We start from the raw sequence: 41,322 nt of genomic DNA on the forward strand, positions 1-41,322 counted from the left end.
TTGTAAGTACTGCGCCCGCTCTCCGCGAGTCACTACTTTAAGTGTTACTTTGCGCTCACTAATTTGAGTTAGGGCTTCACCTAGCACTTCACTTTCTTCAATTTCGAACGGTAAAATAATTTCTTTTGCTATACGCCCTGTTGCTCCGGGTGCTAAGTAGTATTGCCCTAAAAACGAAGTGAGAATTTCTTCTTGGCCAGAGTCTTTTGGTACTTTAGGGAAATAGGTTTTACTGCCGAGCACTTTATGGTCGCGGATCATTAATAAATGAATCCCGTTTAAGCCATTTAAATGAGCAAAACCTACCACATCCATTTCAGCAAAATTGCCCGATATAGACTGCTGTTCCTGCATTTTACGCAATAACATAATTTGATCGCGAACCTTCGCCGCAAGTTCAAAGTTAAGTTTCGCGCTAGCGGTTTCCATTTTTTTTATTAAATCGGCAATAACTTCATGCGACTTACCCGTTAAAAACTTACGCACATAATCTACTTGCTCAGAATACTCATCCTCAGAGACTTTATTAACACATGGTGCAGAGCAGCGCTTTAACTGGTACTGCAAACACGGACGACTTCTTGCTCGATAATAAGCGTCTTCACATTGACGAACCGGAAATATTTTTTGCATTAAGCGCAAACTTTCAGATACTGCCCCGGCACTTGGGAAAGGCCCAAAGTATTCGCCTTTTACTTTACGACTTCCACGATGAAAAGCTAAACGTGGGTGTTTATGGCTCGTAAGTAAAATATAAGGGTATGACTTATCGTCACGCAATAAGATGTTATAGCGCGGCTGATATTTTTTAATGAGGTTGTTTTCAAGCAGAAGTGCTTCGGTTTCGGTATTTGTAAGCGTGACTTCAATATCACAGATATTGCTTACTAAAACCCGAGTTTTACTATCGGTTATGTTGCTACGAAAGTAACTCGTTACACGTTTTTTTAAATTTTTAGCTTTACCAACATAAATAACTTGCTGGTCGCTATCAAGCATACGGTAAACACCGGGCTCGCTCGATAGCGATTTTAAAAAATGTACATGATCAAATTCAGACATATATAACTAGTGAGATGCGTCTATATCAATCATTTTATGGCGAATCGCTAAATGCGTCAGCTCAACATCACCGCCTACATTTAGTTTTTCAAACATACGGTAACGATAGCTGTTAACCGTTTTAGAGCTTAAATTTAAACGCTCTGCTATATCTTGTGCTTTTTCACCTTTGGTGATCATTAGCATAATTTGCAGTTCACGTTCAGATAAACTCTGAAAAGGGTTTTCATCGGTGCGCCCTGTTACTTGAGCTAGCGCTATTTGCTGTGCAATTTCAGGGGCAATATAACGCTGGCCGGCATGAACTGATCGAATAGCACGTACCATTTCATCAGATCCTGCGCCTTTGGTTAAAAACCCATGTGCACCAATTTGCATAACTTTGCTCGGAAATGGGTCTTCACAATTAACCGTTAACACAATAATTTTTACATCTGGGCAGTAACGACAAATTTTCTTAGTCGCTTCAAGTCCACCCATACCAGGCATATTCATATCCATTAATACTATGTTTGGCGCGTGCTGACGACAAAACTGTACGGCGGCTTCGCCATCTTTAGCCTCGCCAACCACTTTAAAACCACGTACGTCATCTAATATACGTTTTATACCAGTGCGTACCAGCTCATGGTCATCAACTAAAAGTACATTAATCAATGGAACATCCTCACTTACCTAACAACATGCGATTTAATAAAATTAATTCGTTACAGTACCATATATAAAGCGAAACAATAACTAGTATTATTGCCCCGCCTTAATAATTTAAGATGATGCTTTTTCGCTAAAACGGTCAACCCATAGCGCAATAATGCCATCACCGGTAACATTACACGCAGTACCAAAGCTATCTTGTGCTAAATAAAGCGCAATCATTAATGCTACAGCCCCTTCATTAAAGCCTAGCATGCTTGTTAATAAACCGAGTGCCGACATTACGGCTCCACCTGGTGCACCTGGCGCTGCAATCATTACTACACCTAACATCATAATAAATGGCAGCATTCCCATCAACGAAGGTACTTCCATATTTGGCGATAAAAACATAACAGCCATTGCACACGTTACAATCGTAATAGTTGAGCCAGATAAGTGAATGGTTGCACACAGTGGTACAGTAAAGTTCGCTACATCTTCTTTTACATTGTTTGCTTTACTTGATTGTAATGACACAGGAATAGTCGCTGCACTTGACATTGTACCGAGCGCTGTAAAATAAGCGGGTAGCATATTTTTAACTAGCTCTAGCGGATTACGTTTAAGTAATAAGCCCGTAGAAACATATAATACTGTTAGCCATAGCCAATGCATCACTAGCGCTGCAATAAGCACAACACCAAATGTTTGTAGCGTGTCGACCACGGTGCCTGCCACTGTCATTTCTGCAAACACACCTGCAATGTAAAATGGTAAAGCCGGAATAATAACTTTTGATAATAGGCCATCAATTACATCACGCCCCTGATCAGAAACTTTTTTAAGCGTTTCTAATTGGAGTTGGCTCATACCTATACCAAATACGAACGCAGTGACTAATGCAGTCATTACGCCCATTAGAGGTGGAATTTCTAAATCAATAAAACTGCCTATTTCAGTGGCTACTTCAGCCTCAAATGTAATACCGCCACTTAAAAGTGGAATAACTGCGCTAACCAGTAAAAATGCAAGCGTGCCGGCAATAATGGTAGAGCTATAAGCAAAGCCCACTGTTTTACCTAATAAATGGCCTGAGCCTTTTGGTAAGCCCGCAATACCAGACGCAATAAAAAACAAAATAATTAAAGGAATAGTAAAAGATATAAGTTGGCCAATTAATTCTTTAACGGTAAATAAAAGCTCAACACCTGTTAAAGGTACATACAGTCCGATTAAAATACCGGCCACAATACCGGCAATTAATTTTAATATTAAGTTCATTATGATTGCTTAGTTGAATTTAGATACGGTGTTTTTAACATGTTTTAGACTCATTGTGTGATAAAACTATTCAAGTTATATTCATGTGCGCAAATAACAAACAAATCTATATTAATTACAGATTATTTTGCGTATTTTTTAACTAAAGAAAACTTCTGCCCTTTAAATTTTAAATTAAGCCCGCACCTTTAATAACTAAAGCAAAGCTAATGATTGATTTTTATTTCGGCTGGTTATAAGCCCAATAGATATATGTTATAGCCAAACTTTACTTTAGTTTTTTTAAACTCACAGTAAAGTGTATTTATATAGTTAGTAGCAAAGGCTATTAACACGTTGATCAGATTGTATCCAAAGGAACATTATGTCTACTATTTTTGAAGATAACTCACTAAGTATTGGTAATACGCCACTGGTAAAACTTAACCGTGTTACGGGTGGGAATGTATACGCTAAAGTTGAATCTCGTAACCCTAGCTTTAGTATTAAATGTCGTATTGGTGCATCAATGATTTGGGAAGCTGAAAAATCAGGTCAGCTTGTTGAAGGCAAAGAGCTTATTGAACCAACGTCGGGAAATACAGGCATTGCACTTGCATTTGTTGCTGCTGCACGTGGCTACAAACTGACGCTAACTATGCCAAACACGATGAGTTTAGAACGCCGTAAGCTATTAAAAGCATTAGGTGCAAACTTAGTACTTACCGATGGTGCTAAGGGGATGAACGGCGCAATTGAAAAAGCGAAAGAAATCCAAGCAACAGATCCTGAAAAGTTTATTTTATTACAACAGTTCGAAAATCCAGCTAACCCTAAAATTCACTTTGAAACTACAGGCCCAGAAATTTTTGATGCGCTTGATGGTAAAGTGGACTTTTTTGTAGCCGGTGTTGGTACTGGTGGCACAATTACAGGGGTTAGTCGCTACCTTAAAAACGAAAAAGGTCTAGACGTTAAATCAATAGCTGTTGAGCCAACCAGCTCGCCAGTAATTAGCCAGACACTGGCTGGTGAAGAAATTAAACCAGGCCCTCATAAAATTCAGGGCATTGGTGCTGGCTTCATCCCTGGCAACCTTGATTTAAGTGTTATCGATGGTGCAGAGCAAGTATCTAATGAAGATGCTATTGCAATGGCCCACGAGTTAATGAAAAAAGAAGGCATATTAGTAGGTATTTCATCAGGTGCGGCAGTAATTGCGGCTAAACGTATTGCTGAAAAACCAGAAAACGCTGACAAAAACATTGTGGTAATTCTACCAAGTGCTACTGAGCGTTACTTATCTAGCCCAATGTTTGCTGAAGAATTTAGCGAGCAAGAATTAGTACAGTAATTTCTCTCCTTGAGATACTAAAAAGGATGCTTATAGCATCCTTTTTTATTATTTATTATGTAATTTTCTATTAATTACCCGCCACCGCTTTACATCTCCATTAATTAGCCACACACTTTAAAAAAACTAATTAATAATAATTAACATGAAAAAGTTCTCGAGTTTACTAAGTTTAGTTGTGTGCCTATTTATTAGTGCATGTGGGGATGATGCAAAAACACTTGGCGATACCCCTGGCGATACAGCTACCGCTTACTTTGATGCCCTTTATAATCAACAAGACTTACAAAAAGCCAGTACTATGGCAACACCTAACCTTACCCGCATAATGAAGTCTTACGGAACAGCTAAGCAGTTTTCACGTAATTTAGTTAATATGCAATACGACGAAGTCGTTATTGAAGTTGATATGACCAACATGAGCGTACGCGAGCAATACGGCGATAACGCTAAAATAAACCTGATTTTTACGGGTTATTTTAATGGCGATAAAATTGACGATTTTAGAAGCGTTAAAATGCTCCGAAAAAAGGGTAAGTGGTATATAGATAAAATAGTGGCCGACCCTTACGCTCGATAAACGCAGCTGTTAATACTCAATTACAAAAAGGCCTCAGTTACGAGGCCTTTTGCATTTTAACTAAACGTGAACCTGACTAAAGTTCACCGGGTTGAAAGTTATCAACCGCAATCGCTTGTTTTCTTAGCTTATTTGTATGGTGCATTGCATCTGCATCAGCTTGCTCTATAAAGCCCTGCTCCAACGAATAACTAATTGCGCCTTCTATATCAAGCGTGGCAGGTACCTTACCTTTTCGTTGCCATTGTTTTAAGTCTTTAAACTGCGCTTGCATATCATGCATAGCTAAAAATGCATTCTCCATTACACCGGTACCGGCATTTTCATCCACATAACATAAATGTGTTAAGCGGTTTCTAAATACACCTGGCTGGGTCATGTGCTCGCAAATACTTTGTGCTGTTTCATCACTTGGTTTGTGATAGTGATTACCAGGCGGGAATACTATGCGTTTAAGTAAAAAGTTAACCACAGGATTTGAAAAGTTTTTGAAAAAACCATCAAACGCTTGGCCAATTTCATACAATGAGTTTTCAATTGCGTATTTAACAAACGGTAAGTCAGCTTGTTGACGCCCTTCATCTTCAAAGCGCTTTAACACTGTGGAAGCTAAATATAAATGACTTAGTACATCACCTAAGCGCGCCGAAATCATTTCTTTTCGTTTAAGCTCACCACCCAGTACTAACATGGCAACATCGGTGGTAAAGGCAAGACCACGGCTCATTCGGCTTAATTGCTTGTAGTAAACAGCGGTAGCACCGCATACAGGCGCTTTGGCAAAACAGCTACGTGTTAAACCATGTACAAATGCCATACCCGCGTTACTTGCAGCAAAAAGTATGTGGTTCATTAATAAACCATCAAATTGATCAAGTGCTGCGTCGTCATCTTCCATTGCCGCAGCTTCCATTTCTTTTAGCACAAACGGATGACAGCGCGTAGCGCCTTGGCCAAATATCATTAAATTACGCGTTAAAATATTAGCGCCTTCAACCGTAATTGATACCGGAATACCCATATAGCCATGGGCTAAATAGTTATTAGGTCCCACTTGAATACCTTTGCCTGAATGAATATCCATAGCATCGTTCATCACAGTTCGACCCATTTCGGTCATATGATATTTAGCAATAGCCGTAACAACCGACGGGCTTAGTTTTAAGTCTATCGCGCCTGCAGTCATCAACCTACACGACTCAAGTGCATACGTTAAACCACCAATACGTGCTAATGCCTCTTGCACACCTTCAAATTGACCAATAGATACACCAAACTGCTGGCGCACCATTGCATAGGCTGAGGTCATTTTAGACGCTAAATGTCCAGTGGCTGTACTCAGTGCTGGCAGCGAAATACCACGCCCGGCACTTAAACATTCAACCAGCATACGCCAGCCACGCCCTGCCCCTTGCTCACCACCAATAATCCAATCTAGTGGAATAAATACGTCTTTACCGTAAGTCGTCCCGTTCATAAACGCCATATTCAACGGGTAATGACGCTCGCCTGTTTCTACGCCTTGATGGTCGGTAGGAATAAGTGCACAGGTGATACCGAGTTCTTTCTCATCACCAAGTAGTCCATCAGGGTCGTACATCTTAAATGCAAGGCCAAGCACTGTTGCCACTGGCGCAAGCGTAATATAGCGCTTAGACCAATTTAAACGCAGGCCTATAACTTCTTCACCATTATGCAGCCCTTTACATACAACGCCAGAGTCAGGAATGCTGCCCGCATCAGAGCCCGCTTCTGGGCCGGTAAGGGCAAAACACGGTACGTCTTCACCACTTGCAAGCGTTGGTAGCCAACGATCTTGCTGCTCTTTTGTACCATAATGCAGTAATAATTCACCTGGGCCTAAGCTATTAGGCACCATAACCGTTACCGCCGCAGTTAAGCTTTTGGTCGCAATTTTTGACACTATGGTAGAATTTGCAATAGCTGAGAACTCTCGTCCGCCAAATTTTTCAGGAATGATCAGCGCAAAAAAGCCTTCTGTTTTTAAGTAATCCCATACTTCTTTTGGTAGGTCTTTGTCTTTTTGCACTATTTGGTAATCATCAAGCATCGCTAATAGCGTTTCTACTTGGCTATCCATAAAGGCATTTTCTTTATCACTCAGCTCAGGTTTAGGAAAACGATGTAGTTTTTGCCAGTCAGGGTTACCGCTAAAAAGCTCACCGTCCCACCAAACATCACCCGCTTCCATTGCTTCTCTCTCTGTTTGCGAAAGCGGTGGAAGTACCTTTTTAAACATTTTAAACGTAGGACGACTGATCAGGTTTAGGCGAATATCTTTAACTGCAAAAATAACCACCACAACAACCAGCAATATTATAAATACTGACATGCGCACATTCCTTACACATTGAATGAAAATAGTAACTTAATTATGACCCATCTTAATTTAAATACAATCATTGCACGACGAGCAGTTTAGCTTAACGTATTCATTTCATTGTTTTAAACATCGCTGCTATTATCAACGTCTTAATAACAATAAATTAAAGGAATACCATGAACACACCACGCTTTAAACTCAGCATGAGCGCGCTTGTGGTTGCCAGCACACTTGCTTTATCTGCTTGCGATGCACAGGTAACACTAGACACCAGCGATTCATCACAAGCTACCAAAACAGTAACCGCAAAAGATGCAAACGCATTTATAACAAAAACAGAGCAAGAGTTAAGTGCGCTTTATTTAGAATCGAGCCGTGCAGAGTGGATTTACGCAAACTTTATTACTCATGATACCTCAGCACTTTCTGCTGAAGTTAATCGTAAAATGACTGAAACCGTTGTGCGCTTAGCCAATCAAGCCGCGCAGTTTGATGAGCTCGAACTTGATTATGACGCACGCCGCAAACTTAATAAGCTTAAACTAGCGCTTACCCTACCAGCCCCGCAAGACGCCGAAAAAACAGCTCAGCTTTCAACTATTGTGGCAGAGCTTGGGGGGTTATACGGTAAAGGCAAATATTGTAAAGACGATGGCAGCTGCTTAAGCCTTGGCGACATGACGGCAAAAATGGCCACCAGCCGAGATTACAACGAGCTACTTGATTTATGGCAAGGTTGGCGACAAATATCAAAACCAATGCGCCCGCTTTACGAGCAACAAGTTGCACTTACCAACGAGGGTGCCAAAGAGCTTGGTTATGCTGATACAGGCGCAATGTGGCGAAGTAAGTACGATATGCCAGCCGATGACTTTACCAAAGAGCTTGACCGTATATGGGGGCAAGTAAAACCACTATACAACTCTCTTCACTGCCATGTTCGTGCTAAATTAGGTGAAAAATACGGCACCGATAAAGTAGTCCAAGATGAGCCTATTCCTGCGCACTTGCTAGGAAATATGTGGGCGCAAGCGTGGGGTAACATTTACGATGTAGTCGCACCAGAAAATGCTGATCCAGGTTACGATGTTACTGAGCTATTAGCTAAAAATAATTACGACGAACTTAAAATGGTAAAAGGGGCTGAAACCTTTTTTACCTCAATGGGATTTGAGCCACTACCAGAGACCTTTTACAAGCGTTCGTTGTTTATAAAACCAAAAGACAGAGATGTGCAGTGTCATGCATCTGCTTGGAATATAAATAGCAAAGACGACTTACGTATTAAAATGTGTATTCAACGCACGGGCGAAGAGTTCTCTGTTATTCACCATGAGCTAGGCCACAATTTTTATCAGCGCGCTTACAACAAACAGCCTTTATTTTATCAAGAAAGTGCAAACGATGGTTTTCATGAAGCCATTGGCGACACTATTGCCCTTTCGGTTACACCAGGCTACTTAAAAGAAATTGGCTTATTAGAGCAAGTACCTGATGAATCTAAAGACATTGGCCTATTAATGAAAATGGCGCTTGATAAAGTGGCTTTTGTGCCATTTAGCTTAATGGTTGATCAATGGCGTTGGCAGGTATTTTCAGGGCAAGTAAAGCCGCAAGATTACAATAAAGCATGGTGGGAACTTCGCGAAAAATACCAAGGTGTGCAAGCGCCTATTGCTCGTAGCGAAGACGACTTTGACCCTGGTGCTAAGTACCACGTCCCGGGTAATACACCTTATACACGTTACTTTTTAGCGCATATTTTACAATTTGAATTTCATCGTAGCTTATGTGAAATTGCCGGTAACGATAAAGCGATTCATCGCTGCTCTATTTATAACTCAGAAGAAGCAGGGGATAAGCTAAACACAATGCTTGAAATGGGTTCGTCTCGCCCATGGCAAGAAGCACTTGAAGCTGTAACAGGCAAACCGCAAATGGACGCTACAGCCATGCTCGATTACTTTGCACCACTGCAACGCTATTTAGATGAGCAAAATAAAGGCCGCAACTGCGGCTGGTAATAATTTACAGTTAAAAACTCAAACGTTTAGATACAACAAAGCCCGCTCAAATGAGCGGGCTTTTTATTCAAATTCTAATTTTTAGTTAAATTAGAACTGTAAGCTTAGATTTGCGAAGTAAGCATCGTAATCAGAATCATCCCAGTTATTGCCGTAACCTGCTTCTAAACCAACATTATTATTGAAGAAGTGTTGAGCACCAAGAGTGTAGTCATCATTTTTATTAACTGAAACAAACACCGATGTTTCTTTGCTGAAATAGTAGTTAGATGCTAATTCCCAGTTACTTGAACCGCCATCAACATCTTCAAAATTACCTTCAACAGTTAAGTAGTTACCTTGCTGTAAATCAACAAAGTACTTAGCTGCTACTGCACGGTAATCAAACTCATCATCTGCTGTTACTGTAAAGCCGATATAATCAGTGCTGTTTAATTCGTGGTTATATGCTAGGTCAAACACAAACTGATTGTCAGCATCTTCAACATCTACAAACGTTGCTTTTAATACAAGGTTTGGATTAAAGAAGTAACCAGCTGAAAGTTCAATTACATCCGTGCTTGAGCCAAAATCACTATCGAAGTTATTGTACTGTGCACCTAGTACAAAATCTTCTACAAAATACTCACCGCCAATGCTAGTAACGTCTAAAAAATCATTATCACTGTATGCACCATAAACATTTGTTTGCTTATTGATGTACTCAAATTGATCATAAGGACCTAACGTCGCTTTTGGAGAAAAATAATAAGTTGAGTCAACACTTATAGTGTCATCACCATCTACATCCACGTATCCTACATGGCTGATTGATTGGTAAGTATCTGCGGCAATTGCAGTGGTTGCAGCGCTTGATAATAAAATGCTCGAAATGATAACGGCTAATTTTTTCATTTTAAATTCCCTATAAATATTACTTTTTATGCCTCAGCTGTCTAGCCAAAGTCGGGGCGCATCCTAACAGTAAAAAATGAACAAAAGCTGAACCGAAGACCAAATTAAAAGCAAAAACAATCACTTAAATTGTTAATTATTACGCCCAAATGTAAACACTAAGAAAACTTTAAATCTACAGAATAATAATATGCCATTATATAAACTTAAATAGTAACAAATAAGGTACAAACTGTCGTTAAATTGATACAACTAAACTATTCGATAAACCTCACCAATGTGGTTTCCTACAATTATATTTTTCTCATTTTTCAAAAATTTTTTACTTTTTAATTTTAAGAAAGCTACTTAGATGAGCAGAACAAAGACCGTAACTGCGGCTGCTAAAACATTTATCACGGTTAATCTGAGTTGAAAACAACAAAGCCCGCTAATTAAGCGGGCTTTTTAATACTTTTGTTTTAACTAAATCAGGGATTTAATTAAAACTGGAAACGCATGTTAGCAAAGTATGCATCGTTATCAGAGTCATCTGCATTGTTCTCGTAACCTACTTTAAGACCAATGTTTTTATTAATGAAGTGCTGAGCACCAAAGCTGTATGTATCTTGCTTGTTGTAATTAGCAAATACAGACGTTGCTTTTGAGAAGTAGTAGTTAGTTTCTGCTACCCATTGGTTTTCCGCATCTTCAATGCTTTCGTATTTACCTTCAAACGTTAAGTAATTACCTTGTTGTAAATCAATGAAATATTTAGCTGCAACAGCGCGGTAATCAAAATCGTCATCTGATGTAAGTGTTACACCTACGTAATCGGTACCATTTAACATGTAGTTGTATGCTAAATCAAATAATGCAAAGTCATCGCCGTCTTTGTTTTCAACAAGTGTTACTTTTGCAAGTAAGTCAGGGTTGAAAAAGTAACCACCGGTTAGCTTGTAAAGTTCACCGTTAGAGCCTGAATCTGGGTCAACGTTTTCATATGAAGCACCCACTAAAAATTCATTAATAAAGTATTCGCCGCCGACGTTAGTTACATCTACAAAGTCGTCATCAGCGTAGCTGCCGTATACGTTAGTTTGCTTATTGATGTACTCAAACTGATCGTACGGGCCTAATGTTTTTTTAGGAGATAAGTAATAAATAGAGTCTACAGCAACGGTATCGTTGTTATCGCTATCTTTGTAGCTTAAGTTACTGATTGAGTTATAGCTGTCTGCAGCAGCCGCAGTGCTAGATAATAAAATGCTTGAAATAATAACTGCTAATTTTTTCATTGTAAGACTTCCCTTTGTACATTGCTTTTTATGCTTTAGCTCATTGACTAAAGTGTGCACATGCTAACGCCGGGAAACTGAATGAAAACTTAATTAACTAGTTGTATTTATTAAGTTAATTGTAAGGAGGTGTAAGAAACTGTAATATTAAAGTAGTTGCAACATCTAATCAACAACTACTTAAACAATGTACGAAACGTTAAAGTGCGTGTTGACTAATTACTCGGTACACTTCGTTAATATTATCGCCCGACTTAAACTCTTTACTGATGGGTGTAGGGTCTGAACCAATCCAAATTTTAAGCTCAGCGTCTAAATCAAAGTGCCCTGCACTTTCTTTACTAAACTTGGTAATTTTAGAGTAAGCAATACTCACCATTTCCATTTTTGAGCCCGTCATACCTTGCTTATCAACCAAAATTAAACGCTTGTTTGTAAAAATAAACAAGTCACGAATCACTTTATACGCTTTTTCTACTTGCTCGCCATCTATAAGCGTATTGGCAAGCACTTTTTCAAGATCTGAGTCATCTATTTCGCTTGCATTACCCATTAAACCGCTTAGTAATCCCATTATGTTTTCTCCTGTTTAAATATTTGATTTTCTAATGTATGACCGTTTACTAATTGCCTATATTGCCAGTTTTGTTGATGGCAAAAGTTTAACAAAGCAATATCCAGCGGCTCATTTGCTGGCTGATATTCAACGACATATTCTTTGTGTTGGCTCATATAAACACGGCTCACACCTGCTAACGATTGTAGTTGTTGCTCTACATTTTGATAAGTCTCGTTAAGCATTAATGTATAAAAGTGTTTATCGGTATTATTCTCTTTAGTTTGATGCTCGCTCAGTATACCTTTATCTAAATGCAGCACTTGCGAGCATAAACGCTCAAGTTCGGTTAAATCGTGCGAGCTTAAAATAAATGTAGCCTCGCTACTTAAGCTAGATACCAGCTCTCGCACTTCTCTGGCATGAATAGGATCAAGCCCCGCAGTGGCTTCATCTAGCATTACAATTTGCGGAGAGCCAATAAGCGCTTGCGCTATAGTTACGCGCTTTCGCATACCATGAGATAAATCGCCCGCACGCTGTTTTGCTACTTCTTTTAAGCCCACTAAATCAAGTACACGCAGTGCCTCGGTATGGCTTTGCTTGGTGCCCATACCTTGCAACTTACCGTAAAAAGCCAGTTGCTTATCTATATTAAAACGCGGGTCTAACTGCGCATCTTGCGGTAATGCACTGACTTTATTAAAAAGTGCAGCGCTACCAGGGTTATACCCTAAAATAGAAAGCTCACCTTGGCTTGGATTTATATACCCGCATAGCAAACTAAATAGTGTGGTTTTACCGGCACCATTGGGGCCCACTAACGCAACTGGCGCACCTTTATTAATTTCAAAGTTCACATTATTAAGTGCTTGCTTTGCACCATACGATTTACTTAAGCCGCTGGCTTTTATTAATACGCTCATAGCGAACTCCTTGTAAATATTCTATGTGCAATAGCAATAAACACCGCACTTTGTATAAGAGGTACACCTAATGCGCTTAATAAAGGTAAGTTTTGTCCTGCTAATAGCTCAGAGTTAACACCAGGGAATATATAATCAAGTGCATTTAAAGCCGGTACCTGCCATGCCAGTATTCCTACAATAATGCCGCCACCAGCAAAATATAAAATAACCAATACAATGGCTAAACGTGATGAGCGAGCAAAGGTATTTATTAAGCACATTAGTGCCACAAATGGGCTAAGCACTACTACCATTACAATAAAAATAGAAAGTGCGCGTGTAAAGCCGCCCATTAACAAGCTGGGATCTCTGAAGCCAAGTACACCCAATGTGGCAACAAGAGTTATGGCTAATAAACACGCCAGTACAGCAAGTTGTCCTAAAAAGCGGCCAAACAAAATTTCAAAGCGCGTAGCGCGCAGCGATATAAACCTCAGCGTTCCTCGCTCTCTGTCGCCAACAGTTTGATCACTGGAAATAAAAATAGCAAATAGCGGAAAACTATACAGCGCCACGAGCCAGTACATGGCAAATTCAGATTCAGGCCAATCAAGTAGCTTACTTAAGCCAATTGTACCTGAAATATCACGCACCATTTGTTCAAAATTAGGCGCACTAATAATGCTAACTGCTTGTCCTATTGGGTAGCGCAATATTAATAACCAAACCAGCGCAAAAGCGGCCATAGCAATTAAGCCGCGCTTAGTTAAAAACATACGAACAAGCTCAAAGCCCGCAATTTGCGTTAATCGTCCTATGTTTATTATTGATGATGTTGCCATTGGCTATCCTTAATGACGTTTTATTTTAAAAGTATTGCTCAACACTAAGTGTAAACACCTTGAATTACCAGCAAAAAAAAGCCCACCTAAGGCGAGCTTTGTAACAAACCGTTTAAATGTAACAGGCCAAACTTTGTTTATTTAGCCTATTTTTATAAATGCTGTTGGTATACCTCAAGCGCTTGGCTTAAGTCGCTAATTAAATCATCAATGTCTTCAAGGCCAATATGCAAGCGAATAACAGGGCCTAAATCCCAGCCGGTGTTCGAACGTAAACCTTTCATGGTTAAATTAGCCGTTACTAAACTTTCAAAACCGCCCCACGAAAAGCCCATTTTAATGTGCTCAAGGCTATCTAAAAATGCATCAATTGCTTTTTGATTGCCGGTTTTCATTACAAATGAAAACAAGCCGTTGCTGCCATCAAAGTCGCGTTTAAAAAACTCATGCCCTGGGCAGGTTTCAAATGCAGGGTGGCGAATGTGATCAACAAGCTCATGTTGCTCAAGCCATTTGGCAACCTCCATGGCTGCTTTTTCATGTTGATTTAAACGCACGCCCATTGTACGCAAGCCTCTAAGGGCTAAATATGCATCATCGGCGCTGGTACACTGGCCTAGTAAATAAGAGTGTTCTCGAAGGGTCGGCCAGTATTTTTTATTGGCAACCGCCACACCCATCATTACATCTGAGTGGCCTACAATATATTTTGTTGCCGCTTGTATACTAATATCTACACCGTGTTCTAATGGGCGGTAGTGCAATCCATTACCGTAAGTGTTATCAAGCATGGTCATAATATTATGCTCGTTTGCTACCTTTACCATAGCGGGCACATCTTGTATTTCCATGGTTATAGAGCCCGGAGATTCTAAAAACAATACCTTAGTATTTGACTGTATATACTCTTTAATACCCGCACCAATAGTTGGTGGGTAGTAAGTGGTTGTTACCCCAAGGCCTGCTAAAATTTTATCGCAAAAATCGCGCGTTGGCTCATACACGTTATCAACCATTAAGATATGATCACCCGCTTTAACAAACGACAGCAACGCTTGGCTAATCGCCGCTGCACCGCATGGGTATAACGCGCAGCCTTCGCCGCCCTCAAGCTCAGTAATGGCTTCTTGCAGGGCAAAATGCGTACTTGTGCCACGGCGACCATAAAATAAAGTTTTATCACCACGCGTTTTAGCGGCTTCTTTTAAATCGGCCACGCTATCAAATACAATGGTAGAAGCACGTTGCACTACCGGGTTTACTACGCCATGGGTATAGGCTTTTTTGCGCCCTGATGACACTAATTGAGTGTTTTTATTTTTGCTCGACATTATCAATCCTTAAACCTTATTTGAAAGCCATTGCTCAATTAAAAAGCGTGAAATAGAGTCAACTCGTGGAAGCTTATAATGCTCGCCCTCATCGCCCATATTGCCAAACTCGGCGACCTCTTCGCGGGTAAACCATTTAGCATCGTCTAATTCGTTTTTATCTACGTTAATTTGCTCTGTTTTAGCCTGTGCAATAAAGCCAAGCATAATAGATGAAGGAAACGGCCAAGGCTGAGAGGCAATATAACGTACATTTTCAACATCAACGCCCGCCTCTTCTTTTACTTCACGGGCAACCGCTTGTTCAAGTGTTTCACCTGGGTCAACAAACCCAGCAAGCGATGAATACATACCTAGCTGCCATATTGCTTGGCGGCCAAGTAAACAGCGCTCTACGCCATCGGCAAATACTTTTGTAACCACCATAATTACCGCCGGATCAGTGCGTGGAAATGTAGGGTGTTTACAGTGCTCGTTTTCACATAAACGTGAGTGCCCTGCTTCAACTAACTTATTTTTACTGCCACAACGACCGCAAAAGCTATGTGTTGCGTGCCAGTAACATAAACCCCGCGCTAGTGCCGCAATTGAGCCATCTTGCATAGCCACTTGTGGACCATATTGGCGAATATCAAAAAATTGCGCATCGCCAATAATTGGGGCTAGCTCGTCATCTTGTATGGCCGAAACATCAAGTGCAAATACACCGTGTTGCTCGTCATTTGAACCTAAAAACAGCGCATCTGATAAATCTAAATGGGCAATTTGTTGGTGTGTTAAATAGCACACCTGTGGGGAATTTTTATAAAACAATGTATGGTTATTATTAACCAAAAGCCACTTACTTTGCGCCGACATTTTTGCGCTTAACCACGCAGCGTCTTTACGAAAATTAGAACCTCTATCTAGTGGCATGTTGCTGTAATGAAGCATGTAAGTCCTTGGTAACTCGTTATGCTTTAAAATTACCATAATCATTTAGCAAACCCAATTGATTACAGCAATAAAAAAAGCCTATATAAGGCTTTATTAATCTATAACGGCTTTGTATTAAAATCTCTCATGTTGCAGGCACTTAGCTTGCTCTTTTTTAACTATTTTTTACTGTTAAAGGAGTAAGGAATTGTCAATTAAATGAAACTGCTCAGCACTTTGTTTAAGCACTTCGGCGGTTAACTTATCGGCGCCGTACACATCGCACGGTACATTATATTGGTGTTTTAAATGCCCCAATAATAAAGCAAAGTCACCATCGCCAGAGAGTAAAATAACTTTATCGAGGTTTTTACCTTGCTCTAGCATGTCTATCGTTATGCCTACGTCCCAATCGCCCTTCGCGCTGCCATCACGACGCTGAATAAAAGGCTTAAGTTTTACCTCAAAGCCAATGGCCCGCAAAATGTTTTGAAACTGATTTTGTTTTTCATCACCACGATGAATTGCATACGCAAAAGCACAATCAATTGTGTATTGCTGTTTCATTTGCGCCCAAAAGGCATTGTAATCAAAATTTTTGCGGTAGCTCTCACGGCACGTGTAATAAATATTTTGTACATCAACAAAAATACCAACACGGGGTTTATTGTTTTGCGGCTCGTTATGTGAAGTCATTTATTTTCCTAAGTGGATAAAGGCAAATGGCCCAATTAACGTTGGCGCCATAAATGAGTGTTCCTTGCAATTATGCTTTAAGTAACCTAAATTGGTTACTTAATTAAATGTAACCAAATTTGGTTACTTAGGCCTATGTAACCTAAATTGATTACTTATTGGATTTTTATGATTGGTGTGATCAGCGGCGATATCATTAAATCGCAAAAAATACCTAAGCAGCAGTACGATGCCATGCTTTATCAACTAGAGCAAAGTTTGCGTGCAGTTTGTAATAAAACAACGCTTTGGAACATTTACCGGGGTGATGCATTTCAACTGCAAATAAACCAAAGTGAAGAAATAATTAAAACCGCGATTTTAATTTACCTGCATTTAAAGTTGGCCGGATATGAGCTTAGGCAAAGCATGGCACTTGGCAGCATTGATAACCTACGCAGTGACATTAAAACCGCAACGGGGTCTGCGTTTGTACTTTCAGGGCAAGGCCTAGATAAAATAACTAACCAGCGCTTTGTTTTTACTATTGCACAGCAAACAGTAGGTGAAAGCTTTGACCTTAATCTCGCCTTTGCTGATACCTTGCTGAGCAAAATAACGCAAAAGCAGGCCAACGCTTTATACGTGTATTTAACGCACACAGATAACAGCCATGCAGCACTTGCTAAAGAGCTAAATACTAGCCGCGAAAACGTTACTAAGCTGCTTAATTTAGCCAATTACCAGCTTATAGAGCGCTTTATAGTTCACAGTGAGCAAGTTATAAAAACGATAGTAAAAGGAGTTATATAATGGCATTTTCGTTATTGCTCGTGGCGCTTATTATTGTCCACCTTCTCGCTGACTTTTACTGGCAACCTATGAGCTGGGTAAACGATAGAAATACCCGCCACTTTAAGGCTAAAAAGCTCTACTTTCATGTGCTAGTTCATGGCATTACGAGCGCTATAATTCTTACTCTTTGGGAATATACATTTGGCTGGCAGCAACTAAGTACTGTGTTACTTGCCACAGCTGTAATTATGCTTAGCCATTACTTTATTGATATTGCTAAGTCGTATTCAAATAAAGGGGTTGTGCCGTTTTTACTCGACCAAATAGCGCATATAGCCGTAATAATAGCGCTGTGTATTTATATAACCGATAACCAAAGTTTAATCGCTTACGTAAGCGCACTTGCCACAAACCCTAAAGTACTCTGGGTTGTATGCGGATATTTAATTATATTAAGCCCAAGTGCCGTATTTATAAGAATGATGCTAGAGAGGCTCACCGCTAACTTTTCAAGTGAGGGCAGCTTGGCATTGGCTGGGCAAAGCATTGGCATGATAGAGCGTGTATTAATGCTAAGCTTTATATTACTTGATCAATTTGCGGGGCTTGGCTTTTTGCTCGCTGCAAAGTCGGTATTTAGGTTTGGCGATTTAAGTGCCAGTAAAGATAAAAAGCTCACCGAATATGTAATGCTAGGCACCTTATTAAGTGTAAGTGTTACCCTGTTTATAGGATTAGGCGTTAACTATTTGATTAGGTAGGCAGTACAGTAATACCAATCTGCATAAATCTTTGATCAATTTAACGAATTAAATTGCACTATAACATCGTTAAAAATTTTTTATTTACGACTGCATGGATGCAGGAGGTAGAGCAATGCAGGGAGCAATTGCCGAGAACAACTAGATACAAAAATTTTTGCCTAGTTCTAGCGTAATTTTCTTAACGTTAAATAGGCCCCGTATATAAGCAGATTGGTATAAGTATAAATTACAGATAATAAAAAACGCGCTACTTTTATTAAAAAGGTAGCGCGTTTTTTTGTATTAGCGTTTAGTTAAAGGCCAATACAATCATTAATAATGATTAATCGTTATTTGTGCGACGACGACGCTGGCCATTACCACCAACCGATTGGCGTTTTGCCCATGGGTTTTGTGCATTATCATCTGTTTTGGCTGCTGGCTTTTTAGAACCACCACGACGAGGGCCTGTACCATTACCGCCATTGTTTGGCTTTTTACTGTTAGGCTTGCTGCTATCAGATTTAGGTTTATTGAAAGGCTGTTTTTTCTTAGGCTTTTTAGCTGGTAACGGGCGAGCATCTAATGCACGCTCAGCTACTGGGTTTACTGGCTCAAAACCTTCTTCTTCAGCACGAGGAATAAGCTCCCCAATAAAGCGCTCAATGCCGTATAAATCTACTGCATCTTCAGTTGTTACAAACGAAATCGCATGACCAGACGCACCAGCACGACCTGTACGACCAATACGGTGTACGTAATCTTCATATACATTTGGTAAGTCATAGTTAACAACATGCGGAAGCTCAACAATATCAAGGCCGCGTGCCACAATATCAGTCGCTACAAGTACACGTACTTCTCCGCTTTTAAAACCATCAAGTGCTTTTACACGTGCGCCTTGTGATTTATTACCATGAATAGCTGCGCCTACTATATCGTCGCGCTCAAGTTGTTTAACCAAGCGGTTAGCACCGTGTTTAGTGCGGCTAAATACTAAAACTTGCTGCCAATCGTTGCTACGAATTAAGTGGCTTAATAATGCTGTTTTACGTGGTTTGTCTACTGCATAAACACTTTGCGTTACACTTTTAGCCGTGGTGTTTTTTGCTGCAACTGAAATTTCAACAGGATCGTTTATTAGGCCTTTTGCTAATGCACGAATATCGTCTGAAAATGTTGCTGAGAACATAAGATTTTGGCGTTTAGCAGGCATTTTAGCAATAAGGCGTTTAATATCGTGAATAAAGCCCATATCAAGCATGCGGTCAGCTTCATCAAGCACGAGTACTTCAACACTATCAAACTTAACTGCATTTTGATTATGTAAATCAATTAATCGACCCGGCGTGGCTACTAAAATATCAACCCCTTTACGAAGGCGCTGCATTTGCGGGTTAATTTTAACACCGCCATACACTACAAACGAACTTACGTCAGAGTGCTTAGCGTACTCTTCTACGTTTTCGCTAACTTGCAATGCAAGCTCACGAGTTGGCGCTAATATAAGTGCACGTACGTGATTGCTTTTAGCTTTAGGGCCCGACGATAAACGCTCAATTAGCGGTAACGTAAAACCTGCGGTTTTACCAGTACCTGTTTGCGCAGCCGCCATAACATCGCGACGTTCAATAATTGCAGGAATTGCTTGAGCCTGAATAGGCGTTGGCGTTTCATAGCCCTTTTCTAAAACCGCATTAACTAAAGACTGTGATAAACCTAAACCATCAAAACTCATAAAATCTCTCAATAAAATAGAGGCCAAACCGGCCAAGGGCGCATTATACGCAACTAACTTAGAAATGCATGGAAATATTCACTCTGCAAATTAAGTGCTAACCTTAAAAGTAGCTAATAACAATACAAATCAACGCTATGACATTAAAAACTAAAGCTAATCAAATAACACTTAAGCAATGCCTAGAAAGTATAGATTCAAAACGTATTGAAGACACACAAACCTTACTAGCACTGTTTGAAAAAGTAACCCAGTCAAAGCCCGTTCTATGGGGTAAAGATATTATAGGCTTTGATCACTACAACTATAAATACGACTCAGGCCGTACAGGCGAATGGCCAATCACCGGCTTTTCACCACGTAAAACTAAGCTTTCTATTTATATTATGCCCGGGTTTGATCACCCCAAAATAGCGGTATTATTAGATAAGCTTGGTAAACATAGCCTAGGTAAAAGCTGTTTGTACGTGACGAAATTAGAAAATATCGATTTAGCTATACTTGAGCAAATAATTGCTGAGTCAGTTTTAATAATGAGGCAAACATACCCAAAAAATTAATACCAATCTGCTTAATTAAGTGATCAATTTTGAGGCTGGAAAAGCGTGTTGAAAGCTTGGCAAAATTTTCTATTTAGTTGTTCTCGGCAATTGCTCTGCATTCATGCAGTCGTAAATGAGCATTTTTTAACGCAGGTAGCGACACGTTTAGCCCCGCAAAATGATTAAGTATTATTGCAGATTGATATAACCTTGCTTAAAACAACAAAAGCGGCTAAAAGCCGCTTTTGTTTATATTTAACTCAATAAATATAATATTACTTAACACCTAGCTCGCGTAAACGCTCTTGCAAGTAACTATCTGCAGTGTAGCGCTCAGAAAGCACAACATCAGGACGTGGGTGTAAAAATAGTGGCAACGAAATACGCGACTTACTAGATGCTTTACCCGTTGGGTTAATTACACGGTGAATAGTCGATGGGAAATAACCACCCGACGCTTCTTGAAGCATGTCACCAATATTAATAATTAAGCTGCCAAAATCACATGGTACATCTAACCAACCGCCATCTGTTTTTTGAACTTGTAAACCAGGCTCGTTAGACGCCGGTAATACAGTTAATAAGTTAATATCACCATGTGCAGCGGCGCGAATAGCACCAGGCTCTTCGTCACCCGTCATTGGAGGGTAATGAAGGATACGTAATAATGTTTGCTCAGAATCAGCAATCATGTCTTTTAAATCAATAGAAAACTTAGCACGTACATCTGCAGGAGCTTCTGCTTGAACCCAACTTAAAAGCGTTGCAGCAAACTCGTTAGCTAAGCGGTAATACTCACGTACGTCAGCTTCAAGCTGCGCTGGAACACGGCCTTTAGGGTAAACATGAAAGTACTCTTTAATGTCTTTTATTGTAAAGCCTTTCGCTACTTCAGATACTGAAGGCGGAAAATAACCGTCTTGAGTCTCTTTAGAGAATAAAAAGTCGTGCTTTTGCTCTGAGTTAAAAAAGTCTTGCCAATTTTTATAAATAGACTCAACTAAAGATTGTGGGATTGGGTGGTTTTTTAATACACCAAAGCCAGTATTTCTTAACGATTCAACAAAGTGAGCAGCCGCATCGGGAGCTTTATAATCAACAGTAGGTAATTGCATTGTACGTTCCAGTGAAATAGGTTGTTAGAAGTGAACTGCTTTAAAATATAATAGCTAAAATGCCAAGATAAAATAGCAAAGCCTTCATTATAGCGCTGTGCGAGGATAGACAAACCGCCCCAAAAACATAAGGACAAATGTCCGCAAGGCCATTTAGTAAGCAGTTTACTTGATCGAGATCAAAGTATAATAAACATTGATTTTGCACACATTAGTGCTCATATCTGGTCTATCATTGTAACGTATTTAATTGTGACACTAAGGCTCATCCATGCGACAAAAAGTATCTTTTAAAAGCGGTGATTTAGAACTTGCCGGCCAACTCGAACGCCCATCAGGCGACATAAAATTTTATGCACTCTTTACCCACTGCTTTACTTGCGGTAAAGATATTGCTGCCGCAACGCGTATTAGCCGAGCATTAACGCAACAAGGCATAGCCGTACTGCGTTTTGATTTTACCGGCCTTGGTAATAGCGATGGCGACTTTGCCAACAGTAATTTTTCTTCAAACATTCAAGACTTAATTGCCGCAGCCGATCACTTACGTAAAAACTTCGAAGCCCCACAGTTATTAATTGGCCACAGCTTAGGCGGCGCAGCCGTACTTGCAGCCGCTGAACACATTCCTGAAATATCAGCGATTACAACTATTGGAGCACCATCAGATGCGCAGCATGTAGCGCATAATTTTGAAGCGCATTTAGATGAAATTAACGCCGCGGGTGAAGCTAAAGTAAGCTTAGCTGGTCGTGAGTTTACCATTAAAAAGCAATTTGTAGACGACATAGCCAAATACGATCGTAGCCATATAAGCAAATTAAAACGCGCGCTATTGGTTATGCACTCCCCTGTTGATGCAACAGTGAATATTTCTGAAGCCGAAAAAATTTACGCATCAGCTAAACATCCTAAAAGTTTTATAAGCCTAGATAACGCCGATCACTTATTAAGCAATAAAAATGACGCCGATTACGCAGCGACTATTATTGCTAATTGGGCAAACCGATATGTTAAATATGATAAAGCCGGCTACAGTGCAAAATTAGAAGGTGGAAAAGTCTTAGTAGAAGAAAAAGACCATATTTTTACCCAGCACGTAAGTACAAAAGACCATACCTGGCTAGCCGACGAACCATTAAAGGTAGGCGGCAATAATTTAGGCCCTGATCCATACGATCATATACTCGCGGGTTTAGGCGCATGTACCTCGATGACACTGCGTATGTACGCAACATTAAAAAAACTGCCGCTTGATCATGTAAAAGTAGAGCTTGAACACACGCGTGACTATTACAAAGATTGCGACAACGGTGAATGCACTCAAAACCTTGAAGCCATCACCCGTAAAATTACCCTACGCGGCGATTTAACCGAAGCACAGCGCCAACGCCTGCTAGAAATAGCCGACAAATGCCCCGTGCATAAAACCCTGCATAACAGCCCACTTGTTGTCAGTGAGTTAGTTGAGTAACTAAAATAAAATAGCGCAGCCATGGCTGCGCTATCTAATAAAGTAAAGCTCTACAAGTTTTATTAATTTAAAAACGCCCCTACTTCTTTACTCATTCTATCCACCAGCCATTTTGGCCCGCCATCGTACATATCATTATGGCGCGATTTTTCTATCGTTATTTGGCTAACAGGAAACTCTTTAAGCTCTGTACCGTTTAATAACACGTTTGCATCAGCGGGGTAATCACTACCGCGCAATGTCAGTACGCGTGTATTTTTATTACGTGGGATCAACATGCGACGGTGATCCAGTGTAATTACTTGGTTTACTTCTCCTGGATAAATTGAAGCGTATAAAGCTGATATATCACCGCCGTTAGAGTGCCCAAACAAAGTAAGTTTAGTAAAATCATACTCAGGGTATTGCTCACTTAGCTGATTAACTAAAAACTTAAGTGTTACTACACCGCGGTGCCAGTTTTCCATGCGGGTGGTTAAATATGGCTGCATACGATTAAGCGCAGGGTCGGTTTTAAATTCATGCGCTACTGCAATGCTTAAATAACCTTTTGCATTAAACAGCTTACTGGCAAACGTGTACTCATTGTGGCTAATGCCGTAGCCCGCATTAATAAAAGCTACAGGGCACTTTATCTGCGCGCTGCATTTATTACTGTTATTTGGAAGTGTGATATTGATAGGTATGGTTCGATTGCGACTTTGATCTACTAGTACATCGTCTTGTGCAAAGCTAAAAGGTGAAATTAGACTCGCGCTTAGGCTAAGTGCGCTTAATGTTATTAACTTTTTTATTATTTTATGCATGTTTAAACTTATATAAACTATTGTTTTTAAATAAAAATAACTTTTACTATAAAGGTTAGCGCGCGCCATTGCTAATGTATGCGATAATACGCGTATTATTCTTAGTTAATTTAGAAAAGTACCCCATGAAATCATACAGCACCATTGAACAACGTATCGACATTTTGCAAAGTCGAATAGAAACCTACAAAGAAGAAATCGCCGTGTTACAGGCCGAGCCTAAAAGTAATAATGAGCGTATTATTTTTAAATTTATTGAAACAGGCAGCACAGGCAAAACAAAAGACTTTGTTCGTGAGTTAGGTATTAAGTCGCCGCGCGATAGCTTATATTCATCGGGTGATGTAACTAAGCTTGTTAAAGACGGCGCTGATGATATTACCCCTGCACTGCTTGAAATTGCGCGTGCACTTGCAAGTGCACGTAATAAAAATGGCCCTAGCTGTTAATACCTAGCTAAAGCGACTGTTTAACCTCTATGCTAGGTTATTCATTATTTAGAAGCTCGCACTTTGCAGCTTCTAAATAACGTAAATTAGTCACACAGTTCTATATCAAGGCTTGTAAGCAAATTAAGTGCTTCAAAGCGCTCAAACTTAGCGCCCGCTAATATATTATTGTTTAAATCAATATTAAACTCAGTTGCGCCAACAAAGTCACACTTAGTTAAATTGGTTTGAAGAAACTCACTATCGCGAAAATCTGTCCCGGTAAATTTACTTTGCTTTAAATCGGCATGTCTAAAATCAACGTTTTTTGCATAGCAGTGAATTAATTTTAGAGATTTTAAAGTTAATTCAAAAAAAGAGCTGTTACTGAGCTCACAACTATTAAAGCTCACTGGCGCATTTATACTTAGCGCTCCCCAATCTGCATCGCCCCATTGCACGCTGTTTAACTTACAATGGCTAAAACTTACATCTTCAAGCGAGCTATACCCCCACTTGACTGACGACAGATTACAATTTTTAAAGTTGCACTGTATAAATCGGCACGTTTTAAAGTGCGCCTGCGATAAATCACATTCTATAAACGTACACTCTTCAAATTCAGTATTTTCAATTGCTTGCTCTGCTAACTGCAAGGTACTAAATTGCTGATCGTAATAATGCTTATTGTTAGAAATTAACACTGTTTGTACTTGTCCGTAATTAGGTGTATTTAATGGGCATAGGGGTTATTTTTAGGTAAGTCTTTTTTAAGTGCTAACAACGCTATAAAAATTAAAGCAAATAACGGAAATAGCGCTAAGCACCCGCCAACAAAGGCTAACACAGCGGGCATAGTACTTTTTCGTTTACCTATTTTGTAACTCGCTACAGCAAAAATAGGCACGCACAACACAATAAAAAAAGCTAAAAACTCACCAAATAAAGTTAGATTGAACGACATAAGAATTCCTTTTCAAAGTGCTAAATACCAATTCGCTTAATTAAATGTCATGGTGAATTAGTACAAATAGTAAACTAACTATAATTTAGCTATAAAAAAACCCCTAAGCAATAACTTAAGGGTTTTTAAATTTAGCTAAAAGCAAATAAGCTAAGCAAATTACTCTTCGCTAGGAATTGCTTTTTCTACTACGTTAATAGCAAGCTCAGTAAGCGAATCGCTATTAGCTTTGCTAGGCGCGTTAGTTAATAAACATGACGCTTGAGTTGTTTTAGGGAAAGCAATAACGTCACGAATGTTATCTGTACCACATAAAAGCATTACTAGGCGGTCAAGGCCAAATGCTAAACCTGCGTGCGGCGGTGTACCATATTTAAGTGCATCAAGTAAAAAGCCAAACTTATCTTGCTGCTCTTGTGCATCAATACCTAAAATTCTAAATGCGGCTTCTTGCATATCTGCATTGTGAATACGTACCGAACCACCACCTACTTCGTAGCCGTTTAATACCATGTCGTAGGCATCTGAAATAGCTGCTGCTGGGTTTGCTTCAAGCTCACTTGCACTAATATCTTTTGGTGCGGTGAATGGATGATGCACAGCATGTAACGTGCCTTCGTCATCTTCTTCAAACATTGGGAAATCAACAACCCAAAGCGGAGCCCAGCTATCAAGGTTAGTGATTTCTAAATCAACACCAATCTTCAAGCGAAGCGCGCCCATTGCTTCGTTTACAACGTTACGTTTATCGGCACCAAATAAAATAATATCGCCAGTTTGTGCGTTAGTACGCTCAAGTAACTGGGTAATTACCTCTTCGTTTAAAAACTTAGCCACTGGAGATTGAACGCCTTCAGCGCCTGCATCACGGTCGTTTACTTTCATCCACGCCATGCCTTTAGCGCCGTAAATACCAATAAACTTAGTGTAATCGTCAAGTTGTTTACGCGAAAGCTTAGCGCCACCTGGTACTGTTAATACAGCAACACGGCCTTTTTCGTCGTTAGCCGGACCCGAGAAAACATTAAACTCTACATCTTTTACTAAATCTGCAACATCAACTAATTTCATTGGGTTACGTAAATCTGGCTTATCAGAACCGTAAAGGCTCATTGCCTCGCTGTAAGGCATAATTGGGAAGTCGCCTAAATCAACGTTTAATAATGATTGCCACATCTCACGAATCATTTTTTCAGTCATACCACGTACTTGATCAGAGCTCATGAACGAGGTTTCTAAATCTATTTGAGTAAATTCTGGTTGGCGATCGGCACGTAAATCTTCATCACGGAAACATTTTACAATTTGGTAGTAACGGTCAAAACCCGACATCATCAACAATTGCTTAAATAACTGTGGAGACTGCGGTAAAGCGTAAAAGCTACCTTTATGGACTCGGCTCGGTACTAAATAATCGCGCGCGCCTTCTGGCGTTGCTTTAGTTAGTACTGGTGTTTCAATATCTAAAAAGCCGTTTTCATCTAAAAAGCGACGAACAAAGCTGCTTGCTTTAGCACGTAATTTAATACGGTCGCTCATTTCAAGGCGACGTAAATCTAAGTAACGATACTTTAAACGGCGCTCTTCTGAGTTTACTTGGTTAAAATCAAGTGGCAGCGGTTCAGAGCGGTTAATAATAGTAAGCTCTTTACCTAAAATTTCGATTTCGCCAGTCGCCATGTCTTTATTTACTTGGCTGTCTGGACGTGCGCGAACAATACCTTTTAACTGAACACAAAATTCTTGACGAAGTGTATTAGCAGAGCTCATTAACTCTTCAATGTCAGAATCGAATACAACTTGTACTAAACCTTCTCTATCGCGTAAATCGACAAAGATAAGTCCACCAAGGTCACGTCGTTTGTTGATCCAGCCACATAGTTCAACTTCTTGATCTACGTGAGTTTTATTTAGCTGTCCGCAATATATAGAGCGCATAGTTTTCCTGTCAGATAAAAGGCTTAAACGGTTAAATTTATTTGTTTTAAGGCGTGTGATTTAAAAAACAGGTCACCACAATACAAATAAAGCCGCTAGCAATCTAAAAATAATCAAATTAAGCCCTGCATTATACCCAAGTAGTATTAAGATGCTAGGGCGTGTGCGGCTTTTACCCCTGAATTTACAGCAGCTCGTTTTGTTATTTGCTACACTATCGCCACTTTATAATAAGGCGCTAGTTTGTATGTTATATATTGGATGCCCTCAGTGGTCGAGTAACGCGTGGAAAGGCAATTTATTTTCAAGCCACTGTAAAAACGCCGATATGCTTAGCCAATACGCCCAGCATTTTAATTCAGTTGAAGGCAATACCAGCTTTTATGCCGACCCATCGCCAAGCACCGTATTGCGCTGGGCAAATAGCGTACCCGATGATTTTAAATTTACGTTTAAGTTTCATCGTCGCTTTAGCCACGAGCTAAAGCTTAGTAATGTACAAACAGAGCTTACCGATTGGCTTACGTTATTTGCTCCTATACTTGAAAAAACAGGGCAAATAATGCTGCAATTACCTAAAGCATTTGGCCCAAACGACTTACCGAAGCTTACCCAATTTATTGATTTATTACCTAAAGAGCTAAATTACGGGGTGGAAGTACGCCACAGCGATTTTTTTAAAAAAGGTGAAGCCGAAATTGCCCTAAATCAGCTATTAATAGCAAATAACATAAATCGTATTTCTATGGATACACGGGCGCTTTTTGCAGTTAAGCCAACCACCGAGGCGTTAATAGATGCACAACAAAAAAAGCCGCACTTACCTGTACATGCAATAGCTACTGGCTCACAGCCGATGGCGCGTTTTGTCATAGCCGATTTACAAAACGACTATAAATCCTTTTATAAACCGTGGCTTAGTAAAGTAAAACAATGGCTTGATGAGGGTAAAACGCCGTATGTGTTTTTTCATACCGCCGATAACCGTGAATCCCCATTACTTGCCAGGCAATTTTGTGAAGACCTAGGGTATAATCACCCAGTATTAAACCCATTCAGCGGCGAAAAAGAAGCCCACCAGCCTACGCTTTTTTAAATAGAGAATAAAAATGAGTGAATACGCACGTTACTTTACCGGCTACCCGGCAAACATTGTTGATCAGGTATTAAGCCTAATTAAAAACAAAAAAGTAAGTAACTACTTACTTAAAAAATACCCGCAAGCGCATACCATAACCACTGATAAACTACTTTATAGCTACGCCACCGAACTTAAAAAACAATATTTAAAAAACGCCCCACCGTTTGGCCGCGCTGCATTTAAAAAACAAGGCGATATGGTCACCAACGCATTGGGTACACACACCTACCGCATGCAAGGTAAAACCCGTAAGCACGATTTAGCGATTAACAGCGATTTATTGCGCGCTCCCGAGCCACTATTAAAAGCGTTAGTGGTTCATGAATTAGCGCATTTTAAAGAAAAAGATCATAACAAAGGCTTTTACCAACTTTGCTGCCACATGGAGCCGAGTTACCACCAATTAGAATTGGATTTACGAATTTTTTGTGTAGTGGTAGCGATGGGAGAGAATCCGTATTGAACAGCGGTCAGTGGTCAGCGGTCAGCGGTCAGCGGTCAGCGGTCAGCGGTCAGCGGTCAGCGGTCAGCGAAAATATAAATACAACCTAACTCGTAATCAAAGTTCTCAATAATAAAAAACGCGATTTAACATCGCGTTCTCTTTGGTAACTTTTCTACTGATCGCTGAAAGCTTTAAACTGACAGCTCATAAGCGTATTGGGTTTCGCTTCGCTCTACCCAACCTACATAACATTAAAGCCCTAAGCCTGCCATAAAATCATCATCGGCATCATCTTGTTCTGCTTCTTTTGACTTTGCTTTGGCTTTTTCGGCTTTTTGCTTAGCTTCGTTTTCAATAATATCGTCTGGGTCTATTGCATCTACAATGTCAAAGTCGTGAAGTTTAATAAACTCTGTTTTATCCATTGCCAGCTCAAGGTAGAAAATATTTTGTTTGCTGGTTGTAAAGGTTACCCGGCGTGCTTGTGGTCGATCCATAGTGGTATCTACCGATATTTGCACTTGTTTATTAATCGCCATCATTTTTGGCTGGTTTTGCGTAATAGAAGTATGCAACTGCTCGCGTACTTTAGAAGTAAAGTCACCAACAATTTGGTTCATCAGCTCACCTAATACATTAGATACGTCGTCTGATAAATGGCTGTGGGCAATTTCTTCCTCCGGCATACCCATGTTACGCATGTAGTCGCCGTATATTTCCATCGCTGCTTGTGAGGTAAAGTTGGTAACGACTAAACCTGTAAAGCCGCCATCAAATAACACAAAGCAGCCTATGTCTGGGCGCATGCAAGTGCGGGTTATTTTTTGTACCATTGCAGAGTAACTAATGCTGTTACCGCTGGCTGATGTGAGTACACCTGTTACCGAATGACATAGGGTTGCTAAAATATCGTCGGTGCTGATGATCTTACTTTTGCTCATTTAACGTTCTCTTTTATACTTATTATTCATAATTCTAGCCAAGCTACTGAATTTATCACTGACTATCCAGCATAAAATGTTAAAATAGTGCCATTATTTTTAAAGAGACTGCCTTCGTGACCACAAAAGACAGTATTTACGCCTCTGAGCAACAAGTAAAAGATTTTAGCTTCGACCAAAATGTGGTTGAAGTATTTCCTGATATGATCCAGCGCTCTGTGCCTGGTTATGCCACCATTGTAAGCACTATGGGTAAATTAGCAGGCGAATACGCACAAAGTAATTCAAACCTGTACGACTTAGGCTGCTCGCTAGGTGCAGTAACACTAAGTATGCGCCGTAATATTCGCACTGATAACTGCCACATTATTGCTGTTGATAACTCACAGGCCATGGTTGAGCGTTGTAAAATGCATTTACAAGGTTTTAAATCGGACGTACCGGTTACTGTTACCCTTGGCGATATTAACGAGCTTGAAATTCAAAACGCATCGGTTGTGGCAATGAACTTTACGCTGCAATTTATACCCCATGCACAGCGCCAAGCCGTGCTTGAAAAAATATACGCTAACTTAAAGCCCGGTGGCGTGCTGCTACTTAGCGAAAAAATTAAAGCCGAAAACGAGCAATGCGATAACTTATTAATTGATTTGCACCACGACTTTAAACGTCACAATGGCTACTCTGAGCTTGAAATAAGCCAAAAACGCACTGCTATTGAAAACGTAATGCGCCCCGATACACTCAGCACTCACTTTAATCGTTTAAGCGATATTGGCTTTAGCCAAACACAGGTGTGGTATCAATGTTTTAATTTTTGCTCAATGGTAGCAATTAAATAAAAAGAGTAATTTATGTCTCAATGGTTTAACCAATTTTACGCTGCAATTGCACAAAGCCCACTTAGCCACTGGCTAGAAACCCTACCCGCTCAATTAAAACATTGGCAGTTAGAGGCAAGCCATGGTGATTTACCTAAATGGCAAAAAGTACTTAAAAATTTGCCTGAAGTAAAAACAATTCATGTTGATATCGCCACTAAAGTAGAAATTGGCGCGCTAGGAGAAATGAGCGAAGGCGAGCAAAAACAAGCAACGCATTTATTAAAACGAATGATGCCTTGGCGCAAAGGCCCTTTTAGTGTGCACGGTATTGAAATAAACACCGAATGGCGCAGTGATTGGAAGTGGGATCGCCTCCTGCCTCATATTGAGCCATTAAAAGGCCGCACAGTGTTAGATATTGGTTGTGGCTCTGGCTATCATTTATGGCGTATGCGCGGCGAAGGCGCCGAGTTTGTAGTGGGTATTGACCCGTCTGATTTATTTTTATGTCAGTTTCAGGCTATTAAACACTACAACCCAGACGAAAACGTTCATTTATTGCCACTAGGTGTAGAAGCCCTACCGGAACTTAAAGCCTTTGATACGGTTTTTTCGATGGGGGTACTTTATCATCGTCGCTCGCCAATTGATTTTTTAGCGCAGTTAAAAGCGCAGCTTCGCCCGGGTGGCGAGTTAGTGCTGGAAACCTTAGTTATTGAAGGCGATGAAAACACAGTACTCGTGCCTACCGACCGCTATGCAAAAATGCGCAATGTTTGGTTTATTCCAAGTACTGCTGCATTAAAACTGTGGATGGAGCGTGTTGGCTTTAAAGATGTGCAAATAAAAGATTGTGCAATTACTACGCTTGAAGAACAACGTAAAACCGATTGGATGGAAAACGAGTCGTTAATAGACTTTTTAGATCCAAACGATACAAGTAAAACCATTGAAGGTTATCCCGCTCCACTTAGAGCTATATTAACCGCAAAAGCATAACGGTTAATTTAACGTCTTTATTTACTAAAAAAACGCCTGCGGGCGTTTTTTTGTTTATTTAAACAACAAGCAGCGGACAAGTGTCCTTGTTTATTATTTCAAAATTACATTTGCGCTAGCCGCGCAGTTGCAATTGTTGTAAAATACGCGCGTTTCTAAGCAACCCAAAACAACTATTTTGAGGAAAACCTGTGAGCGAACAAAAACAGTCTCTAAGCTATAAAGACGCGGGCGTAGATATCGACGCTGGTAATGCACTTGTTGAGCGTATTAAAGGCGTAGTGAAAAAAACTCGTCGTCCTGAAGTTATGGGCGGAATTGGTGGTTTTGGCGCACTTTGCGAAATTCCTGAAGGTTACAAGCAACCTGTGTTAGTTGCTGGTACTGATGGTGTTGGTACTAAACTTCGTTTAGCTATCGACTTAAAAAAGCACGACACTGTTGGTATTGATTTAGTTGCAATGTGTGTAAACGATTTAATAGTACAAGGCGCTGAACCCCTGTTTTTTCTAGATTACTACGCAACGGGTAAACTAGATATAGACACAGCAGCCGATGTAGTTACCGGTATTGGTAAAGGTTGTGAGATTTCTGGTTGTGCCCTAATTGGTGGCGAAACAGCAGAAATGCCAGGTATGTATGATGGTGAAGACTACGACATGGCAGGCTTTTGTACCGGTGTAGTAGAAAAATCTAAAATTATTGATGGTACTAAAGTAGCAGCAGGCGATCAGCTTATTGCGCTTGCATCTAGCGGTCCTCACTCAAACGGTTTCTCTTTAATTCGTAAAGTACTTGAAGTATCAAACGCTGATACAAACCAAGTAATTGACGGTAAAACATTAGGCGAGCATTTATTAGAGCCTACACGTATTTACGTAAAACCTTTACTTGAGTTATTTAAGCAAGTTGACGTGCATGCCCTTTCGCACATTACTGGCGGTGGCTTTTGGGAAAATATTCCTCGCGTGTTACCAGGCTCTGCAAAGGCAGTGGTTAAAGGCGATAGCTGGCAGTGGCCACCTATTTTTAACTGGCTACAAGAAAACGGTAACATTGCTACTCACGAAATGTACCGTACATTTAACTGTGGCGTTGGCATGGTATTAGTAGTCCCTGCAGACAAACTTGAACAAAGCTTAACTATTTTAAAAGACTTAGGCGAAAATGCATGGCACCTTGGTGAAATTCACGATGCAGCGCCAGGCGAAGAGCAAGTAGAAATTGTAGGTGGTGCTAAGTAATGGCACCCACTCGTCTGGTAGTTTTGATCTCAGGTAGTGGCTCTAATTTACAAGCCATCATTGATGCCTGCGAACGTGGCGAGATAAATGGACATATAGCGGCTGTTATTAGCAATAAAGCAGACGCTTATGGCCTAGAGCGTGCTAAACAAGCAGGTATTGCTACAAAAGTGCTGAGTCATAAAGATTTTGACTCGCGCGAAGCCTATGATGCGCAATTAATGAACGTTATCGACTCTTTTATGCCGAATCTAGTTGTATTAGCTGGGTTTATGCGTATTCTTACTCCTAGCTTAGTGCAAAAATATGTTGGAAAAATGTTGAACATTCATCCATCTTTGTTGCCTAAGTATCAGGGGCTGAATACCCACCAAAGAGCAATTGATGCAAAAGACGATGTTCATGGCGTAAGTGTTCACTTTGTTACTGAAGAATTAGACGGCGGCCCGGTTATTCTTCAGGCGCAAATACCTGTACTCAAGGATGATACAGCAGAGACATTAGCAAAGCGCGTGCACGAGCAAGAGCATATAATTTATCCTTTGGTGGTCAAATGGTTCAGTGAACAAAGACTTACTATGGAAGCAGATTATGCAGTTCTTGACGAAAAACAACTTCCTGCACACGGCGCGCACTACCCACAATAAAAAAATAAGTGCCTTGCTATTATGTGCGGGCGCTTTACTTCCTACTAGCCTTATTGCAGGCGAACTAACACAGTATCAAGCAAGCTATGATATTTTACGCAAAGGTAAAAATCATGGTGAAGCCGTACGTGAGCTTAAAAAATTAAGCGATAATAACTACGAGCTTACTTATCATAGCAATATAGAGTGGATGATTTTTTCTGACTCGCGCGAAAAAACCTCAAAGTTTACATACAAAGATGGCAAAGTTACCCCACATCATTACAACATGGTGCGTACAGGCACAGGCCCAGATAAAGATTACAAAATAGACTTTGATACGCAAAATAAAGTGGTCACAAGTAGCACTAGCGAATACCCGCTAAAATGCGAGTGGACTGACGAATTTCAGGACGCTATTTCGTACCAAGTACAAGTACGTGAAGGCCTAAAAAAAGGCGAAACTAATTTCTCGTTTCCGCTTATTGATAAAAAAGGTAATCGCCGCGACTACAACTTTGAAGTAACAGGCACTGAAATGATTTCGTTGCCTATTGGCAATGTAGAAGCCATTAAAGTTAAACGCTTATACGATAATGACAAACGCCAAGCGCTTGCATGGTTTGCTCCTGAAATGGATTACATGCTAGTACGTATGTGGAAAGGTGAAAAAGGGATGGAGCAGTTTGAAGTGCAAATGAACTCGTTTACCGTTACTCAACCTGTCGCGGCTCCTGCAGCTGTAGCGGACAAAAGCGATGCTAGCGTAGAGGCGCTATAACACATATTTGCAATAATTAATTATGCAAACTGGTAAAAGTGTATATTGAATAAAAAAACGCGATTTTACATCGCGTTTTTTTATGTTTTTAATTTAGCGCTAAATTAACTCGCCCATTTTAAATAAAGCAAACTCACCCGGCTGCATTTTTTGCCAGCGCTCATCATTAGTGAGTGGGCGTGTAGCTATTACGGTTACTACATCGTTTGGTGTGGTTTCTTCGTTAAAATCAACCACCATATCAGCATCAATCAAGGTTGCTTTACCAAATGGCGCTCGGCGCGTTATATAATGTAAGTTATTAGTACAATACGCTAATACAAACACGCCATCAGTAAGTAACATATTAAATACGCCCTTTTCACGCAACGTGTGCGAAAGCTTAGCCGCATACCTAAAAACAGACGCCATATTAGATGGGCGTTTTGGGTATTTTTCACGAATTTTATCAAGCAACCAACAAAATGCCAGTTCGCTATCGGTATTTCCTACAGGCCGATAATACTGTGGTTTTAAGTCGTGATAATTAGAAAGCTGCCCATTGTGTGCATAAGTAATTTCGCGGCCCCAAAGCTCGCGTGTAAACGGATGGGTGTTCTCAAGGCACACTCGCCCACGATTACCTTGGCGAATATGGCTAATAACCGACACGCTTTTAATTGGGTACGCTTTAACGAGCTTTGCAATTTCTGATTGATAACTTGGCTCAGGATCTTTAAACGTTCTACAACCTTTACCTTCGTAAAAGGTAATACCCCAACCATCTTTATGCGGGCCGGTATTGCCACCGCGCTCTAAAAGCCCTGAAAAACTAAAACAAATATCGGTAGGTACGTTGGCTGACATGCCAAGTAATTCACACATTAATAAACTAACCCTTAAAAAATACGTATAAATAACGCTGTGCTTTACATTGCGCTACAGCAGACATATTTACTTAAAAAACCTTTTTTGGCTAGCTGATTTACTGATTTTTAGCGCATTAATATAACTAATCGTTGAATTAAATGCAGTGGCAATGCATGCTCGTTCCTCTTTAAGGGAAGCTGTGAATTAATTATGGCTATTTCGACTATAATTTAACACTGTAATGTACTTGAAACTTAGGCTCACTAGCGCTACTCTAACTGAGGTGGTCTGACCTCTATTAAGGAATAAGCAATGACACTCATATTTACACTCGGTTTAATCGTATTGCTCAGCATCGCGATTTACCACAGAGCGAGTTGGAACACAGCACTTGGTGTTTCTGCCGCAACTTTATTAATTGGTACCTTTGCGGGTGCTTTTGGTTTAATTAGCTGGTTGATCTTTTTGATCATCGCGGTTCCTCTTTCTGTTACTGGCATTCGTCAGCAATATATAATCAAGCCTATTTTTTCTACCTTTAAAAAAGTAACGCCAAGCATGTCTGACACAGAAAAGTCAGCAATCGATGCCGGTACTACGTGGTGGGAAGCTGATTTATTTTGTGGTAACCCAGATTGGAAAAAGCTACACCAATACCCAATCCCTAAACTTACTATTGAAGAACAAGCCTTTATTGATGGCCCTGTAGAAGTAGTATGTAGCATGCTAGATGATTGGGAAGCAACGCACGAGCTTACTGACCTTCCTCAAGATGTATGGCAATACCTAAAAGATAATCAATTTTTTGCCATGATCATCAAAAAGGAATACGGCGGTTTAGAGTTCTCTGCGTTTGCACAATCTTGTGTACTTCAAAAGTTAACGAGTAAATCAACACTGCTTTCGTCAATTGTTGGTGTACCAAACTCTTTAGGCCCGGGTGAATTATTACAGCACTATGGTACAAAAGAGCAAAAAGATCATTACTTACCGCGCTTAGCGAGCGGTAAAGAAATCCCTTGTTTCGCACTAACCTCGCCAGAGGCTGGCTCTGATGCAAGCTCAATTCCTGATTACGGTGTTGTGTGTAAAGGGCAATGGAACGGCGAAGAAGTTGTAGGTGTAAGCCTTACGTGGAATAAGCGTTACATTACACTTGCACCAGTAGCTACAGTGCTTGGTCTTGCATTTAAACTACAAGATCCAGACGGTTTATTAAGCGATGTTAAAGAGCCGGGTATTACCTGTGCACTTATTCCAACAGATACTCCTGGAGTAGAAATTGGACGTCGTCACTTTCCGCTTAACGTACCATTTCAAAATGGCCCAACTCGCGGTAAAGACATATTTGTACCACTTGATTACATTATTGGCGGACCAGAAATGGCAGGCCAAGGCTGGCGTATGCTGGTTGAGTGTTTATCGGTTGGCCGTGCAATCACATTGCCGTCAAATTCAACCGGTGGCATTAAAACTATCGCTTTAGCTACAGGTGCTTATAGCCGTATTCGTCGTCAGTTCCGTTTACCTATTGGTAAAATGGAAGGTGTTGAAGAGTCTTTGGCTAAACTTGCAGGTTACGCTTACAGCTCTGATGCAGCGGTTAGCATGTCTACCGGCGCAGTTGATTTAGGTGAAAAGCCATCGGTTGTTTCAGCTATTATTAAATACCATCTTACTGAGCAAATGCGCGACTCAACCATTCATGCAATGGATGTACTTGGCGGTAAGGGAATCATGCTTGGGCCAAATAACTATTTAGGTCGTGGCTATCAAGGCGCACCTATTGCCATTACCGTTGAAGGTGCAAACATCTTGACCCGTAATATGATTATTTATGGTCAAGGTGCAATTCGCTGTCACCCATTTGTACTAACAGAGCTTGGTGCATGTGAAATTGAAGACCGCGAAGAAGCGCTTAACGTATTTGATAAAGCGCTAATGGGCCACATTGGCTTTACTATGTCGAACCTTGTACGTACTAAGTGGCTTGCACTTACAGGTGCACGTTTTACAAGCGTACCTTATAAAGATGAAACGGCTGAGTTTTACCGAATCGCGTCTCGCTTTAGTGCCTCTTTAGCACTTATGTCTGACATTAGCATGGCAGTATTTGGTGGCTCTCTTAAACGTAAAGAACGTATTTCTGCACGTTTAGGTGACTTACTAAGCTACCTTTACTTAGTGTCTGCAACGCTTAAACGTTACAACGATGAAGGCCGTAAAAAAGAAGATTTTGCACTTGTACAATGGAGTTGTCAGGATCATCTTTACCACTGCCAACGTGCCCTTGCTGATTTAATCAATAACATGCCATCTGCCCCACTACGTGGCGTACTAAAAGTATTGTTATTCCCGTTTGGTCGCCCGGTTCGTAAACCTACAGACAAACTTGAGCATAAATTAGCACAACTACTACAAGTACCTAGCGAAACGCGTAACCGTTTAGCAAGCTATGTTTACTTAACTGACGAACCTCTTAATTTAGTAGGCCGTCAAGAGCAAACACTTAAAGACGTACTGGCTGTAGAGCCGTTATTTGAGCGAGTATGTAAAGAGAAAGGCCTTAAACTGCCATTCTTCCAACTTGATAAAGTAGCGCAAATGGGCCTTGAAGCTGGCATATTAAGCCAAGCAGAAGCTGATAAATTAGCCGCTGTTGAAAAAGCCCGCTTAGACGTGATTAACGTTGATGACTTTGACCCAGCTGATTTATTAGCAGGCAAAGCCGCACGTAAAAGTGAAGACAGCAAAGCAGATGCAGCTTAACCAACCAAGCTAAGCATCTGAATAGCAAAAGCCAGCGCCCTAGCACTGGCTTTTTTGTACTCAATTTTAATTAGCTTAAAGCAATAACTTTAAGCTCGATCAGTATCAAAAAATATAAAACCTACCAATACATTATAAAGCTTGCTAATCACTCATCTAATACACGCTTTGTAACACTTTATTAAGCCTTGAATAAGCTCCAAAGCTTGCGTTTAAAAAATGTACGAGCAACACTCAAATACGCTAATAATAATTCAAGGACTGTATTAATGAACAAAACACTTAAGTTTGGCGCACTAGCATGTGCAATTGCACTCGCTGGCTGTAGCCAATCGAGCAATACAACACATGTTATTGCTGAACAAACCTCAGCAGCACAAGCGGTACAGACATACAGTGCCAACACTTTTTTTGATACTACATCCTTTATAGGTAGTAGTTTTTCACCTTCTGGTAAAAAAATTCTCGTTAGTAGCGATGAAAGCGGTATTTATAGTTTATATGAGGTCGATGTTAAAACAGGCAGTAAAGAACGCTTAACCAATTTTGAAGACAGTACCTACCCTGTACGCTACTTTCCTAATGATGAGCGCGTATTATTTACCAAAGACTCAGGCGGTAACGAGCGATATCATGTCTACGTGCGTGAAGTTGACGGTTCAATCAAAGATTTAACCCCTGGCGATGAAACACGAGCTGGCTTTGCAGGTTTTACAAAAGATGGGAGCCAATTTTTTATCACCAGCAATCAGCGTGATGCCAAATTTATGGATTTATATCGCGTAGATAGTGAAACCTATGAAATGTCTCCTGTTTATCAAAATGAACTCGGATTAGATGTTGGCGCCATTAGCCCTGATGGACGCTTTATTGCTTTATCTAAAAATAATACCAATAAAGACAGTGATACATACATTCTCGACACTTATAAAAAACCCCTTAAACCACAACTTATATCTAAGCATGATGATCCCGCACAATATACACCTGAAACCTTCTCTACTGACGGTAAATACTTATACTACTCTACGGACGCAAAAGGTGAGTTTTCACAAGTGTGGCGCTATGAGTTAGCGACAGAGAAACATAGCCCGGCTTTAGAAGACGAATGGGACGTAAAATTTATTTATTTTTCTAAATCTGGACGCTACCAAGTAAGTGGAGTAAATGCCGATGCCAGTACTAAAGTAACTATTTTAGATACTCGTACAGGTAAACAAGTCGCTATGCCCACCCTACCCAATGGTAATTTACGCAGTGTAAATTTCTCAAGTGACGAGAAAACCATGGCGTTTTATTTGAACTCTGACACATCCCCAAGTAATTTATTTGTATGGCAAGTCGGTGGTATTAGCGCCAAACAACTAACTAATTCACTTAGCAAAGAAATAAACCAAAGTAATTTAGTACAAAGCACAATTGTACGCTTTAAAAGTTTTGATGGGCTAGAGGTACCTGGTGTTTTGTACAAGCCCAAACAAGCAAGTAGCACTAATAAAGTGCCAGCATTAATTTGGGTGCATGGTGGCCCTGGTGGACAAAGCCGTACTGGTTACAGCGCGACACAGCAGCACTTAATTAATCATGGCTATGCTATTTTTGCCGTTAACAACCGTGGTAGTTCAGGATACGGTAAAACATTTTTTCATTTGGATGATAAAAAGCACGGCACAGATGACTTACAAGATATTGTGTACGGTAAAAAGCATCTTCAAAGTTTAGATTGGGTCGATAGCGAAAAAATTGGCATTATGGGAGGTAGTTACGGCGGGTTTATGACCGCAGCTGCACTTGCCTTTGAACCTGAGGAATTCAAAGTAGGTATTAATATTTTTGGGGTGACTAACTGGGTAAGAACACTTAACTCAATTCCACCATGGTGGGAGAGTTTTAAAAAAGCCTTATACGATGAAATGGGCGATCCTGCGACAGACGGTGAGCGTCATCGTGCTATATCGCCATTATTTCATGCTAAAAACATTACAAAACCTTTAATGGTAATACAAGGCGCTAACGATCCGCGCGTTTTACAAGTTGAAAGCGATGAACTCGTTGCCGCAGTCAAAGCCAATGGCGTACCAGTAGAATATGTATTGTTTGAAGATGAAGGCCATGGTTTTACTAAAAAAGAAAACCGTATCAGCGCTTCTAACGCTTATTTAAACTTTTTAGATACTTACTTAAAAGAGTCATTTGGCCCACAAGGGTAATTGTAGACCAATTTATATTAAAGCCTGCTGCGTTTTCTTGTACGCAGGCTTTTTATTGTTTGGTTAATCTAGGTTCCAGTAAAGCAAACACCAAACCAAATACAGCGGCAAATATGCCGATAAATTCGAGCCAGCTATTGCCTGCATGTGGCATTGTTCGCGAGATTTCATCTGCACTATAAACACGTTTACCTCCCTCAACGGCTTCGACAAATGACTCACCAACATACTTATCCATTAACTTAAAACTTTGTACTCTTCTGGCTAGTATTTCCCGCCCTTTTTCTTCTCTTTTCTCGCGGTTTGATTCAATAATATAATTGCTCCAATGAGTATAAATATTCAGAGGTTCATCTTTTTTGATCACACCCAGTGATTTGTATTCGTAAAAGCGTTCATTGAACAGATAGTTTTTATGTCCTACATAAAATAATGCACAGCCAAAAGCAATCAAAAACATAGCGAGGTATATAATTTTTCGCTGTGCAGCAGAACTCTTTACAGCTTTACTTTTAAACCACACTTCTACATCGGGTATTTGCATCAGCCTAGCTTTATCATGGCTCGATACAAGCGGCTTCATAAACTCATCAATTGAAAGATCTAATGCAATAAATAAAGATCTAAATATTTCATTCGAGGGAATTGATTTATCGTTTTCAAGTTTTGATAAATAGCTCTGCTCTATCCCCACTTGCTGAGCGAACTCTGGCTGGCTCAGTTTTTTATCATTTCGTAGCTGCTTTAATTGTTGACCTAATGTGCTCATCTTAATGCTTCCTTTTTAAAAGTGAGGTTAGATTCTTGGTAATTCATGCAGATATATGAAGCTGAATAATGAAGAATAATAAGGAATATTAGCAGGTTAGTATAAAAGAGTCGATCTGATAGCTGATAGCTGATAGCTGATAGCCAAAGTATGTTTTATTAAAAGAAATATGAAATAATTTTATAATCTTGTTATTGAGGGAATAACAAGTGGCGGAGTGGACGGGACTCGAACCCGCGACCCCCGGCGTGACAGGCCGGTATTCTAACCAACTGAACTACCACTCCGCAGTGGTATGTGCATGGGGTAATGCACTTACTAATTTTGTTACGATATCAAATGGCGGAGTGGACGGGACTCGAACCCGCGACCCCCGGCGTGACAGGCCGGTATTCTAACCAACTGAACTACCACTCCATAATAAGAATATGTTTTACAACCATATGTTGTGTAAGTGTTGGCGGAGTGGACGGGACTCGAACCCGCGACCCCCGGCGTGACAGGCCGGTATTCTAACCAACTG

Annotated in this window: 38 protein-coding genes and 2 tRNA genes (1 of these 40 only partly in view); 17 read left to right on the forward strand and 23 right to left on the reverse strand. The window is 40.2% G+C overall.

Annotated elements, in window-relative coordinates:
• The 3 genes from uvrC to ALFOR1_RS10260 all read right to left on the reverse strand — a co-directional run.
• Nucleotides 1–1,062, reverse strand: partial view of an excinuclease ABC subunit UvrC gene (gene uvrC, locus ALFOR1_RS10250; RefSeq protein ID WP_104642899.1) — the 5' portion only. It extends 762 nt beyond the left edge of the window; 1,062 of the gene's 1,824 nt are visible here — the first part of the coding sequence; the start codon lies at nt 1,060–1,062; its stop codon lies beyond the left edge, outside the window.
• Between the two features lie 6 nt (nt 1,063–1,068).
• On the reverse strand, nt 1,069–1,719 hold the full coding sequence (uvrY, locus tag ALFOR1_RS10255) for a UvrY/SirA/GacA family response regulator transcription factor (RefSeq protein ID WP_104642900.1): 651 nt from the start codon (nt 1,717–1,719) through the stop codon (nt 1,069–1,071).
• A 108-nt stretch (nt 1,720–1,827) separates the two neighbouring features.
• A complete protein-coding gene (locus ALFOR1_RS10260) occupies nt 1,828–2,979 on the reverse strand; it encodes a dicarboxylate/amino acid:cation symporter (protein ID WP_058548271.1) in 1,152 nt (383 codons plus the stop codon).
• A 364-nt stretch (nt 2,980–3,343) separates the two neighbouring features.
• Here ALFOR1_RS10260 and cysK point away from each other — a divergent pair, with 364 nt between their 5' ends.
• Together cysK and ALFOR1_RS10270 are read left to right on the forward strand one after the other, a co-directional pair.
• The gene (cysK, locus tag ALFOR1_RS10265) at nt 3,344–4,312 is read left to right on the forward strand and encodes a cysteine synthase A (RefSeq protein WP_058548272.1); all 969 of its coding nucleotides are present in this window, start codon (nt 3,344–3,346) and stop codon (nt 4,310–4,312) included.
• Between the two features lie 145 nt (nt 4,313–4,457).
• Nucleotides 4,458–4,892: a hypothetical protein gene (locus tag ALFOR1_RS10270; RefSeq protein WP_104642901.1), complete on the forward strand. Its 435-nt coding sequence runs from the start codon at nt 4,458–4,460 to the stop codon at nt 4,890–4,892.
• A 76-nt stretch (nt 4,893–4,968) separates the two neighbouring features.
• Here ALFOR1_RS10270 and ALFOR1_RS10275 read toward each other — a convergent pair whose 3' ends face one another.
• On the reverse strand, nt 4,969–7,245 hold the full coding sequence (locus ALFOR1_RS10275; protein ID WP_104642902.1) for an acyl-CoA dehydrogenase: 2,277 nt from the start codon (nt 7,243–7,245) through the stop codon (nt 4,969–4,971).
• A gap of 167 nt (nt 7,246–7,412) precedes the next feature.
• Between ALFOR1_RS10275 and ALFOR1_RS10280 the strand changes: the two genes are divergently transcribed.
• A complete protein-coding gene (locus tag ALFOR1_RS10280) occupies nt 7,413–9,260 on the forward strand; it encodes a M2 family metallopeptidase (protein WP_104642903.1) in 1,848 nt (615 codons plus the stop codon).
• Nucleotides 9,261–9,350: 90 nt separating this feature from the next.
• On the opposite strand, the gene ALFOR1_RS10285 is transcribed toward ALFOR1_RS10280, so the two are convergent.
• The 8 genes from ALFOR1_RS10285 to ALFOR1_RS10320 all read right to left on the reverse strand — a co-directional run bounded on the left by ALFOR1_RS10285 (nt 9,351) and on the right by ALFOR1_RS10320 (nt 16,679).
• Nucleotides 9,351–10,154 carry a putative porin gene (locus ALFOR1_RS10285; RefSeq protein ID WP_104642904.1) on the reverse strand — a complete coding sequence of 268 codons (804 nt, stop codon included), beginning with the start codon at nt 10,152–10,154 and terminating at the stop codon, nt 9,351–9,353.
• 482 nt (nt 10,155–10,636) lie between these two features.
• Nucleotides 10,637–11,431 carry a putative porin gene (locus ALFOR1_RS10290; RefSeq protein ID WP_104642905.1) on the reverse strand — a complete coding sequence of 265 codons (795 nt, stop codon included), beginning with the start codon at nt 11,429–11,431 and terminating at the stop codon, nt 10,637–10,639.
• A 199-nt stretch (nt 11,432–11,630) separates the two neighbouring features.
• Nucleotides 11,631–12,005, reverse strand: a complete 375-nt coding sequence (locus tag ALFOR1_RS10295; RefSeq protein ID WP_058548278.1) for a PH domain-containing protein — start codon at nt 12,003–12,005, stop codon at nt 11,631–11,633.
• Nucleotides 12,005–12,913: an ABC transporter ATP-binding protein gene (locus ALFOR1_RS10300; protein ID WP_104642906.1), complete on the reverse strand. Its 909-nt coding sequence runs from the start codon at nt 12,911–12,913 to the stop codon at nt 12,005–12,007. The genes ALFOR1_RS10295 and ALFOR1_RS10300 overlap by 1 nt, the downstream gene beginning before the upstream one ends.
• The gene (locus ALFOR1_RS10305; protein WP_104642907.1) at nt 12,910–13,737 is read right to left on the reverse strand and encodes an ABC transporter permease subunit; all 828 of its coding nucleotides are present in this window, start codon (nt 13,735–13,737) and stop codon (nt 12,910–12,912) included. Before ALFOR1_RS10305 ends, ALFOR1_RS10300 begins: the two co-directional genes overlap by 4 nt.
• Nucleotides 13,738–13,889: 152 nt before the next feature.
• Nucleotides 13,890–15,068, reverse strand: coding sequence for a cystathionine beta-lyase (locus tag ALFOR1_RS10310; protein ID WP_104642908.1), 1,179 nt, complete (start codon nt 15,066–15,068; stop codon nt 13,890–13,892).
• A 9-nt stretch (nt 15,069–15,077) separates the two neighbouring features.
• Complete coding sequence (nudC, locus tag ALFOR1_RS10315) at nt 15,078–16,001, reverse strand: NAD(+) diphosphatase (RefSeq protein ID WP_104643656.1); 924 nt, start codon at nt 15,999–16,001, stop codon at nt 15,078–15,080.
• A 174-nt stretch (nt 16,002–16,175) separates the two neighbouring features.
• The gene (locus ALFOR1_RS10320) at nt 16,176–16,679 is read right to left on the reverse strand and encodes a LabA-like NYN domain-containing protein (RefSeq protein WP_104642909.1); all 504 of its coding nucleotides are present in this window, start codon (nt 16,677–16,679) and stop codon (nt 16,176–16,178) included.
• A 168-nt stretch (nt 16,680–16,847) separates the two neighbouring features.
• On the opposite strand from ALFOR1_RS10320, the gene ALFOR1_RS10325 reads away from it, so the two are divergent.
• Nucleotides 16,848–17,471, forward strand: a complete 624-nt coding sequence (locus ALFOR1_RS10325) for a hypothetical protein (protein ID WP_104642910.1) — start codon at nt 16,848–16,850, stop codon at nt 17,469–17,471.
• Nucleotides 17,471–18,214: a DUF3307 domain-containing protein gene (locus ALFOR1_RS10330; RefSeq protein WP_104642911.1), complete on the forward strand. Its 744-nt coding sequence runs from the start codon at nt 17,471–17,473 to the stop codon at nt 18,212–18,214. Before ALFOR1_RS10325 ends, ALFOR1_RS10330 begins: the two co-directional genes overlap by 1 nt.
• A gap of 325 nt (nt 18,215–18,539) precedes the next feature.
• Here ALFOR1_RS10330 and ALFOR1_RS10335 read toward each other — a convergent pair whose 3' ends face one another.
• A complete protein-coding gene (locus tag ALFOR1_RS10335) occupies nt 18,540–19,934 on the reverse strand; it encodes a DEAD/DEAH box helicase (protein ID WP_058548285.1) in 1,395 nt (464 codons plus the stop codon).
• Between the two features lie 137 nt (nt 19,935–20,071).
• Between ALFOR1_RS10335 and ALFOR1_RS10340 the strand changes: the two genes are divergently transcribed.
• Nucleotides 20,072–20,494, forward strand: coding sequence for a DUF1801 domain-containing protein (locus tag ALFOR1_RS10340; RefSeq protein ID WP_104642912.1), 423 nt, complete (start codon nt 20,072–20,074; stop codon nt 20,492–20,494).
• A gap of 257 nt (nt 20,495–20,751) precedes the next feature.
• On the opposite strand, the gene ALFOR1_RS10345 is transcribed toward ALFOR1_RS10340, so the two are convergent.
• Complete coding sequence (locus tag ALFOR1_RS10345; protein WP_104642913.1) at nt 20,752–21,591, reverse strand: isopenicillin N synthase family dioxygenase; 840 nt, start codon at nt 21,589–21,591, stop codon at nt 20,752–20,754.
• 271 nt (nt 21,592–21,862) lie between these two features.
• On the opposite strand from ALFOR1_RS10345, the gene ALFOR1_RS10350 reads away from it, so the two are divergent.
• Nucleotides 21,863–23,065 carry a bifunctional alpha/beta hydrolase/OsmC family protein gene (locus ALFOR1_RS10350; protein WP_104642914.1) on the forward strand — a complete coding sequence of 401 codons (1,203 nt, stop codon included), beginning with the start codon at nt 21,863–21,865 and terminating at the stop codon, nt 23,063–23,065.
• 62 nt (nt 23,066–23,127) lie between these two features.
• Here ALFOR1_RS10350 and ALFOR1_RS10355 read toward each other — a convergent pair whose 3' ends face one another.
• Complete coding sequence (locus tag ALFOR1_RS10355) at nt 23,128–23,871, reverse strand: alpha/beta fold hydrolase domain-containing protein (RefSeq protein WP_104643657.1); 744 nt, start codon at nt 23,869–23,871, stop codon at nt 23,128–23,130.
• A gap of 125 nt (nt 23,872–23,996) precedes the next feature.
• Here ALFOR1_RS10355 and ALFOR1_RS10360 point away from each other — a divergent pair, with 125 nt between their 5' ends.
• Complete coding sequence (locus ALFOR1_RS10360; RefSeq protein ID WP_058548717.1) at nt 23,997–24,320, forward strand: hypothetical protein; 324 nt, start codon at nt 23,997–23,999, stop codon at nt 24,318–24,320.
• 86 nt (nt 24,321–24,406) lie between these two features.
• Here ALFOR1_RS10360 and ALFOR1_RS10365 read toward each other — a convergent pair whose 3' ends face one another.
• The 3 genes from ALFOR1_RS10365 to aspS form a co-directional block, all read right to left on the reverse strand.
• Entirely contained in the window at nt 24,407–25,003 is a 597-nt protein-coding gene (locus tag ALFOR1_RS10365) for a pentapeptide repeat-containing protein (protein WP_058548289.1), read from the reverse strand.
• A 29-nt stretch (nt 25,004–25,032) separates the two neighbouring features.
• The gene (locus tag ALFOR1_RS10370) at nt 25,033–25,263 is read right to left on the reverse strand and encodes a hypothetical protein (protein WP_058548290.1); all 231 of its coding nucleotides are present in this window, start codon (nt 25,261–25,263) and stop codon (nt 25,033–25,035) included.
• A gap of 159 nt (nt 25,264–25,422) precedes the next feature.
• The gene (gene aspS, locus ALFOR1_RS10375; protein WP_104642915.1) at nt 25,423–27,201 is read right to left on the reverse strand and encodes an aspartate--tRNA ligase; all 1,779 of its coding nucleotides are present in this window, start codon (nt 27,199–27,201) and stop codon (nt 25,423–25,425) included.
• 247 nt (nt 27,202–27,448) lie between these two features.
• Between aspS and ALFOR1_RS10380 the strand changes: the two genes are divergently transcribed.
• Nucleotides 27,449–28,297 carry a DUF72 domain-containing protein gene (locus ALFOR1_RS10380; RefSeq protein WP_104643658.1) on the forward strand — a complete coding sequence of 283 codons (849 nt, stop codon included), beginning with the start codon at nt 27,449–27,451 and terminating at the stop codon, nt 28,295–28,297.
• Nucleotides 28,298–28,310: 13 nt separating this feature from the next.
• Nucleotides 28,311–28,805 (forward strand): M48 metallopeptidase family protein, encoded by a 495-nt coding sequence (locus tag ALFOR1_RS10385; RefSeq protein ID WP_058548292.1) that lies wholly within the window; start codon nt 28,311–28,313, stop codon nt 28,803–28,805.
• A 233-nt stretch (nt 28,806–29,038) separates the two neighbouring features.
• Here the strand turns inward: ALFOR1_RS10385 and ALFOR1_RS10390 are convergent, their stop codons facing one another.
• On the reverse strand, nt 29,039–29,728 hold the full coding sequence (locus ALFOR1_RS10390) for a DUF3334 family protein (protein WP_058548293.1): 690 nt from the start codon (nt 29,726–29,728) through the stop codon (nt 29,039–29,041).
• A 116-nt stretch (nt 29,729–29,844) separates the two neighbouring features.
• On the opposite strand from ALFOR1_RS10390, the gene cmoA reads away from it, so the two are divergent.
• The 5 genes from cmoA (at nt 29,845) to ALFOR1_RS10415 (ending at nt 34,202) form a co-directional block, all read left to right on the forward strand.
• Complete coding sequence (cmoA, locus tag ALFOR1_RS10395) at nt 29,845–30,570, forward strand: carboxy-S-adenosyl-L-methionine synthase CmoA (protein WP_058548294.1); 726 nt, start codon at nt 29,845–29,847, stop codon at nt 30,568–30,570.
• Nucleotides 30,571–30,582: 12 nt separating this feature from the next.
• The gene (gene cmoB / locus ALFOR1_RS10400) at nt 30,583–31,551 is read left to right on the forward strand and encodes a tRNA 5-methoxyuridine(34)/uridine 5-oxyacetic acid(34) synthase CmoB (RefSeq protein WP_104642916.1); all 969 of its coding nucleotides are present in this window, start codon (nt 30,583–30,585) and stop codon (nt 31,549–31,551) included.
• A gap of 191 nt (nt 31,552–31,742) precedes the next feature.
• The gene (gene purM / locus ALFOR1_RS10405; RefSeq protein ID WP_104642917.1) at nt 31,743–32,795 is read left to right on the forward strand and encodes a phosphoribosylformylglycinamidine cyclo-ligase; all 1,053 of its coding nucleotides are present in this window, start codon (nt 31,743–31,745) and stop codon (nt 32,793–32,795) included.
• Entirely contained in the window at nt 32,795–33,442 is a 648-nt protein-coding gene (gene purN, locus ALFOR1_RS10410; RefSeq protein WP_058548297.1) for a phosphoribosylglycinamide formyltransferase, read from the forward strand. Before purM ends, purN begins: the two co-directional genes overlap by 1 nt.
• Nucleotides 33,396–34,202, forward strand: a complete 807-nt coding sequence (locus ALFOR1_RS10415; protein ID WP_408634446.1) for a DUF3108 domain-containing protein — start codon at nt 33,396–33,398, stop codon at nt 34,200–34,202. The genes purN and ALFOR1_RS10415 overlap by 47 nt, the downstream gene beginning before the upstream one ends.
• A gap of 99 nt (nt 34,203–34,301) precedes the next feature.
• Here ALFOR1_RS10415 and ALFOR1_RS10420 read toward each other — a convergent pair whose 3' ends face one another.
• Nucleotides 34,302–35,066, reverse strand: coding sequence for a class II glutamine amidotransferase (locus ALFOR1_RS10420; protein ID WP_004587229.1), 765 nt, complete (start codon nt 35,064–35,066; stop codon nt 34,302–34,304).
• A gap of 297 nt (nt 35,067–35,363) precedes the next feature.
• On the opposite strand from ALFOR1_RS10420, the gene fadE reads away from it, so the two are divergent.
• Nucleotides 35,364–37,820: an acyl-CoA dehydrogenase FadE gene (gene fadE, locus ALFOR1_RS10425; protein WP_104642919.1), complete on the forward strand. Its 2,457-nt coding sequence runs from the start codon at nt 35,364–35,366 to the stop codon at nt 37,818–37,820.
• A 269-nt stretch (nt 37,821–38,089) separates the two neighbouring features.
• Nucleotides 38,090–40,030, forward strand: a complete 1,941-nt coding sequence (locus ALFOR1_RS10430) for an alpha/beta hydrolase family protein (RefSeq protein WP_104642920.1) — start codon at nt 38,090–38,092, stop codon at nt 40,028–40,030.
• A 52-nt stretch (nt 40,031–40,082) separates the two neighbouring features.
• Here the strand turns inward: ALFOR1_RS10430 and ALFOR1_RS10435 are convergent, their stop codons facing one another.
• The 3 genes from ALFOR1_RS10435 to ALFOR1_RS10445 all read right to left on the reverse strand — a co-directional run bounded on the left by ALFOR1_RS10435 (nt 40,083) and on the right by ALFOR1_RS10445 (nt 41,216).
• Nucleotides 40,083–40,799: a helix-turn-helix domain-containing protein gene (locus tag ALFOR1_RS10435; protein WP_104642921.1), complete on the reverse strand. Its 717-nt coding sequence runs from the start codon at nt 40,797–40,799 to the stop codon at nt 40,083–40,085.
• 210 nt (nt 40,800–41,009) lie between these two features.
• Nucleotides 41,010–41,086: transfer RNA gene (locus tag ALFOR1_RS10440), tRNA-Asp, on the reverse strand.
• 53 nt (nt 41,087–41,139) lie between these two features.
• Nucleotides 41,140–41,216 (reverse strand) — tRNA-Asp (locus ALFOR1_RS10445).
• Nucleotides 41,217–41,322 lie beyond the last annotated feature (106 nt).

The organism is Pseudoalteromonas carrageenovora IAM 12662 (assembly GCF_900239935.1).
GTDB lineage: Bacteria > Pseudomonadota > Gammaproteobacteria > Enterobacterales > Alteromonadaceae > Pseudoalteromonas > Pseudoalteromonas carrageenovora.

What these genes read in the sequence shown, in the direction of transcription:
- ALFOR1_RS10260 (WP_058548271.1), bottom strand. Translation starts at nt 2,979, where the DNA reads ATGAACTTAATATTAAAATTAATTGCCGGTATTGTGGCCGGTATTTTA.
- cysK (WP_058548272.1), top strand. Translation starts at nt 3,344, where the DNA reads ATGTCTACTATTTTTGAAGATAACTCACTAAGTATTGGTAATACGCCA.
- ALFOR1_RS10270 (WP_104642901.1), top strand. Translation starts at nt 4,458, where the DNA reads ATGAAAAAGTTCTCGAGTTTACTAAGTTTAGTTGTGTGCCTATTTATT.
- ALFOR1_RS10275 (WP_104642902.1), bottom strand. Translation starts at nt 7,245, where the DNA reads ATGTCAGTATTTATAATATTGCTGGTTGTTGTGGTGGTTATTTTTGCA.
- ALFOR1_RS10280 (WP_104642903.1), top strand. Translation starts at nt 7,413, where the DNA reads ATGAACACACCACGCTTTAAACTCAGCATGAGCGCGCTTGTGGTTGCC.
- ALFOR1_RS10285 (WP_104642904.1), bottom strand. Translation starts at nt 10,154, where the DNA reads ATGAAAAAATTAGCCGTTATCATTTCGAGCATTTTATTATCAAGCGCT.
- ALFOR1_RS10290 (WP_104642905.1), bottom strand. Translation starts at nt 11,431, where the DNA reads ATGAAAAAATTAGCAGTTATTATTTCAAGCATTTTATTATCTAGCACT.
- ALFOR1_RS10295 (WP_058548278.1), bottom strand. Translation starts at nt 12,005, where the DNA reads ATGGGATTACTAAGCGGTTTAATGGGTAATGCAAGCGAAATAGATGAC.
- ALFOR1_RS10300 (WP_104642906.1), bottom strand. Translation starts at nt 12,913, where the DNA reads ATGAGCGTATTAATAAAAGCCAGCGGCTTAAGTAAATCGTATGGTGCA.
- ALFOR1_RS10305 (WP_104642907.1), bottom strand. Translation starts at nt 13,737, where the DNA reads ATGGCAACATCATCAATAATAAACATAGGACGATTAACGCAAATTGCG.
- ALFOR1_RS10310 (WP_104642908.1), bottom strand. Translation starts at nt 15,068, where the DNA reads ATGTCGAGCAAAAATAAAAACACTCAATTAGTGTCATCAGGGCGCAAA.
- nudC (WP_104643656.1), bottom strand. Translation starts at nt 16,001, where the DNA reads ATGCTTCATTACAGCAACATGCCACTAGATAGAGGTTCTAATTTTCGT.
- ALFOR1_RS10320 (WP_104642909.1), bottom strand. Translation starts at nt 16,679, where the DNA reads ATGACTTCACATAACGAGCCGCAAAACAATAAACCCCGTGTTGGTATT.
- ALFOR1_RS10325 (WP_104642910.1), top strand. Translation starts at nt 16,848, where the DNA reads ATGATTGGTGTGATCAGCGGCGATATCATTAAATCGCAAAAAATACCT.
- ALFOR1_RS10330 (WP_104642911.1), top strand. Translation starts at nt 17,471, where the DNA reads ATGGCATTTTCGTTATTGCTCGTGGCGCTTATTATTGTCCACCTTCTC.
- ALFOR1_RS10335 (WP_058548285.1), bottom strand. Translation starts at nt 19,934, where the DNA reads ATGAGTTTTGATGGTTTAGGTTTATCACAGTCTTTAGTTAATGCGGTT.
- ALFOR1_RS10340 (WP_104642912.1), top strand. Translation starts at nt 20,072, where the DNA reads ATGACATTAAAAACTAAAGCTAATCAAATAACACTTAAGCAATGCCTA.
- ALFOR1_RS10345 (WP_104642913.1), bottom strand. Translation starts at nt 21,591, where the DNA reads ATGCAATTACCTACTGTTGATTATAAAGCTCCCGATGCGGCTGCTCAC.
- ALFOR1_RS10350 (WP_104642914.1), top strand. Translation starts at nt 21,863, where the DNA reads ATGCGACAAAAAGTATCTTTTAAAAGCGGTGATTTAGAACTTGCCGGC.
- ALFOR1_RS10355 (WP_104643657.1), bottom strand. Translation starts at nt 23,871, where the DNA reads ATGCATAAAATAATAAAAAAGTTAATAACATTAAGCGCACTTAGCCTA.
- ALFOR1_RS10360 (WP_058548717.1), top strand. Translation starts at nt 23,997, where the DNA reads ATGAAATCATACAGCACCATTGAACAACGTATCGACATTTTGCAAAGT.
- ALFOR1_RS10370 (WP_058548290.1), bottom strand. Translation starts at nt 25,263, where the DNA reads ATGTCGTTCAATCTAACTTTATTTGGTGAGTTTTTAGCTTTTTTTATT.
- aspS (WP_104642915.1), bottom strand. Translation starts at nt 27,201, where the DNA reads ATGCGCTCTATATATTGCGGACAGCTAAATAAAACTCACGTAGATCAA.
- ALFOR1_RS10380 (WP_104643658.1), top strand. Translation starts at nt 27,449, where the DNA reads ATGTTATATATTGGATGCCCTCAGTGGTCGAGTAACGCGTGGAAAGGC.
- ALFOR1_RS10385 (WP_058548292.1), top strand. Translation starts at nt 28,311, where the DNA reads ATGAGTGAATACGCACGTTACTTTACCGGCTACCCGGCAAACATTGTT.
- ALFOR1_RS10390 (WP_058548293.1), bottom strand. Translation starts at nt 29,728, where the DNA reads ATGAGCAAAAGTAAGATCATCAGCACCGACGATATTTTAGCAACCCTA.
- cmoB (WP_104642916.1), top strand. Translation starts at nt 30,583, where the DNA reads ATGTCTCAATGGTTTAACCAATTTTACGCTGCAATTGCACAAAGCCCA.
- purN (WP_058548297.1), top strand. Translation starts at nt 32,795, where the DNA reads ATGGCACCCACTCGTCTGGTAGTTTTGATCTCAGGTAGTGGCTCTAAT.
- ALFOR1_RS10420 (WP_004587229.1), bottom strand. Translation starts at nt 35,066, where the DNA reads ATGTGTGAATTACTTGGCATGTCAGCCAACGTACCTACCGATATTTGT.
- fadE (WP_104642919.1), top strand. Translation starts at nt 35,364, where the DNA reads ATGACACTCATATTTACACTCGGTTTAATCGTATTGCTCAGCATCGCG.
- ALFOR1_RS10430 (WP_104642920.1), top strand. Translation starts at nt 38,090, where the DNA reads ATGAACAAAACACTTAAGTTTGGCGCACTAGCATGTGCAATTGCACTC.
- ALFOR1_RS10435 (WP_104642921.1), bottom strand. Translation starts at nt 40,799, where the DNA reads ATGAGCACATTAGGTCAACAATTAAAGCAGCTACGAAATGATAAAAAA.